We start from the raw sequence: 52,121 nt of genomic DNA, 5'->3' as shown, positions 1-52,121 counted from the left end.
AGAAGTGAAACGCCGTAGCGCCGATGGTAGTGTGGGGCCTCCCCATGCGAGAGTAGGGAACTGCCAGGCATCAAATAAGTGAAGAAGCCCCGGACGAAAGTCCGGGGCTTTTTTACGTCTGAGATCAGCTAAAATCGCATAGAATAGAGCGATTCAGTGTATGAAAATCACGCAAATCTCACCTCAAACTTTCATTTCAAGAAGCTGATCCAGCATAAATACGCCACGACTTATCCCAAATCCCATCTAAAGCTGAAACATTTTCATAAACCGCATGAAGACTCGACATTCTCGACATAACAAGCTAATGTCGGGCATCTGGATGTCTAAACGTTTATACGGTTATCAGTAAGAGGTGAGTAGGTTATGCCAATCAGGATTCCCGACGAATTACCGGCAGTGAATTTTTTGCGTGATGAAAACGTCTTTGTCATGACGTCGTCGCGCGCCAGTGTTCAGGAGATCCGTCCGCTAAAAGTGCTGATTCTTAACCTGATGCCAAAGAAGATTGAGACAGAAAATCAGTTCCTGCGTCTGCTCTCTAACTCACCGTTGCAGATTGATGTGCAGCTGCTGCGCATTGATAGCCGCGAGTCGCGCAACACGCCGACAGAGCATCTGAACAACTTCTACTGCAACTTCGAAGACATCCAAAACGATAACTTCGATGGACTGATTGTGACCGGCGCGCCGCTGGGATTGGTCGATTTCAATGATGTCGCTTACTGGCCGCAGATTCAGCGCGTACTGCATTGGGCGAATGAACACGTCACCTCCACGCTCTTTGTCTGTTGGGCGGTTCAGGCGGCACTCAACATTCTGTATGGCATTCCTAAGCAGACGCGGCAGAACAAATTGTCCGGTGTTTATGAGCACCAAATCCTGCATCCCCACGCCTTACTAACGCGCGGTTTTGACGACAATTTCCTGGCCCCGCATTCACGCTATGCTGATTTTCCGAGCCAGCTGATCCGCGATTACACCGATCTCGAGCTATTTGCCGAATCGGAATCCACCGGCGCATATCTGATGGCGAGCAAAGACAAGCGCCTGGCGTTTGTCACCGGCCACCCTGAGTACGATGCCCTGACGCTCTCGGGTGAGTATCATCGCGATTACGATGCTGGCCTGCAGCCGGACGTGCCGTTCAATTACTTCCCGCACGACAACCCAGAGCTGCCACCGCGCGCCACCTGGCGCAGCCACGGCAACCTGCTGTTCTCCAACTGGCTGAACTACTACGTTTACCAGATCACGCCGTTCGATCTGCGCCGGATGAATCCAACACTCGAATAGATCAAACACCTCGTTTGATCCTGCCGCGCTAGCCGAAAGCTATCGCGGCTTTTTTTTTGCCTTCAATTCACCAGTGGAAGTTATTGCCTTTAATTCGAGAGATTAAATTACATAAATATCAATCTGATAAATTAACATAAACATTAAAATGGAAATAGTTTTTGAAATTAAAATAAAAATCATTATGCTCTGATCTTGCAGGTTACAAAACACCCTACATCCGGATCCGATCGTTAAACGATGGATCACCTCAGGAGGCAGCCCGCATGACAGACTCGGTTATCAGCAATACGCTAACCTTCAGCCAGCCCTTTACCCACGAGGAAAAGCAGCTGCTTACCCCAGAAGCAATCGACTTTATACACGCATTAGTGGTGCGCTTTGCACCAGAGCGCGAACGCCTGCTGAAAGCACGCCAGCAACGACAGAAGCGTTACGATCAGGGTGAGTTACCCGGCTTTGATTCGGAAACCGCTTCCATTCGTGAAAATGCGTGGCAAGTTCGTCCTATTCCGCAGCTGCTTCAGGATCGTCGCGTAGAGATCACCGGGCCGCCGGATCGCAAAATGGTGATCAACGCGCTCAACGCGAACGTCAACGTCTTCATGGCCGATTTTGAAGATTCACTGGCGCCAACCTGGCAGAAGCTGATCGACGGACAATTAACACTGCGCGATGCCGTCAATGGCACGCTGAGCTTCACCAGTGAAACCGGCAAGATCTACCAGCTGCGCGCCAATCCGGCGCTGCTGATGTGTCGGGTGCGCGGTCTGCATCTGAATGAAAAGCATGTGGAGTGGCGCGATCGGGCCATTCCCGGCGGATTGTTCGACTTTGCGCTCTACTTTTTCCACAACGTTGAAGCGCTGCTGGAGAAGGGCCACGCGCCATGGTTCTATCTGCCGAAAACCGAGCATGCCGCTGAAGTGGCGTGGTGGCGTGAGATCTTCCGCTTCAGTGAAGATCGCTTCGATCTGCCGCGCGGCACCATCAAAGCCACGGTATTGATCGAAACGCTGCCGGCGGTATTCCAGATGGATGAGATCCTGTGGGAACTGCGCGATCACGTCGTTGGCCTGAACTGTGGCCGTTGGGATTACATCTTCAGCTACATCAAAACGCTGGGCCAGCATCCCGATCGTATCCTGCCGGATCGCCAGCAAATCAGCATGGATCAGCCATTCCTCGATGCCTATTCACGCCTGCTGATTCGAACCTGTCATCGTCGTGGTGCGCTGGCGATGGGCGGTATGTCGGCGCTGATTCCGAGCAAAGACGCGGAGCGCAATGTATGGGTGACGCAAAAGGTGCAGGAAGATAAAGCGCGAGAAGCGGGCAACGGTCACGACGGAACCTGGGTGGCGCATCCCGGCCTGGCTGATATCGCGATGGAGGAGTTTGACCGTCGGCTGGGCGATCAGCCCAACCAACTGCACATCACGCGTGAGCAGGATGCGCCAATCACCGCCGAACGTCTGCTGGCGCCCTGTCGCGGCAAGCGTACTGAAGCCGGCATGCGCGCCAATATCCGCGTGGCGCTGCAATATCTGGAAGCCTGGATCAGCGGCAACGGCTGCGTTCCGATTGATGGGTTGATGGAAGATGCCGCCACCGCTGAAATCGCCCGCACCTCCATCTGGCAATGGATTCATCACAAACAAATTCTCAGCGATGGCCAGCCGGTCACGGTGGCGCTGTTTGAACGGCTGCTGGAGGAAGAGCTGGCCACCTTGCAGCAAACCGTTGGCGCAGAACGTTTTCAAAATGGACGCTTCGACGATGCCGCCGCGCTGATGGCGCAAATTACCACCGATGACGAACTGGTTTCCTTCCTCACTCTGCCGGGCTACCGCCTGCTGCCTTGAACCTGGAGATATGACGATGAATCGTACGCAACAGATCAAACAACTGGAATCGAGCTGGAATGATGCGCGCTGGCAGGGAATTACTCGTCCGTACAGTGCGGAGGATGTGGTCAATCTGCGCGGTTCGGTCAATCCCGCCTGCACGCTGGCGGAGCGCGGTGCCACCAAACTCTGGTCGCTGCTGAATGGTGAATCGAGCAAAGGCTACATCAACAGCCTCGGCGCGTTGACCGGCGGACAAGCGGTGCAGCAGGCGAAAGCCGGCATAGAGGCGATTTACCTCTCCGGCTGGCAGGTGGCGGCAGATGCTAACCTGGCCGGGCAGATGTATCCCGACCAATCGCTGTATCCGGTGAATTCGGTGCCAAATGTGGTGGAGCGGATTAATCAGAGCTTCCAGCGAGCCGATCAAATTCAGTGGGCCAGCGGCGTATCGCCAGAAGACAGTGATTTTATTGATTACTTCCTGCCGATTGTCGCCGATGCGGAAGCGGGCTTTGGCGGCGTGCTCAATGCGTTCGAGCTGATGAAATCGATGATTCAGGCCGGTGCCGGCGCGGTGCATTTTGAAGACCAACTGGCGGCGGTGAAGAAGTGCGGCCACATGGGTGGCAAGGTATTAGTCCCAACGCAGGAAGCGATTCAGAAACTGGTGGCGGCGCGTCTGGCCGCGGACGTCATGAACGTACCGACGGTGTTGCTGGCGCGCACCGATGCGGATGCCGCCGATCTGATCACCTCAGATTGCGACCCGCGCGATGCGGCGTTTATCACCGGCGAGCGCACCTCGGAAGGCTTCTTCCGCACGCGTGCCGGGATTGAACAGGCGATCAGCCGCGGGCTAGCGTATGCGCCTTATGCCGATGTGCTGTGGTGCGAAACCTCAACGCCAGATCTGGAGATGGCGCAGCGCTTTGCCGACGCGATTCACGCGCAGTATCCCGGCAAGTTGCTGGCTTACAACTGCTCGCCTTCGTTCAACTGGAAGAAGAACCTTGACGATCGCACTATCGCCCGTTTCCAGCAGGCGCTGAGCGAAATGGGCTATCGCTTCCAGTTCATTACGCTCGCCGGAATTCACAGCATGTGGTTCAACATGTTTGACCTGGCGCACGCCTATGCACAGGGCGAAGGCATGCGCCATTACGTGGAGAAAGTGCAGCAGCCGGAGTTTGCGGCGCGCGATAAGGGTTACACCTTCTCATCGCATCAGCAGGAAGTGGGCACCGGCTATTTCGATCGCGTCACCAACGTCATCCAGGGCGGGCAATCCTCCGTGACCGCGCTGACCGGCTCCACCGAAGCCGCACAATTCTGAAGCCGTTGTAAGGTCGCCATTCAATGGCGACCACTTACCGCTAAAGGAGCGTTGCCGATGACGCCGAGAGAATCGCTGATTGCCCACACCATTCTGCAAGGTTTTGACGCGCAGTATGGCCGCTTTCTGGATATCACCGCCGGTGCGCAACAGCGCTTCGAGCAGGCCGACTGGCACGCGGTGCAGCAGGCAATGAAAGCGCGTATCCATCTTTACGATCACCATGTTGGCCTGGTCACCAACCAGCTGCGCATTCTCAATGACACTTCGGACTGGGATGACGCATTCTGGCTGCGGGTGAAAAGCCATTACGAAACCTTGCTGCCCGGCTACCCGCGCCATGAAATCGCCGAAAGCTTCTTCAATTCGGTCTATTGTCGCCTGCAGGGCCACAGCCATTTGTCGCCCGAGCGTCTGTTTATCTTGCCGTCGCAGCCCTATGCGCCCGCGCCGGTTGCGCCGCGCCCGCTGTCACGCCTCTATCGTCCGCAGCAGAATTTGGAGGAAACACTGCGTCAGGTGCTGAATGACATTCCGCTGCGTCTAACGTGGCAGGATCAAACGCGCGATATCGGCTGGATTGTGCGCCATCTGCACGAGCAGTTTGGTGCCACACAGCTGGCGACGGCGACGCTGGATGTCGCCAGCGAACTGTTTTACCGCAACAAAACCGCGTGGATAGTGGCGCGCCTGCAGCTGAGTGATGGCATGGTGCCCTGTTTGCTGCCGATTCAGCGCGATGATGCTGGCCGTTTATGGATCGATACCTGTCTCACCGACAGCGATGATGCCAGCATCGTGTTTGGTTTTGCCCGCGCCTATTTCATGGTGTACGCGCCGGTTCCGGCCGCGCTGGTGGCGTGGCTGCAACCGATTCTGCCGGGAAAAACCGTGGCAGAGCGCTACATGGCGATTGGCTGTCAGAAGCACGGTAAAACCGAATGCTACCGTGAATACCTGCACTATCTGGCGAACAGTCAGGAAGATTTCACCGTCGCACCCGGCATTCGCGGCATGGTAATGATGGTGTTCACGCTGCCGGGTTTTGATCGCGTATTTAAGGTGATCAAAGACCGCTTCGCACCGCAAAAAGAGGTCACCGATGCGCAGGTGCGCGACTGCTATCGCATGGTCAAAGAGCACGATCGCGTGGGCCGCATGGCGGATACGCAGGAGTTTGAGCACTTTGCGTTACCGCGCGCGCGTATTCCGGCCGAGCTGATGGCGGAGTTTGAGCGCGATATCCCGGAAAAGCTCGAGCTGCGCGACGATGTGGTGATCATCCGCCATTTGTGGCTGGAACGCCGCATGGAGCCGCTTAATCTGTGGCTGGCTCAGGCTTCGCCGGAACAGCGGCAGCATGCGATTGGCGAATACGGTGATGCGATTCGTCAGCTGGCGGCGGCAAATATTTTCCCCGGCGACATGCTGTACAAAAACTTTGGTATGACGCGTCATGGCCGCGTGGTGTTTTACGATTACGACGAAATCCGCCAGATGACCGAACTGGTGTTCCGCGATGTGCCGCAGGCGCGCTATGAGGAAGATGAGCTGCAGGCCGAGCCGTGGTACAGCGTCGGGCCGGATGATGTGTTCCCGGAAACCTTCCGCTATGCGCTGTGCAGCGAACCCTCGACCGGCAAACTGCTGCAGGCGCTGCATCCGCAGCTGTTTGATCCCAACTGGTGGCGCGCGCTGCAAACGCGCATCCGCGAAGGGCATATTGAAGAGGTAATTGCGTGGCGCGCCAGCCAGCGTTTCAGCGCGCGCTATGCGTCGGTGGCCGCTTAGCGGCCAGAATAGGTTTGGGTCACCTGCTTCGCGGCGCGGATCACCAGCGCTCCCAGCTCGGTGATGCGGTCGTCGGTCATGCGCGCAATCGGGCCGGAGATTGAGATGGCGGCGAAGGGTTCGCCATGTTCGTCATAAATCGGTGCCGCAACGCAGCGCAGACCCAGCGCGTGCTCTTCATCATCGTGCGAAAAGCCCATCTTACGAATCAGCGCCAGATTCTCCTTCAGGCTGTGCGGCGACATCAGCGTTTTCGGCGTGTAGTGATGCAGCCCTTTTTGATGCAGCAGCGCGGTAACTTGCTCATCGCTCAGATGCGCCAGAAACGCTTTGCCGGCGCCGGATGCATGCATCGGCAGCTTGCCGCCAATCGGCGCGGACATGCGCATCAGCTGCGTACACTGCACCTGGTCGATGATCACCGCCTGATAATCGCTGAGATCCAGCACCGCCAGATTCACCGTCTCGCCGGCATCTTCCATCAGCTTGCGCAGCAGCGGATGCACAATCGCCAGCAGATTGCGGCTCTGCAGGAAACTGCTGCCGACCACAAACGCGTGCGAACCAATGGTCCACAAACCTAAGTCGCCCACCTGATGCACAAAACCTTGCTGCTGCATGGTGGAGAGCAGGCGATGAGTGGTGGAGTTGGGTAAACCGGCCTGTTGTGCCAGTTCGGTCAGCGCCACGCTGCCGTGGGATTCGGCAATCAGCTCCAGCAGGCGCAGACCACGCGTCAAAGATTGTACTTGCCCGCCGACGGGCGCGCTGGTGGTAGCCGTTGTCGCACGCGGTTTTTTGCCGCGTTTCACGGGCGCAGGGGTTGCCATAACGTCTCCAATTCGCATCAATGCTGGAAACCATTTTCGTTTTTAACCGCATTAATGCAAACGCTGACTTTCTGGTCAGACCTGTCGTCGGCAATAGCTGAAAATGTCTCATCTGAGCTGACTTTTGATCACCTGCAAGTTGTGCCAGTATGACTGGCTGGCATATTAGCCAACGCAATGACGTGGATGGGGCGAGAGTGAGCAACAAAACAGAAATGCTGCAGCAGCAGCTGGCGCAACGCATTATGATTCTGGACGGTGGCATGGGCACCATGATCCAGAGTTATAAACTGAGTGAGCAGGATTTCCGTGGCAGCCGCTTTGCCGACTGGCCATCTGATTTGAAGGGCAACAACGATCTGTTGGTGCTAACCAAACCGGAGGTGATCCGCGAAATCCACGATGCCTATCTCGCTGCCGGCGCGGATATTCTCGAGACCAACACCTTCAACTCCACCACCATTGCGATGGCCGATTACGCGATGGAAGCGCTGTCGGCGGAGATCAACTTCGAAGCCGCCAAACTGGCGCGTGCCAGCGCCGACGCATGGACGGCGAAAACGCCGCATCGTCCGCGCTACGTGGCAGGCGTGTTGGGCCCGACCAACCGCACCTGTTCTATCTCGCCGGACGTCAACGATCCCGCCTATCGTAACGTCACCTTTAACCAGCTGGTGGAAGCTTACCGCGAATCGACGCATGCGCTGATCAAAGGCGGCTCCGACCTCATCATGATCGAAACGGTGTTCGATACCCTCAACGCCAAAGCGGCGATCTACGCGGTGCAGGCCGAGATGGAAGCGATGGGCGTGAAGCTGCCGCTGATGATCTCCGGCACCATCACCGATGCGTCCGGTCGTACGCTCTCCGGCCAAACCACCGAAGGTTTCTATAACTCGCTGCGCCACGCCGAACCGCTGTCGTTTGGCCTCAACTGTGCGCTTGGCCCGGATGAACTGCGTCAGTATGTGGCGGAGCTGTCGCGCATTGCTGAAGGCTACGTCACCGCGCACCCGAACGCCGGTTTGCCCAACGCCTTTGGTGAATACGATCTCGATGCGGCGATCATGGCTGAGCAAATTGGTGAGTGGGCGCGCGCCGGTTTCCTCAATATTATCGGCGGCTGCTGCGGCACCACGCCGGAACACATCGCGGCGATGGCGGCAGCGGTAGACGGCGTTGCGCCGCGCCAGCTGCCTGAGATTCCGGTTGCCTGTCGCTTAGCCGGGCTTGAACCGCTGAATATTCAGGCCGATTCGCTGTTCGTCAACGTCGGTGAACGCACCAACGTCACCGGCTCGGCCAAATTTAAGCGTCTGATCAAAGAAGAGAAATACAACGAAGCGCTGGATGTGGCACGCCAGCAGGTAGAGAACGGTGCGCAAATCATCGACATCAACATGGATGAAGGCATGCTGGATGCGGAAGCGGCGATGGTGCGCTTCCTCAATCTGATTGCTGGTGAGCCGGATATCGCCCGCGTGCCAATTATGATCGACTCCTCCAAATGGGAAGTGATCGAGAAAGGCCTGCAGTGCATTCAGGGCAAAGGCATTGTGAACTCTATTTCGATGAAAGAGGGCGTGGAACCGTTTATCGCGCACGCGCGCAAAGTGCGTCGCTACGGCGCAGCGATGGTGGTGATGGCGTTTGACGAAGCGGGTCAGGCGGATACGCGGGCGCGCAAAATTGAGATCTGTCGTCGCGCCTACAAGATTTTGACCGAAGAGGTCGGTTTCCCGCCAGAAGACATCATTTTCGACCCGAATATTTTTGCCGTAGCGACCGGCATTGAAGAACACAACAATTACGCGATGGACTTTATCGGTGCCTGCGAAGACATCAAGCGCGAACTGCCACACGCGATGATCTCCGGCGGCGTCTCCAACGTGTCGTTCTCGTTCCGTGGTAACGAACCGGTGCGCGAAGCGATTCACGCGGTTTTCCTCTATTACGCCATCCGCAACGGCATGGACATGGGCATCGTGAACGCCGGTCAGCTGGCGATTTACGACGATCTGCCTGCCGAACTGCGTGACGCGGTGGAAGATGTGGTGCTGAATCGTCGTGACGATGGCACCGAGCGCTTGCTGGAACTGGCGGAGAAATATCGCGGCAGCAAAAGCGACGGCGAGCAGGAGAAACAGCAGGCCGAATGGCGCAGCTGGGACGTGGTAAAACGTCTGGAATACTCGCTGGTGAAAGGCATCACCGAGTTTATTGAGCTGGATACCGAAGAGGCGCGCCAGGCAGCAGCGCGGCCGATTGAAGTGATTGAAGGGCCGCTGATGTCCGGCATGAACGTGGTTGGCGATCTGTTCGGCGAGGGCAAGATGTTCCTGCCGCAGGTGGTAAAATCAGCGCGCGTGATGAAGCAAGCGGTGGCCTATCTCGAACCTTATATTCAGGCCAGCAAAGAGGCCGGACGCAGCAACGGCAAGATTGTGCTGGCAACGGTAAAAGGCGATGTGCATGACATCGGCAAAAATATCGTCGGCGTAGTGCTGCAATGTAACAACTACGAAATCATTGACCTCGGCGTTATGGTGCCGAGTGACAAAATCCTCAAAACCGCGATTGCCGAGAACGCCGATATCATCGGGCTTTCCGGCCTGATCACGCCGTCGCTGGATGAGATGGTCAACGTCGCCAAAGAGATGGAGCGCCAGGGATTCACCATCCCGCTGCTGATTGGCGGCGCGACTACCTCGAAAGCGCATACCGCAGTGAAAATCGAGCAGAACTATAGCGGACCAACGGTCTACGTGCAGAACGCCTCGCGCACCGTGGGTGTGGTGTCATCGCTGCTGTCCGAAACGCTGAAAGAAGATTTCGTGGCGCGCACGCGCAAAGAGTACGACACGGTGCGTATTCAGCACGCGCGCAAAAAGCCGCGCACGCCGCCGGTGAGCCTGCAAACTGCGCGCGATAATGATTATGTCATCGATTGGGAAAGCTATACGCCGCCGGTGGCGCACCGCCTCGGTGTGAGCCCGGTTGAAGCCAGCATTGAAACGCTGCGTAATTACATCGACTGGACGCCGTTCTTTATGACCTGGTCGCTGGCCGGCAAATATCCGCGTATCCTGGAAGATGAAGTGGTGGGCGAAGAGGCCAAACGCCTGTTTGCCGATGCCAACGCCATGCTCGATATGCTGAGCAGCACCGGCACGCTCAATCCACGCGGCGTGGTGGGGATTTTCCCGGCCAACCGTGTCGGCGATGACATTGAAATCTACAGCAACGAGAACCGCAATCAGGTGCTGTGCGTCAGTCATCACTTGCGTCAGCAGACCGAGAAAACCGACTTCGCCAACTACTGTTTAGCCGACTTTGTGGCACCGAAATCCAGCGGTAAAGCCGATTATCTCGGCGCGTTTGCGGTTACCGCCGGAATTGAGGAAGATGCGCTGGCCGAGGCGTATGACAAGCAGCACGATGATTACAACAAAATCATGGTGAAAGCGGTGTCGGATCGCCTGGCAGAAGCCTTTGCTGAATATCTGCACGAGCGCGTGCGGAAGGTGATTTGGGGCTTTGCCGCCCATGAAAATCTCAGCAACGAAGAGCTGATTCGCGAGAACTATCAGGGCATTCGTCCCGCGCCAGGTTATCCGGCTTGTCCGGAACACACTGAGAAAGCACCGATCTGGCAGCTGCTGGAGGTGGAAAAACATACCGGCATGAAGCTCACCGAGTCTTTCGCCATGTGGCCAGGCGCAGCGGTTTCCGGCTGGTACTTCAGCCATCCCGATAGCAAGTACTTCGCCGTGGCGCAGATTCAGCGCGATCAGGTGGAAGATTACGCCGCGCGTAAAGGCATGAGCGTGAGCGAAGTTGAGCGCTGGCTAGCACCCAATTTGGGTTATGACGCAGATTAATAGTCGGTAACGCGCAATAAATGGCGCCGCTACGGTATGTGCACCTCTCCGTAGCGGCGCGATTTATCGCGCGGGTTTCACACCACCCGCGCTGATGTTAATTAAACCGCGCATCACGATCTGACGTCAGGTCATACAGCTGATATTTGCGACCCAGCATCTGCCCACCATCACGCGTCAACGGCACCCAGTTTACCTGTGCGCGGCCTCGCGTTGGCGTCACGGTAAACAGATCCATCGGCACCGAAATGTAGAAGCCTTTAGTGAAGTCGCCTTCGCCATAGGCTTCCGCCGACACATTGGTTTTGGTGGCGTAGAAGCCTACCATCACGCCGCTATCAAACCGCTTCGACACATCAACGGTAACGCCTTTATCCTTCGCCAGATATTCACCGACGCTGGCTTTCACCAATACGTCCTGCATAAACCACGGACGCCAGTACGCGGTGAAATGTCCGGTTGGCGCTTTGTAATCGGTGAACTGCATCATGTTGTCCCAATCACGCTGCTTCACGTAGTTGGCATCAACCCCGAATGCCCAGTTGCTATCAATTGGACGATACAGCACTTCGCCGCCGACGCCGCCGTACATGGTTTCCAGATAACCGCCGTAAACCTGGCCGTAGAAACCGTTGCCGAGCGCCTGCATGTAGTTGGCTTGCAGATCGTTAACGTAAACGTTGTTCTCAACGTAATCACGAATATGCGTTCGCACGCGCGGCAGCGTTGAATCCGCCGGTGCGCCGTTGTAGTTGAACTTATCGTAGTTATTGGCGAGGTTGCCAAACAGGCTGCCGCCGACCAACAGGTGATCGGTAAGCCAGTAATCGGCGTTGGCCATCACGCCAACCTGATACATGTAGAAGCTTTCCGGTCCGCCGACGGACTGATTCAGCACCGGCGACAGGCTGTAGTTCAGACGATCTTTGCGGATGAAGAAACCTTGCTCGGTGGCACCGGGATCGACCGGATTTTCACGCGTCTGCTGCAGCGGCTGTTCATGCCCCAGCGGATAACCCACGAGTTCGTTATGCAGGCTGGCAACGTTGGTGCGCGTGCTCACCTGCGGCATATTGAAGCGCGACTCGGTGACGTCGATGGTATCGATGCCGGCCGGCAGGTTGTTCATGATAATGCGATTGGCGCGATCGACCCCTTCGCGCGTATCGCGATATTTGGTCTGCTCGCCGGACACATACAACGTGCTGCCTTTGGTTTGAATATGCGGGCCATTCAGTCCTGCGTTGTACTTCAGATCGGTCAGCTGGTTTGCCACTACCGTTGGCTGCAACAGATCGCCCTGCGGCTGCGGGTTGTAGGCCGGCTTCTCGCTATCGATATGCGACTGATGCAGATCGTTGAAATTGGTGCGCAGGGTAAAGCCGAACATAAAGGTGTTGCCGCGCTCGTAGCTGGCGTTGATGTCCGCCCAGTCGGTGAGGCGATAAATCGCGCCGACGTTGACCTTACTGCGCTGATCCAAACGACCGGCGAAATCATCCTGATAATCGTTGCCTTCGTACTCCAGCTTGAGGCGCAGCGGCTGCCACGGTGTTTGATACTCTACGCCGCCAAACAGCGCCGCCGGACCGTGGAACATCTGCGAGCCATTAATTGAACCCGCTTCGCCACCGCCGGTGCGGCTACAGAAGCTGTCGCTGTAGGAGCAGAACGGGTTCTTGATGGTGCCGCTGTTGCCGAGATAGCCCCAGCCCAGACCCAAGGTGAAATCGAACGGGCCCCACGCTTTGCTCGCCACCAGATATTCGCTGTCGAACAGACCGGTACCGCCTAAATCGCGTGAGCCAACCGCCACTTCTGGCAGCCAATAGCTCTCTTGCCATAGGCGCAGCTTCACATCGAAGGCTTTATCTTTATAGCTTTGGTTGCCGCTGAAACCTTCTACTGCGCTGTAACGGCGGGTACGCACATCGGTATAGCGTACGGTGGTTTCCAGCCACGGGAACAGCTGCAGCGAAGCAGAATAGTAGCGATATTGATCGTTATCGCGGAAGTTGACGCTAAATTCGCCCTCTTTCGCCATACGCGCGGTGGGCGTCTGCATCAGGCCAACGCCACCAAAATCCGATTGAGAAGGACCGACCGGTTCAGGCCAGGTTTCCGCATGCACCTGGCAAGCGGCGGAAACAGAAGCAGCCAACAGGCTGAGAAGTAATTGTTTTTTCATCAGTCTGGTATCCGGTGAGTCAGAACGGAAAGCATGCGCTCATTCAAATCGCTTTGGCCCCATGGCAAGCTCCATGAGGTGAAACCGAGCCAGATAATGCTGCCAGGTTCCACTTCGATATGGCGATGATTCCAGTAGGCAACCGGAACTTGCTGGGTGCTGCCGGACGGCGCAATCACCGTGGCATAGCTGCGTTCCGCGCCGGACAGACGATCGTGGCCTTCGAGGTAATCACGCACTTCGCGGCCCGGCTGCCAGCGCGCTTTACCCGGATTGCTCAACGCCCCCAGCACCAGCACCTGCGTCGGCTGCGCCAGCATATAGAGGTCATAGCTGCCTTGCAGCGTGCGGTTATCCTGTGGACGCAGACGCACGTCATCGGGATCGAGCGAGGTGAACTGGCGGCCCGTTACCTGCAGCGCGCCAAGCTGGTGGATAACCGAGCCGATGGTTGCGGCCAACGACTCGCCGCTGTCGGCTTGCCAGGCGCGCAGATCGGCCAGCAACTGCTTCTGTTGCTGCTGTGCTATCGCCGTTGCGCCGCGTTCGGCAATCACCGTGCCCGGCCACCAACTGCGCAGTTCAGGATGGGTGAGCAACTGACTAAGATTCTGCGCATCGTTAATTTGCAGTGTGTTTTTTCCCGGCAGATCGTGCACGGTGACTTGCGCCGCCGCCAGTGCGTGACCAGCCGTGAGCAGCGTCAATGCTGCCAGCATTGGAGTTATTTTTTTCATGATTTCGCCGGCTTCAGAATGGTGGTTTCAACGGGGAAGGCATCGGCGACCAGCATCTGGTTGGCCTGCAATACCGTGCCATCGCGGTTATCGATCCAGAAGGTGTTCTGCCACTCCGCGCCTACGTTCTCCATGCGTACGGTTTCATGCCAGACGCGGCACGGTACGCGTTCACCGGCGATATCCAGCACCGTATCGTCACCGCGCTCGAAGCGGGAAACCGCTGTGGCGGCTCGCACTTTATCTTGCTCGCGCCACTGCACTACGCGCGTCCAGCTGGCACTGTTTTGCAGATGCAGCGCATCGGCGAGCGGATCCTGCACCAGGTTACTGACGTCAGCGAGGTTGCTCGGTAAACCCAGGGTTTTGATCAGACGGCCATGCTGCATCACCAGCATCGCTTTATCCTGGGTGATCCACTTCTGTTGGCCGTTTTCGTTGTAACCGAGCACCACGAAGATGCGCGGTCCTTCATTGATGCGGGCATAGAGGCTGGCGTAGGGCAGGTTAGCAACCTGCTCGTTGGTGACCGTGACATCATCCGGGCCATTCACGGCCAGCATCACGGTTTGTTCGAGGCCTTTTTGCGTTTGTGTGCAGGCCTGCAACAACAGGCAAAGAAGTAGCAAAGAGAGTCGGCGCACGGGGTATCCCTGTCTAAATAAGCCAAGCAAAAAATAACCACACGGGTGTGTGGTTATGCTTAAAGGTGCTACATCAACGAGTGGTGCTCGTTGTGGTGGTTGTTGTTGTACCGGTATTTGCACCGTCACCGCCGCCAGAAGCAGCAATGCCGAGACCCACTAACGCACCGAGCGCGCCGATACCCACAGCGGTAGACGCGCCGGAAGAGATTGCTCCCGCCTGCGCGCCTGCTGCAGCACCAGCTTCTTCCGGCGCGGCAATCGCAGCGGAAGAAACGGCAACGTAAAGTAAGGCTGCACCGGCAACCATCAGTTTTTTCATAACAACGTTTCCTGCATTTATATGAATCAATGAATGTAGGATTTACCCAGATTTCGGGCGCGTTCAGTATAGGGCAACAAATTACCAGAGTTCAGCATGAGTAAAAGAGGGCAGGAAGTCGGGGTTTTTCTGGTGATAAATACGGCGAATTGGCGTTAGCTGCTTTTTTTTAACGCCTTTTTTCAGGCTGATAGGATAAGTGAATGGCTGCGCATTTCACGGCAGAGTTTTTCACTTTTGCACTAATTATTGGTACGGAATGGGAATAATCGGAATTTACTTATAAGGCTTAAATTAAAATCATAGATCAATCAGTTAGATAAACTATTTATCGGGCTGAATTAGGTCCATTTTTAAGCCAGGTAAGGTGCGGTAAATTGAAATGAATTACGAATTTCCTTACGCCACTTTAAGAATTTTCTAACCCTGTTTAATGCAGTAATTAATAATATTGCGAGTGAGATGGCATGGTTGACAAAGAAAAGGCGGCAATTACGCCGCCTTGTGTAAATTAGCCGGAAAATTAACGCCAGGATTTGTAGCGATTAATTAAGCCATTAGTGGAGCTATCGTGGCTGCTAATTTCAGCGTCATTTTCCAGTTCTGGCAGAATACGGTTTGCCAGCTGTTTACCCAACTCAACACCCCATTGGTCAAAGGTGAAGATGTTGAGAATCGCGCCCTGAGTGAAGATCTTGTGCTCATACAGCGCAATCAGTGAACCCAGGCTGAACGGGGTAATTTCACGCAGCAGGATGGAGTTGGTTGGGCGGTTACCTTCGAACACTTTGAACGGCACGATGTGCGCGACAGATTCGGCAGATTTACCCGCATCGGTAAACTCTTTCTCCACCACATCGCGTGACTTACCAAACGCCAGCGCTTCGGTTTGTGCGAAGAAGTTCGACAGCAGCTTTGGATGGTGATCGGTCAGCACGTTGTGGCTCAGTGCTGGTGCGATAAAGTCGCACGGAATCAGTTTGGTGCCCTGATGAATCAGCTGATAGAACGCATGCTGGCCGTTGGTGCCAGGCTCGCCCCAGATGATTGGGCCGGTCTGGTAATCCACTGGATTGCCTTCACGGTCAACGTATTTACCGTTGGATTCCATGTTGCCCTGCTGGAAGTAAGCAGCAAAGCGATGCATGTACTGATCGTACGGCAGAATCGCTTCGGTTTCGGCACCAAAGAAGTTGTTGTACCAGATACCGATCAGCGCCAGCAGCACCGGCAGGTTCTGCTCGGCAGGCGTGTTGGCGAAGTGCTTATCCATGGCGTGCGCGCCGCTCAACAGCTGCTCAAAGTTCTCGAAGCCGATGGAGAGAATGATCGACAAGCCGATAGCTGACCACAGTGAATAGCGGCCGCCAACCCAATCCCAGAACTCAAACATGTTGTCGGTATCAATACCGAACTCACCCACCGCTTTACCGTTGGTCGACAGCGCAGCGAAGTGCTTCGCCACGTGCTGCTGATCGCCCGCAGTTTTCAGGAACCAGTCACGCGCGCTGTGGGCGTTGGTCATGGTTTCTTGCGTGGTGAAGGTTTTAGATGCCACGAGGAACAGCGTGGTTTCCGGGCTGAGATCTCTCAGCGTTTCGGCGATGTGGGTGCCATCGACGTTAGAAACAAAGTGCATGTTCAGGTGGTTTTTGTACGGACGCAGCGCTTCGGTCACCATGAACGGGCCGAGGTCTGAACCGCCAATCCCGATATTCACCACGTCGGTGATGGCTTTACCGGTATAGCCTTTCCAGTCGCCGCTGATGATGCGCTCGGAGAAGCCTTTCATCTTCGCCAGCACCGCGTTGACTTCCGGCATCACATCTTTGCCGTCCACCACAATGGGCGTGTTGCTGCGGTTACGCAGCGCAACGTGCAGAACTGCACGCTCTTCGGTGCGGTTGATCTTCTCGCCAGAGAACATCGATTTGATGGCGCCTGCCAGATCGGTCTCTTTAGCCAGCGCCTGTAATTTTTCGAGGGTTTCCTCGGTGATGCGGTTTTTTGAGAAATCCACCAGCATCTGGTCATCGAAAGTGGCAGAGAATTTCGCAAAACGATCGGCATCTTGCGCAAACAGGTCGGCGATTTGCACCGATTTCATCTGCTCAAAATGCTGCTGCAGCGCTTTCCAGGCAGCGGTTTGGGTCGGATTGATATTTTTCATGGCAACACTCTAGTTGATATAAGAACCGTCATTCCATCCGGGGCGTCCTGCTGGCCCGGCATCCATAGCATTCTTGCACGGGGATGAGTATGACCACAGTTACTGGCTAAGGGAAAAAATTTGTGACCGTGGCCGCACTGTTTCAGGTAAATCCGGCAGCGATTGTCGGTGCTGCGCCAGCAGAATTCCCTGTGCCGCATCAGAAAAAAGCCGCTTTTGTCTGATTCGGACACTACTTTAGGCCGCTGTTGGTGGGCGCGTTTGTTCAACGATGCGTTTACCGAAGTGTAAATGTGAGAAATCCTCAAAGTGCGGGGATGGACAGGGGGGAAAATAATCAGTAATTTATGCGCGCTACTTACACCTCCGGGTGTAAGCCAGAAGAGGCGCGTCGCCCAGGCAGTGTGTTTGAGGATCCGTATCCGCAGAGAACACATCAGGGGGTGTGACGCCGAGGTGGGGCAACACGCGGGGTGTTGCACTGTCGGCTGCAGGGGCTGAATCCTCTGGGTTGTCACCAGAATCGTCCACAGTCGGACGGTTCGCAAGGTGAAGCGCTTTTGGTGACTTGTCTACTACTGATCTTGTCTGCCCAATTCTGCTCTTCTCTTGTGCCTAGGCTGCTACTATGTCTTCCGCCCCAAAACGGAAGAAAGATAACCTGACACGGGGTTCGTAATATGTCCCAAAATCTTATCGTGGCTAAATTTGGCGGCACCAGCGTTGCCGATTTTGATGCTATGAACCGCAGCGCAGATGTTGTGCTGTCGGACGCCAATACCCGCTTAGTGGTGCTCTCTGCCTCCGCTGGCGTGACCAATCTGCTGGTTGCCCTTGCTGAAGGCCAGGAACAAGCGCAGCGCGCTTACCTGCTGGATGAAATCCGCCGTATTCAATATGCCATCATCGATCGTCTGCAATCGCCGGATGTGATCCGCGATGAGATTGATCGCGTGCTGGAAAACATCACCATGCTGTCTGAAGCCACCTCGCTGGCGACCTCACATGCGCTAACCGATGAGCTGGTGAGCCACGGTGAGCTGATGTCGACGCTGCTGTTCGTGGAGATTCTGCGCGAGCGTCAGGTCAACAGCGAATGGTTTGACGTGCGTAAAGTGATGCGCACCAGCGATCGTTTTGGTCGCGCAGAACCCGAAGTGGCGACGCTGAAAGAGCTGGCCGCAACGCAGCTGCAGCCGCGCATTGCGGAAGCGCTGGTGGTGACGCAGGGCTTTATCGGTAGCGAAATAAAAGGGCGCACCACCACGCTTGGTCGTGGCGGCAGCGACTATACCGCTGCGCTGCTGGGCGAAGCGCTGCAGGCCGCGCGCATTGATATCTGGACCGATGTGGCCGGTATCTACACCACCGATCCACGCGTGGTGTCCACCGCTAAACGCATCGAAGAGATTACCTTCGAAGAAGCAGCGGAGATGGCGATCTTTGGTGCCAAAGTGCTGCATCCGGCCACTTTGCTGCCGGCCGTGCGTAGCGATATTCCGGTGTTTGTCGGTTCGAGCAAAGATCCCGCTGCAGGCGGTACGCGCGTGTGCAACGAAACCAAGAATCCACCGCTGTTCCGTGCGCTGGCGCTGCGTCGTAAGCAGACGCTGGTAACGCTGCACAGCCTGAACATGCTGCATGCACATGGCTTCCTCGCCGAAGTGTTTAACATTCTGGCGCGCCACAGCATCTCCGTTGATCTGGTGACCACTTCCGAAGTGAGCGTGGCGCTGACGCTGGACAGCACCGGTTCAACCACCACCGGCGACAGCTTGCTGACCCAGGCGCTGTTGACCGAACTCTCTTCACTGTGCCGTGTGGAAGTGGAAGAGAATCTGGCGCTGGTGGCGATCATTGGCAACAACCTGTCAAAAGCGTGCGGCGTCGGCAAAGAAGTGTTTGGCGCACTCGAGCCGTTCAACCTGCGCATGATTTGTTACGGTGCCAGCAGTTATAACCTTTGCTTCCTGGTTCCCACCCCAGACGCGGAAGAAGTGGTACGTGCGCTGCACAAGAATCTTTTTGGTTCTTAAGGCCAGTTTTTAGCATGCGTAATCCAGCCGGACCGGGTCCGGCTTTTTTATTGGTGAAATTTTTTAAACAATAATTCAAGCCCAGCGGCATTCACTGCTTCGCTCCAGACATTTCTGATGAACCCCATTATGGCTCGCGAGAACCGTCTCAAATACGCTGCTATCGCCTAAAAATCACCCTAATCCCTTATTCTTCGGTTGCGCTTCAATCGCCAAAAACGATAATCCCGCCGCGAAAACATTAAATTATTTGAGGGAACAGAGATGAAAAGATTAGTGGCTGAAACGCTGGGCACTTTCGTGCTGGTGTTGGGCGGTTGTGGCAGTGCGGTTTTGGCCGCGGCGTTTCCAGAATTGGGTATTGGTTTTGCCGGTGTTGCGCTGGCGTTTGGTCTGACGGTGTTGGTGATGGCATGTGCCGTCGGCCATATTTCGGGCGGCCATTTTAACCCGGCGGTCACCATCGGTCTGACGGTTGGCGGACGTTTCCCGGCGGCGCAGGCTGTGCCTTATATTATCGCGCAGCTGGTAGGTGCGGTTGCGGCGGCTGGCGTGCTGTATTTGATCGCCAGCGGTAAAGCCGGTTTCGATGCCGTGGCCAGCGGCTTCGCGTCGAACGGTTACGGTGAACATTCGCCTGGGGGCTTTAGCCTGCAGGCGGGCATGATCGCCGAGCTGGTGCTGACCGCCGTATTCCTAATTGTGATCATGGGCGCGACCGATAAACGTGCTCCGGCTGGCTTCGCGCCCATTGCAATCGGCCTGGCGCTAACGCTGATTCACCTGGTGAGCATTCCCGTCACCAATACCTCAGTCAACCCGGCGCGCAGTAGCGGTGTGGCGATCTTCCAGGGCGGCTGGGCATTGGAACAGCTGTGGATGTTCTGGTTGTTACCGATTATCGGTGCCGCGATTGGTGGTGCAATCTACCGCTTTGCACTGGAAAAAGCAGAGTAACTTTGCCGTATTTCAGCGGATCGGCAGCAGCCGATCCGCATTTTGCCCCGCAAGCGACTTCCCGCCTTACGTCAAGATAATGAAATGTTATGATCCCGCGTCCGTCGCTGTGGTCGTTCCCTGCGCGACATTTCATCTGTGGCAATATAAAAAAATTCCTAAGGAAGTCTGGTTATGCTCGGCAAACTTACCCGCCTGTTCCCGCTCTGGGCCGTGCTGCTCTCGGTCGCTGCTTATTATTCTCCTGGCACCTTTCTCGGCATTGGGCCGTGGGTGACTTACCTGCTGATGCTGATTATGTTCGGCATGGGCGTGACGCTAAACATTGATGATTTCAAACGCGTGCTGGTGCGTCCTGCGCCGGTGATCGCCGGGACTTTCCTGCATTATCTGGTGATGCCGCTGGCCGCGTGGGGCCTGGCGAAGCTGTTCCAGATGCCACCGGATCTGGCGGCAGGCATGATTCTGGTCGGCAGCGTGGCCAGCGGCACCGCTTCTAACGTGATGATTTATCTGGCGAAGGGCGATGTGGCGCTGTCGGTGACCATCTCATCCGTGTCGGCGCTGGTAGGTGTATTCGCCACACCGCTGCTGACACGCTTCTACGTTGATACCCACATTCAGGTGGATGTGGTCGGCATGCTGCTCAGCATCGTGAAAATCGTGGTGATTCCGATTAGCCTGGGTCTGATTATCCATCACTCCATGAATAGCGTGGTGCGCCGCGTTGAGCCTTATCTGCCGGCGTTTTCGATGGTGTGCATTCTGCTGATCATTAGCGCGGTGGTGGCTGGCAGCCAGGGCTTTATCGGTTCTGTCGGCTTGATGGTGATTGTGGCGGTGATCCTGCACAACGCGATCGGTCTGTTGGGCGGTTATTGGGGCGGTAAGCTGTTTGGCTTCGATGAATCGACCTGCCGCACGCTGGCGCTGGAAGTGGGCATGCAGAACTCAGGTCTGGCGGCGACGCTGGGCAAACTTTACTTCTCGCCGTTAGCGGCCTTGCCGGGCGCGCTGTTCTCGGTGTGGCACAACCTGTCAGGTTCGCTGCTGGCCGGTTACTGGTCGGGTAAACCGATCGATAAGAAGCAGAAGTAATATTCAAAAAGCATCACATTCAATTCATGCACATAGCGTAGCGGCGCAATAAATTGCGCCGCTACGCTGCCTGCGCTCTGAATGTATTACAGCTTCAGATAGGTACGAATCCCATCCAGGAACATCTGCGTCGCCAGCATAATCAAAATCAATCCCATCAGGCGCTCCAGCGCGTTAACGCCTTTGTCGCCCAGCAGGCGTAAAAACAGACCCGACATCAGCAGAATCACCACCGTCAAACCCCACGCGATCAGCAGCGCGCCGACCAGATGCGTCATCTGGTTGGGATATTGATGCGACAACAGCATCAGCGTCGCCAGCAGGGACGGACCGGCCACCAGCGGAATTGCCAGCGGCACGAGGAACGGTTCTTCACCGGCCGGCAAGCCAGTCGAGCTGCTCTCCTCTGACGGGAAAATCATGCGGATGGCGATCAGAAAAAGAATGATGCCGCCGGAGATCGACACGGTTTCGGTGCGCAGATTGAGAAACGCCAGGATGCGTTCACCGGCGAATAAAAATAGCAGCATCAGAATCAGCGCAATCAGCATTTCGCGCATCAGTACCACGCGGCGGCGTTTGGGTTCCAGATGCTTCAATACCGACATAAAAATCGGCAGGTTGCCCAGCGGATCCATAATCAACAACAGCAATATGGTCGCGGATATCATTTCAGTCATGTGTGGTTAGCCATTATTAGTTGTACTGCTGAAAAAGTTGGCGCAATCGAATTAATTCACTTGCCAGAAGTGCTGCATTTTGTAGAGTTGACGGTCATAGGTAAACCTGATTATTACGCAGACCGGCACGATTATCCGGCCAGTCTTTTCCTCGCACCACACGGCCTCTTTCGAGAGCACCCGAGACGGACAGAAAATGAAGAATGTAGGTTTTATTGGTTGGCGTGGCATGGTCGGCTCAGTGCTGATGTCGCGCATGAGCGAAGAACGCGATTTTGATGTCATCAATCCGGTCTTCTTCTCCACGTCACAGCTTGGTCAGGCGGCGCCGACATTCGGCGGAAAGTCGACCGGTGCGCTGCAGGATGCTTTTGATATCGAGGCGCTGAAGGTGCTGGATATTATTATCACCTGCCAGGGCGGCGATTACACCAGTGAAGTCTATCCGAAGCTGCGCGAAAGCGGCTGGCAGGGTTACTGGATTGACGCGGCTTCCACGCTGCGCATGAAAGATGACGCCATCATCATTCTCGATCCGGTTAACCATAACGTGATTCGTCAGGGCCTCGATAACGGCATCAAAACCTTTGTCGGCGGTAACTGCACCGTCAGCCTGATGCTGATGTCGCTGGGCGGTCTGTTTGCTAACGATCTGGTTGAATGGGCCTCGGTGGCGACTTATCAGGCGGCATCAGGCGGCGGCGCGCGTCATATGCGTGAACTGCTGACGCAGATGGGCATGCTGCATGACCACGTGGCGAAATCGCTCCAGGATCCGGCTTCGGCAATTCTGGATATCGAACGCAGCGTGACCGATTTCACCCGTTCTGGCACGTTGCCAACCGACAATTTCGGCGTACCGCTGGCGGGCAGCCTGATTCCGTGGATTGACAAGCAGCTGGATAACGGCCAGAGCCGCGAAGAGTGGAAAGGCCAGGCGGAGACCAACAAAATCCTGCGTACCAGCAGTGTGATTCCGGTTGATGGCCTGTGCGTGCGCGTTGGTGCGCTGCGCTGCCACAGCCAGGCATTCACTCTGAAGCTGAAAAAAGACCTGCCGCTGAGCGAAATCGAACAGCTTCTGGCCTCGCATAACGAATGGGTGAAAGTGGTGCCAAACGACCGCGACATCACCATGCGCGAACTGACGCCAGCCGCCGTCACCGGCACCCTGACCACGCCAGTAGGCCGCCTGCGCAAACTGAACATGGGACCGGAATACCTTTCCGCCTTCACGGTGGGCGATCAGTTACTGTGGGGCGCGGCTGAACCGCTGCGCCGCATGCTGCGTCTGCTGATCGACTAAGCGCAGCGGCAAACCAGAAAGGCCGGGGTTTCCCGGCCTTTTTTTAATTATCCAGGCCGCAAAAATTCATGCAAATTGCGCCTGACAAGTGATCCGCTTCCCTTTTTTGCTTGCCCGATAAGTATTTTTCACGATCCTCCCTGGCTTCTGCTATCCCCAAGCTATGATTTAACAGAGATGTGCCGGTTGTTAACTGTTTTTGTTTTTTCGAACTGAATGGTTGTTGTACACGGTGAAGATCTTTCCCACGGACGGTTGTGTCCTCACGGTGTACCTATGGCTCAATGAAAAGCAGCGCACCCGAGGCGATAATCCTGCCGACTCTGGTCGCCTGCGCAAAATCATAGGAAGAAAGTCATGTCAGAGCTTCCCGATCGCCAGGCGATCAATGCCCTTTTTGCCGGGAATTATGCCGATCCCTTTTCACTACTGGGCATGCACCAAACGGCTGCAGGCCTTGAAGTGCGTGCGCTGCTGCCCGATGCCTCCGATGTTTGGGTCATTGAAACCAACACCGGACGCAAATGTGCTCAGCTTACCTGCCTCGACTCACGCGGTTTCTTCAGTGGCGTGATTCCGCGTCGTAAAAACCGCTTTGGTTATCAGCTGGCGGTGAACTGGCACGGCCAGCAAAACCTGATTGATGATGCCTATCGCTTCGGCCCGCTGCTGGAGGAGATGGATGCATGGTTATTGGGTGAAGGCACGCATCTGCGTCCCTACGAAACCCTCGGCGCGCACGGCACCACCATTGATGGCGTGCACGGCACGCGGTTCGCCGTTTGGGCACCTAACGCGCGTCGCGTATCGGTGGTAGGCGAGTTCAACTTCTGGGATGGCCGACGTCATCCCATGCGTTTTCGCCGTGAACTTGGCGTCTGGGAACTGTTTGTGCCGGGCGCGGTAAACGGTCAGCTGTATAAATTTGAAATCGTGGATAATTCCGGCCAGATGCGCATCAAAGCCGATCCCTTCGCCTTTGAAGCGCAGATGCGTCCGCAAACCGCCTCGATGATCTGCGGGCTGCCGCCGAAAACCGAGATGCAGCCGCAGCGTAAGGCCGCCAATGCTTTTGACCAGCCGATTTCGATTTATGAAGTGCACCTCGGTTCATGGCGACGTCACACCGATAACAACTTCTGGCTCAGCTATAAAGAGCTGGCGGAACAGCTGATTCCTTACGTTAAAGAGATGGGCTTCACGCACATCGAACTGATGCCGATTAACGAACACCCCTTCGACGGCAGCTGGGGCTATCAGCCGCTCGGCATGTATGCGCCGACGCGCCGTTTCGGTACGCGCGATGAGTTCCGCCACTTCGTGGCCGCCGCGCATGATGCTGGTATTAACGTGCTGCTCGATTGGGTGCCAGGCCACTTCCCAAGCGATGATTTCGGCCTGGCGAAGTTCGATGGCACCGAACTCTACGAACACAGCGATCCGCGCGAAGGTTTTCATCAGGACTGGAACACGCTGATCTACAACTTTGGTCGCCGTGAAGTGAGCAATTATCTCTCCGGCAACGCCTTGTACTGGATGGAGCGTTTCGGCATTGATGGGCTGCGCGTCGATGCGGTGGCATCAATGATCTACCGTGATTACAGCCGCGCCGAAGGCGAATGGGTGCCGAACCAGTTTGGTGGACGCGAGAACCTCGAAGCGATTTCGTTCCTGCGTCACACCAACCGCGTTTTGGGTCGCGCCGCACCGGGCAGCGTCACGGTGGCGGAAGAGTCCACCGATTATCCCGGCGTTACGCGCCCTTCAGAAGATGGCGGCCTCGGCTTCTGGTTCAAATGGAACCTTGGCTGGATGCACGACACACTGGACTATATGAAGCTCGACCCGGTGCATCGCCGTTATCATCATCAGCTGATGACCTTTGGCATGATTTACAACTACACCGAAAACTTCGTGCTGCCGCTGTCGCATGACGAAGTGGTGCACGGCAAACGTTCGATTCTCGATCGCATGCCGGGCGATGCCTGGCAAAAGTTCGCTAACCTGCGCGCCTATTACGGCTGGATGTGGGGTTTCCCCGGTAAGAAGCTGCAATTTATGGGCAATGAATTTGCGCAGGGTCGCGAATGGAACCACGACACCAGCCTCGACTGGCATCTGCTGGAAGGTGAGGATAACTGGCACAACGGCGTGCATCGTCTGGTGCGCGATCTCAATCACACCTATCGCCATTACGCGCCGCTGCATCAACTCGACTTTGATGGGCAAGGTTTTGAGTGGCTGGTGGTCGATGACTACGAAAACTCCGTGTTTGTATTTGTGCGCCGCGATCGCGACGGCAATGAAATCATCGTAGCCAGCAACTTTACGCCAGTGGCGCGTCACAACTATCGCTTTGGCGTCAACCAGCGTGGCGGCTGGCGCGAGATCATGAATACCGATCAGCACGATTATCACGGCAGCGACACGCGCAATCACGGCGTGGTACACACCGATGAGATGGAGAGTCACGGTCGGCCGCAGTCGCTGAGTTTGACCTTACCGCCGCTGGCAACGCTTTGGCTGGTGCGGGAGAGCGACTGATGCTGGAGCAGGGGCAGCCGGAACCGTTAGGTGCGCACTATGATGGGCACGGCGTTAATTTCACGCTGTTCTCCCAGCATGCCGAACGCGTTGAACTCTGCCTGTTCGACGCGCACGGTGCTGAGCGCCGTTTCGCGCTGCCCGCGCGCAGCGGTGATATCTGGCACGGCTATTTTCCCGCGCTGAAGCCCGGCCAGCGCTACGGCTATCGCGTTCACGGTCCGTGGGCGCCGCAGCAGGGACATCGCTTCAATCCGGCTAAGCTGTTGGTCGATCCCTGCGCCAAAGCGGTGGCGGGTGAAGTGGCGGACGACGCGCGTTTCAACGGCGGCGAACGCGAGCCGGATGGTTTGGATAACGCCGCCATCGCGCCGAAATCGTTGGTGACTGCCGAAGATTTTGACTGGGAGGACGATCACGCGCCGCGGACGCCGTGGGGCAACACGGTGATCTATGAAGCACACGTACGCGGCTTAACCCAGCAGCATCCGGAAATTCCGGAAAGGTTGCGTGGCACTTATGCGGCGCTGGGTCATCCTGCTATGGTGAAGTACCTGCGCCACCTCGGCATCACCGCGCTGGAACTGCTGCCGATTGCCCAATTCACCAGCGAGCCGCGCCTGCGCCGTTTGGGATTGAGTAATTACTGGGGCTACAACCCCTTTGCCTTGTGGGCGGTGGATGCGCGTTACGCCTCGGGCGAAAACGGTTTAACGCCGCTGCAGGAGTTTCAGCAGGCGGTTAAAGCACTGCATGCCGCGGGCATCGAAGTGATTCTGGATGTGGTGTTCAACCATACCGCCGAGCTGGAAGAGATCGGGCCAACGATTTCCCTGCGCGGCGTGGATAACGCCAGCTATTACTGGCTGGATGGCAACGGCGAATATCAAAACTGGACCGGCTGCGGCAACACGCTAAATCTTAGTCATCCGCAGGTGATGACGTGGGCGCTGGAAGCGCTGCGCTACTGGGTGCGTGTTTGCCATGTTGATGGGTTCCGTTTTGACCTCGCCAGCGTGCTGGGACGCACACCGGAGTTTCATCAGGATGCGCCGCTGTTTGCCGCCATCAAAGCCTGTCCGCTGCTGTCGCAGGTGAAGCTGATTGCCGAGCCGTGGGACATCGGCCCCGGCGGTTATCAGGTCGGCAACTTTCCGCCGGACTTCGCCGAGTGGAACGACCATTTTCGCGATGCGGCGCGCCGTTACTGGCTGCATGGTCAACTGAATAATGGCGATTTCGCCCGCCGTTTTGCCGCATCCAGCGACGTTTTCCAGCGTGAGGCGCGGCTGCCGCACGCCAGCATCAATCTCATTACCGCTCACGACGGCTTCACGCTGCGCGATGTGGTGAGTTTTAACAACAAACACAATCAGGCTAACGGCGAAGACAATCGCGACGGCAGCAGCAGTAACTTCAGCCATAACCACGGCAAAGAGGGACTGCAGGTCAATTTCGATATTGTCGAACGGCGGCGGCGCAGCGTGCATGGCTTACTGACCACGCTGCTGCTGGCGCAGGGCACGCCGATGCTGCTGGCGGGTGACGAACGCGGTCACAGCCAGCATGGCAACAACAACGCCTATTGTCAGGACAACCCGCTGACCTGGTTGAACTGGCAACAGGATGATTTTGGCCTGGTCGACTTCACTGCTGCGTTAATCCGTCTGCGCCAGCGCATTCCCGCGTTGACGCAGGATCGCTGGTGGCAGGAGGGCGATGGCAGCGTGCAGTGGTGCAATGCCAGCGGCACACCACTGGAAGCCGAGCAGTGGGAACAGGGGACGCACCGAATGCAGATCCTGCTCTCCGGCCGCTGGTTAATAACAATAAACGCCACGGAATCGGTGAGTGATATCGCCTTACCAGACGGAGAGTGGCGTGCCATTCCTCCTTTCGCCGGGGAAGATAACCCCATCCTGACAACTGTCTGGCACGGTCCCGCACACGGTGTGTGTGTGTTCCTAAAGCAATCATAAGGAGTCAGACATGGTGAAATTAGATAGAACAGATCATCTGATGCTGGCGCGCCAGCTCCCTACACAAACGGTCGCCCTGATCCTTGCTGGCGGGCGCGGTACGCGCCTGAAAGATCTCACCGCGAAACGCGCCAAACCTGCCGTGCACTTCGGTGGCAAGTTCCGCATCATCGACTTTGCGCTGTCCAACTGCATCAACTCGGGCATTCGGCGCATCGGCGTGATCACCCAATATCAGTCGCATACGCTGGTGCAGCACATCCAGCGTGGCTGGTCGCTGTTCAACGAAGAGATGAACGAGTTTGTCGATCTGCTGCCGGCGCAGCAGCGTGCCGCTACCGAACATTGGTATCGCGGGACTGCCGATGCGGTGACGCAAAACCTCGACATTATTCGCCGCTATAACGCGCAGTACATCGTGATCCTCGCCGGGGATCACATCTACAAAATGGATTACTCGCGCATGCTGCTCGACCACGTCGATCGCGGTGCCAAATGCACCATCGCCTGCTTGCCGGTGCCGTTAGCTGAAGCCACGGCGTTTGGGGTGATGGCGGTGGATGCCGAAAACAACGTGATCGATTTTGTCGAAAAACCGCCGAAGCCGCCGTCAATGCCGGGTGACGATACCCGCGCGCTGGCCAGCATGGGCATTTACGTGTTCAACGCCGATTACCTTTACCAGCTGCTGGAAGAGGATCTGCATGTAGCCGATTCCAGCCACGATTTCGGCAAAGATCTGCTGCCGAAAATTGTCGCCAGCGGCGAGGCGTATGCGCACTCCTTCACGCTCTCCTGCGTGCAGGTTGATGAAAACGCCGAGCCGTACTGGCGCGACGTTGGAACGCTGGAAGCTTACTGGCGCGCCAATCTCGATTTAGCGTCGGTCACGCCTGAGCTGGATATGTACGATCACAGCTGGCCGATTCGTACCCACATGGAGCCGCTGCCGCCGGCGAAATTTGTTCAGGATCGATCCGGCAGCCACGGCATGACAATGAATTCGCTGGTCTCGGGCGGCTGCATCATCTCCGGTTCGGTGGTGGTGAACTCGGTGCTGTTCCCGCGTATTCGCATCAACTCGTTTTGCAATATTGATTCCGCAGTGCTGCTGCCTGATGTGGTGGTTGGCCGATCGTGTCGTCTGCGTCGCTGCGTGATCGATCGCGCCTGCGAACTGCCAGAAGGTATGGTCATTGGCGAAAACCCCGACGAAGACAGCCGTCGTTTTTACCGTTCTGAAGAGGGCATCGTACTGGTGACGCGCGCCATGCTGGCCAAATTGGCCGGAGGCGGTCAGTAAGTGACGAAAGAATATAGAGAAAATTGCCGCGTGGAACGTGTGCGATAACAATAGGGGTTCAGGATGCAGGTTTTACATGTCTGTTCAGAGCTTTTCCCGCTGTTGAAAACCGGCGGACTGGCTGATGTCGTCGGTGCATTACCACAGGCGCAAATAGCCGATGGTACGGATGCGCGGGTGTTGATTCCCGCCTTTCCGGATCTGCGTAAAGGGATTCCTGATACAGAGGTCCTGGCGGAGTTGCAAACTTTTGCGGGACCGGTACGCTTACTTTTTGGACAATTTAACGGCGTTGGTATTTATTTAATCGATGCGCCGGGATTGTATGAACGTCCCGGCAGCCCGTATCACGATACGTCGCAGTTTGCTTACGTCGATAACTATCTGCGTTTTGCGCTGCTGGGCTGGATGGGCGCCGAGATTGCCAGCGGGCTGGATACCGACTGGCAGCCAGATATCGTGCATGCGCATGACTGGCATGCTGGCTTAACCTGCGCCTATATTGCGGCGCGCGGGCGTCCGGCGAAAACGGTGTTCACCGTGCATAATCTGGCGTATCAAGGGCTGTTTTCGGCGCGTCATCTGGATGAGATCCAGATCCCGCGCGCGTTCTTCGACATGCATGGACTGGAGTTCTTCGGGCAAATTTCCTACCTCAAGGCGGGGCTGTTCTTTGCCGATCACATTACGGCGGTCAGCCCGACTTACGCGCTGGAGATTACCCGACCGGAATTTGGTTACGGCATGGAATCACTGCTCGAACAGCGACTGCGTGAAGGGCGCCTGAGCGGGATTTTGAACGGCGTCGATCCCGGCATCTGGGACCCGGCGCACGACCTGCTGCTCACCGCGCGCTACGACAGCGAAACGCTGGAGAGCAAAGCGGAGAACAAGCGCCAGCTGCAAATTGCCATGGGCCTGAAGGTGGATGACAAAGCACCGGTGTTCTGCGTCATCAGCCGTCTGACCAAACAGAAAGGGCTGGATCTGGTGCTGGAAGCGCTACCGGGCTTACTGGCGCAGGGCGGACAGTTGGTGCTGCTCGGCCAGGGCGATGCGGAGCTGCAGCAAGGTTTCCTTGCGGCGGCGGCGGAGCATCCGGGCCGCGTTGGCGTGCAGATTGGTTATCACGAAGCCTTCTCGCACCGCATTGTTGGCGGCGCGGATGTGATTATGGTGCCGAGCCGTTTTGAGCCGTGCGGCTTAACCCAGCTGTATGGTTTGAAATACGGTACGCTGCCGCTGGTGCGTCGCACTGGCGGACTGGCGGATACGGTGCAAGACAGCTCGCTTGAGAATCTGGCGGATGGCGTCGCCAGCGGTTTCACCTTTGAAGACAGTAATGCCTGGTCGCTGCTGCGGGCGATTCGGCGCGCATTTGTTCTGTGGTCTCGTCCTGCACTCTGGCGTTACGTTCAGCGGCAGGCGATGGGGATGGATTTTAGTTGGCAGGTGGCAGCACAAGCCTACCGCGATCTTTATCAACGTTTGCTGTAATGAGAGATTGGGATACTTGATATGAATGCACCTTTCACCTATGCCTCACCCACGCTGACGGTTGATGCACTGAAGCACTCAATCGCCTATAAGCTGATGTTTACTATTGGTAAAGATCCATCGATCGCGAATAAGCATGAGTGGCTCAACGCCGCGCTGCTGGCGGTGCGTGATCGCATGGTGGAACGCTGGCTGCGCTCCAGCCGCGCGCAGCTCTCGCAGGATGTGCGGCAGGTTTATTACCTGTCGATGGAGTTCCTGATGGGGCGCACGCTCGGCAACGCGTTGCTGGCGATGGGCATTTATGAGGATCTCAATCAGGCGCTGGAAGAGATGGGCCTCGACCTCAGCGAACTGATGGAAGAGGAGAACGATCCCGGCCTCGGTAACGGCGGTTTGGGACGTTTGGCGGCCTGCTTCCTGGATTCGCTCGCCACGCTCGGTTTACCGGGGCGCGGCTACGGCATTCGTTATGACTACGGCATGTTTAAGCAGAATATCGTCGACGGGCAGCAGCGCGAATCGCCGGATTATTGGCTGGAGTACGGCAATCCGTGGGAATTTCAGCGCTTTAATACGCGCTACAAAGTGCGTTTCGGTGGCCGTCTGCAGCATGAAGGCGCGCGGGTGCGCTGGGTGGAAACCGAGGAGATCGTGGCGATGGCTTACGATCAAATCATTCCCGGTTTTGATACCGATGCCACCAACACGCTGCGCTTGTGGGGCGCGCAGGCCAGTAACGAAATCAACCTCGGTAAGTTCAACCAGGGTGATTACTTCGCCGCAGTAGAAGATAAAAACCACTCGGAAAACGTGTCGCGCGTGCTCTATCCCGATGACTCCACCTATTCGGGGCGCGAGCTGCGTCTGCGTCAGGAGTATTTCCTCGTCTCCTCGACGGTGCAGGATATTCTCAATCGTCACTGGCAGATGCATGAAACCTGGGACAATTTGCCGGACAAAATTGCCATCCACCTCAACGATACGCATCCGGTGCTGGCGATCCCGGAACTGATGCGCATACTGATCGACGAGCAGAAATTCAGCTGGGACGATGCCTTTGAAGTGACCTGTCAGGTGTTCTCCTACACCAACCACACGCTGATGACGGAAGCGCTGGAAACCTGGCCAGTGGATATGATTGGCAAGATCCTGCCGCGTCATCTCAGCATTATTTTTGAAATTAACGACTACTTCCTGAAAACCATTCAGGAATATTACCCGGATGATTGGGAGCTGTTAGCGCGCATCTCGATCATCGATGAGAACGACGGCCGCCGCATTCGCATGGCGTGGCTGGCGGTGGTGGTGAGCCACAAAGTTAACGGTGTGTCAGAGTTGCACTCCAACTTGATGGTGCAATCGCTGTTCGCTGACTTCGCGCGTCTGTTCCCGGGCCGTTTCTGCAATAAAACTAACGGCGTGACGCCACGTCGCTGGCTGGCGCTGGCGAATCCGGCGCTCTCCGAGGTGCTGGACGAGGCGATTGGCCGCAACTGGCGCACCGATCTTGGCCAGCTCAACGAATTGACCACGCAGATCGATTATCCGGCCTTTATCCAGCAGATCGCTGATGCCAAGTTTGCCAACAAAAAACGCCTGGCGGATTGGGTGGCGAAGAACATGGATATCGTGCTCGATCCGCATGCGCTGTTTGATGTGCAGATCAAGCGCATCCACGAATACAAACGTCAGCTGCTGAACGTGCTGCACGTGATTACGCGCTACAACCGCATCAAGGCCGATCCCAGCGCTGAATGGGTGCCGCGCGTTAATCTCTTCGCCGGCAAAGCGGCGTCGGCCTATTACGTGGCGAAACACATCATTCACTTGATCAACGATGTCGCCAATGTGATCAACAATGATCCGCAGGTGAAGAACAAGTTGAAGGTGGTGTTCATTCCAAACTATGGCGTGAGCCTGGCGCAGATCATCATTCCGGCGGCGGATCTCTCCGAGCAGATCTCCACTGCCGGTACCGAAGCCTCTGGCACTAGTAACATGAAGTTTGCGCTGAACGGCGCGTTAACCATCGGTACGCTGGATGGTGCCAACGTTGAGATGCTGGAGCATGTCGGCAAGGAGAATATCTTTATCTTCGGCAACACTACGCCGCAGGTCGAGAAGCTGCGCACCGACGGTTACAACCCGCGTAAGTATTATGAGGATGATCCTGAGCTGCATCAGGCGCTGACGCAAATCGCCAGCGGGGTGTTCAGCCCGCAGGAGCCAGGGCGCTACCGTAATCTGTTTGATGCGCTGGTGAACTTCGGCGATCACTATCAGCTGCTGGCGGATTACCGCAGCTATGTGGATACGCAGGACAAGGTGGACAAGCTGTATCGCCAGCCGGATAAGTGGCAACGCAGCGCGGCGCTGAATATCGCCAATATGGGTTATTTCTCGTCGGACCGCACCATTCAGGAATATGCGGATGAGATCTGGCACATTTCGCCAGTGAGATTGTAAGGCGAGGATTGCAGAACCAAGTCGCCATGAATGGCGACCCTACGTGAACCCCCAAATCGATACCCAAAATCATTTGGACGGCAGGAAGGCAGCAAATGAGCGAATCCCCGGGAGCTTACTTTAGTAAGTGACCGGGGTGAACGAATGCAGCCAACGCACCTGCCGTTCGAAGGATGAAGGGTATTATTTCAACGTGATGCTTTTGACGATCCCATCAGCATCGCTTTGCGCTTGCTGCTGGTTGTCGGCTGGCAAGGTAATTTGCAGCGTCAGCAGTTTGCCATCCACTTTCGCCAGAATCACCGAAGACCATGAGGTCTGATTGTTGGCAGAAATCACCGTATCCAGCTGCTGTGCCGGCTGGTCTTTCAGCGTCACCGCTTTATTAGACACCACCTGCAGCTGAGGATCGCGACCGCGCTGCTGCTGTTCCAGACGCTGTGCCAGCGCATCAAGCGCTTCGTTGGTTGGGTCGCCGGCAATCACGATAATCGCGCGCTGACCGGTTTCGTCGGCATAGACGTGCATGTTGGTGGATTCAGAGCCGAGCTTGCCGCTCTTGTCAGACATGCCCGCCGGCAAAGAGAAACTCAGTTTGCCGTCCATCAGGTTAACCGTCTGGGCCGACTGGCTGGCGCTCGCACCGTTGCTGTTCGCTGCCGCATCATCTTTCTTCTGGTCACATGCCGCCAGGCCGATAACCAACAGGCCAATACCCACATATTTCACTACGTTACGCATTCTTTTCCCTTTTACATGATTCCAGTCAGCCGTTATACAAGCGGATTTAGTTAGCAAAAGCAACCGCCGGAGTGTCAGGAAATCTTAGCGTAATGCGGCATTTAGTGTATGTGCAATCAGCCAAAATTGATCTGCTGCTGCGCGGAACGTTCGGCTAAGCGCTTCAGCATGGCATTCAGCAGCACGCCGTAAGCGGGCAGGAAGAAGATCATGCAGATCAGAACCTTGAAGCTGTAATCCACCAGCGCGATTTCGACCCAATGCGTGGCCATAAACGGATCTGGGCTCTTGTAGAAGGCGATGAAAAAGAAGGCCAGCGTATCGCTGATATTACCGAGGAACATCGCTGCCGCTGGCGCAATCCACCACTGCGATAAACGGCGCAAACGGTTAAAAACGTGCACATCGAGGATTTGTCCCAGCGCATAAGCCATAAAGCTGGCGCAGGCGATACGGGCAACAAACAGATTCATCTCTTCCAGTGACGCCCAACCTTGCCATTCGCCCTGATAGAACACGCAGGAAACAATGTAGGAGATCACTAGCGCGGGAATCATCACCGCCAGAATAATGCGACGTGCCAGCGGCGCGCCAAAGATGCGCACGGTCAGATCGGTGGCGAGGAAAATAAACGGAAAGCTAAACGCGCCCCATGTGGTGTGAAAACCGAAGATGGAAACCGGCAGCTGGACCAGATAGTTACTGGAGGTGATCACCAGCAGATGAAATAGCGATAGCCAAAACAGCGCATGCATGCGCTGACGTGCAGAGAAGTTAATCATTGTAAGCCTTTTTAGTGATGGGGTGAGGGAACCCAGGTTCGTGCATTGGCACGGTGGTAAATAAAAAATCGGCGGCATCTTAACGCGTTGCGCAATTTATGCAATGGTTAATTTTAACGCAATCGTTATCGCCTTGCGTTGGCTTATTCGCGCGCTAGAATGAGCGCCCATCCCTAACAACTGACAGAGAATCATGAGCGATCCCTTTTCTGCGCCAGACCATCAGCTTGATGCCCTTGGCCTGCGCTGCCCGGAGCCGGTAATGATGGTGCGTAAAACCGTGCGCAGCATGCAGGCCGGTGAAACCTTGCTGATCATTGCTGACGATCCCGCCACCACGCGCGATATCCCTGGTTTCTGCCGCTTTATGGAGCATGAGTTGCTGGCACAGCAGACCGAAAGCTTGCCGTACCAGTTTCTGATTAAAAAAGGCGCCTAACGCTGACGCAGCAAGCGCAGCGCGTTGGCTGTCACCAGTGCGGTGGCACCGGAATCCGCTAAGACCGCCAGCCACAAACCGGTGAAGCCGAGCAGCGTGGTGACCAGAAAAATCGCCTTTAATCCCAACGCCAGCGCCACGTTCTGACGAATGATGGCACGCGTGCGCCGTGCCAGCACAATGGTGCGCGGCAGAATCGCCAGCTGATTTTGCGTTAATGCCACATCTGCGGCTTCCAGCGCCACATCGGTGCCGCTGCCCATCGCAATGCCGATGGTGGCGGCTTTCATGGCGGGCGCATCGTTAATGCCATCGCCGACCATTGCCAATGCGTGCTGTGTGCCTAACGTCCTCACCGCCGCAACTTTATCGGCGGGCAGTAAACCTGCGCGATAATCGATGTTGAGCTTAGCGGCAATGACCGCAGCCGCGCGTGGATTGTCGCCGGTCAGCATCATGCTGTTAACACCAAGCTTCTTCAGTTCAGACAGCGCGCTGAGGGCTTCAGCGCGCAACTGATCCTGCAAGGCTAACGCGCCAAGAACCTGCTGCTCCTGCAACAGCAGCACCACGGTTTGGCCTTGCGCTTCCAGCTGAGCAATCTGCTGCTGTTGTGCATTATCAAGATGGCTGACTTCGCGCGGCGTCAGCAGTTGATAGGTCACGCCATCTATCGCAGCGCGAATACCACTGCCGGCCAGCGTTTGCTGCTGTGCAGCTTGCGGAAGCGTGAGCGCGCGCCGCTCGGCCTCGATAACAATCGCCCGCGCCAGCGGATGGGTGGAACCCTGTTCAACGGCGGCGGCGATGGTGAGCAAGTTGTTTTCCGCCATCACGCCAAATGGCTGGATGTGGCTGATCTGCGGTTTACCGGCGGTCAGCGTGCCGGTTTTGTCGAACGCCATCATATTTACGCGACTGAGGCGCTCCAGCGCCGCGCCGCCTTTGATCAGTGCGCCCTGACGCGCGGCAGCAGCCAGGCCGGAAGTGATGGCAGCGGGCGTGGAGATCACCAGCGCACAGGGGCAACCAATCAGCAACAGCGTCAGCCCTTTATAAATCCACGGCAACCACGCGCCAAAGCCCAGTAGCGGCGGCAGCACCATCACCAGCAGCGCCAGCAGCATAATGGCGGGCGTATAGATGCGGCTGAAGCGATCGATAAAGCGCTCAACCGGCGCACGATGGGTTTCGGCTTCCTCAATCAGTTGCAGGATGCGGTCAATAGCACTTTGGCCCGGCTGGGAAATGACTTTCAGCGTCACCAGACGATCAAGGCTGGTGGCACCGGCCATGATCTGCTCGCCTGGCTCACGCGCTACCGGCAGCGATTCGCCGGTCAACGCGCTTTCATCAAAGCTGGCGCTGGCGTGCAGCAGTTCGCCATCGGCCGGTAAACGTCCGCCGGCCGCCACTTCAATCACATCGCCGGGCTGCAGCGCTTCTAAGCGGACGTTTTCCCGCTGTGTGCCGTTGATGCGCGTGGCGGTAGCGGGACGCAGCGCCATCAGCGCGGTGACGCCACGGCGTGCGCGTGCGGCGGCGTACGCTTCGAGGCGTTCACCCAGTTGAAACAGCAGCAGCACCATCGCGGCTTCGGCGTGCGCGCCAATCACCAGCGCACCGGCGGCGGCAATGGTCATCAGCATCTCAATGCTGAACGGCGAACCACTGCGCAGGAGCTTCCAGGCGCTGCGCGCGATCGGCGCTAAACCTATCAACGTGGTGGCGATAAACAGGCGATCGCCCCAAACCGGCGAAAGCTGGCTCAGCAGCCAACTGGCGAGCATCATTCCGCCAAGCAGCAGCAAACCGGCGTTTTCCTGCCAGCGGCTTTCGGGTTGTGGAGGCGATGGGGAATCGCTGGCGCTCAGCGCGAAGCCGGCATTTTTCACCACCTGTTCAATGATGGCGCGGATATCCTGGTCGGCATCGACCACCAGTTTTTCACTGGCAAAAATCACGCGTGCTTGCTGAACCTGCGGTACACGTTGCACGGCGGTTTCGATTTTACGCGCGCAGCTGGGGCAATCCATGCCCGCAATCTGCCAGCGGAATTGATGTGAAGAGAGGGCGGGCCTGTCGCTTTCGGCGTCGCTTTCGCCGCCTGGCGAGCCGCTTTCGCTGTCACAGCAGCCGCAATCGCTGTCTGGCGTGATGGGCTGCGCCGCGGAGATGTTCAATGTTGCGGGTTTTACGCTGCGAATCGAGCACAGCGGCTGTGACTGACGGTGTGATTTGCCACAGCGGCAAGGGTGAGCATGTTGATGCATGTAACCTCCGGAATCAGGGGCGGGCTGATGCCCGCGCCCTAATGCTACACTCTGGAGTGGACTCCAGAGTCAAGCGGAAGGTAAGGTTATCTTCAGTAGAGCCACAGTGAACGCACAATCATGAAGTGACCGGCGAAGTAGCAGGCGGCGACAATCGCGCTATCGGCGCTGAAACGGCGGCGATAATGCGAGATAAACCAGACAATATTGGCTAACAGCAGCAACGCGGCACCCACCAGCAGCGAGAAACTGAAGTCAGTTGGACGGAAGAAGTAGTTCTCCGCCGCCATCCAGTTCATCACTAGCGTCATGCCGATCAAGGTGCAGATAGGCCAGCGCAGATCTTCCAGTTTGCTCCACAGAATCCCGATAACGATCACGCCAATGATCAGGAAGGTGAGGGGAATCGGCCAGAAGAAACTCATGGTCATGTGTGCGGCAAAACTGATGGTGTACAGCAGATGCGACAGGAAGAATGCGCCTAGCGCATAGAGCATTTGCTGACGCGGTAACAGCATTAACGCGTCACCCACCAGCGTGGCGACCAGCCCGGCCAGAATCAAATAATCGGTGGTGTTGAAGGTTGGCGCTTGCCACGCCCAGGCAACGAGTAACAGCAAGGTGACAGGTTTAAATAGCCAGCGTTGCCATTGCGGACCGCGATATGAAGCATCGACGTAAAGCCAGCCGGAAAAAAGTACGGCAAGGAAAGACCAAAGCATGTTTTCTCCCTTTTCTGGACGAAATGTCCGCCAGTTTGATGAATTTTCCCAAAATCACCCTCTCAGTGTAAGTTACCGGCGCCAAATGTGACAATCAGCCGACTCTGGTTGTATGCTTTGTCGTCTTTACCCGTTCCGAATTAACGCAAAGCACGAGATAAATCATGAGCAAACCACCGCTAATCTTTTTCATCGTACTGGCCATTATTGCCGTTTTGGCGACCCGTCAGTTTATTAAACAGCGCCGCGAAACGGCGGTGAACGATGCCTCGCCGGTGCGCTCGCTGAGCGTGGAAGTGAAAACCAAACGCGAATTTCCGTCGCCCAATCGCCGTTCACGTCAGCGTGAAGAGATTGTGGCGGAAGAGATGAAATATGAAGCCTGGTTCCATCCGCTGAACGGTGCCAGCGATATTAAAGTGACGGTGAATGCGAACCAGTATCACCAGATCGATAAGGGCGCGAAGGGCGAGTTGAAGATGAAAGGCACGCGTTTTGTGAGTTTTACTCCGGCCCAATAGGGCCGCCATTCATGGCGACCTGGCTATAAACCGCACGAAACTACATCTTCGGATAATGCTTTTTCTGCCACGCCAGCAGCTCAAACACGCCAAAAAAGAAGATCTTCGCCTGGGTTACGCCGCTCAGTTTTGGGGCGTCTTTTGGCTGGGTGGCGCGCAGCAACACTAGCTGCAGGCCGTGCATAATCACCATAAAGAACAGCGCCACGTGCACGAAATAGCGCAGCGGCGTTGGGAAAGGTTGCACCAGATTGAGCAATAAAAAGGCCCAGACGCAAATCATCAGCAAACGTCCCAAATTAAGCCACATCGTGCGTCTCCTGTTGGCGTTGATATAAGCGATAAGCCACCTGACCGGCAATCTTCTCGCGGTACAAATCCCAATTTGCGGGTGCGACAGGTGTGCCGTTTTCCACTTCGCTCTCGACATAAATCAGCGCTTCAGCCGCTAACCAGCCATTTTGCTCCAGCAGCGACAATGTTTCCTGTAACAGCCCTTTACGGAAAGGCGGGTCAACAAACACCACGTCAAACGGTTCGCCCGGCTGGCTTAACCACTGCAGCGTGTTGGTTTGCACCACTTTTGCCTGCGTAGCACGCAGCGTTTGCAGATTCTGTGACAGCTGTTGCGCCACCGAACGCTCCAGCTCCAGCAGCGTGGCCGACGCTGCATAGCGAGACAGCGCTTCCAGCCCTAACGCGCCGCTGCCGGCGAAGCAATCGAGGCAGCGCGCTTCCTGAATATCCGGCGCCAGCCAGTTAAACAGGGTTTCACGTACACGATCGGTGGTCGGGCGCAAACCTGCGCTATCCGGCACCGGTAATTTACGGCCGCGCCACTGACCGCCAATGATGCGGATCTGGCCAGCGCTGCTGCTGCGGGGGGATTTACTCATTTCGCTCACAACTCGTCATATTTTGTTGCGTAGTTTAACGGGCGTAGCGGGCAGAAGAAACGTTAAAAAAGGGTGCTGTGGTGCGCTGGCTGGAAAGTGTTAGACTACTGAGTTGGTATAGCGCGCGTAATTACCTGATTTTTACGCCGCTCACCCGCTTAAAATTGAATATTTTATCCCCTGGGAACAAGCGTGCTACCGGGAATAAGCCATCGAGGAGTAGGGTCACACAATGGCAAAAGAGAAAAAACGCGGCTTTTTTTCCTGGTTAGGCTTTGGCAAAGAAGAAGAGACGCAACAACCTGCTGAAGAGCAGCAGCAAACTGCCGAGGTGGTCGCTGAGCCTGCCGTTGAAGAGAGTGCGCTCGATCGCGCCGAAGCGCAGGCTGTTGAAACCGTCGCCGTCACCGAACAGGTGGCGGAACAGCAGCAGGTTGAACCGGAACTGATTGAAGAGCCGGTCATCGAGCCGCAGGAACCTGAGCCGGTTACCGCAATCGTTGAAGAGGTGCTGCCAGAAGAGATAGCAGCGCCGGATGTGGCACCTATCGAAGAAGAGCCGCAGCTGGAAGAGCTGGCAATTGATGAGCCTGAACTGCACGAAGAAGCGCCATTAACTGACGAAGAACTGGAAGCGCTGGCGTTAGCGGAAACCTATGCGGAAGATGCTGAGCTAGCCGAAGCCACGCAGGATACCGTGAGCGATCTGCCGCTGGCCGCTGCGCCAATCATCGCGCAGGAGCAGGAGCGTCCGACCAAAGAGGGCTTCTTCGCCCGACTGAAACGCAGCCTGGTAAAAACCCGCGAAAACCTCGGTTCGGGCTTTATCAGCCTGTTCCGCGGCAAGAAAATCGATGACGATCTGTTTGAAGAGCTGGAAGAGCAGCTGCTGATTGCCGACGTTGGCGTCGAAACCACCCGCCGCATCATCACCAATCTGACACAACAGGCCAACCGCAAGCAGCTACGCGATGCGGAAGCGCTGTATGGCCTGCTGAAAGCGGAAATGTCCGGTATTCTGGAAAAAGTGGATCAGCCGCTGGAAGTGGGTGGCAAAACGCCATTCGTCATCCTGATGGTGGGCGTCAACGGCGTGGGTAAAACCACCACCATCGGTAAGCTGGCGCGTCAGTATCAGGCGCAGGGCAAATCGGTGATGCTGGCAGCGGGCGATACCTTCCGTGCCGCCGCCGTTGAGCAGCTGCAGGTCTGGGGCCAGCGCAACAACATTCCTGTGGTGGCGCAGCATACCGGCGCAGATTCTGCCTCGGTGATTTTTGACGCCATCCAGGCGGCCAAGTCGCGCAATGTGGATGTACTGATCGCCGATACCGCGGGTCGTCTGCAGAACAAATCGCACCTGATGGAAGAGCTGAAGAAAATTACCCGCGTGATGAAGAAGCTGGACGAAGATGCGCCGCATGAAGTGATGCTGACGCTCGACGCCAGCACCGGGCAAAACGCTATCAGCCAGGCCAAACTGTTCCATGAAGCGGTGGGCCTGACCGGCATCACCCTGACGAAACTGGATGGAACCGCCAAAGGCGGCGTGATCTTCTCGGTTGCCGATCAGTTCGGCATTCCGATTCGTTATATCGGTGTTGGGGAAGGCATCGAGGATTTACGGCCGTTTAAGGCCGCAGACTTTATTGAGGCACTGTTTGCCCGAGAGGAATGATTGGGATGATTCGCTTTGAAGAGGTCAGTAAAGCTTACCTGGGAGGACGTCAGGCGCTGCAGGGAGTGGATTTTCATCTGCGTCCCGGCGAAATGGCGTTCCTGACCGGCCATTCCGGTGCGGGGAAAAGTACCTTACTAAAGCTGATTTGTGGCATTGAGCGCCCGAGCGCCGGGCAGATCTGGTTTAGCGGCCACGATATTTCGCGTCTGCGTCACAGCGAAGTGCCTTTCCTGCGACGTCAAATCGGCATGATTTTCCAGGATCACCATTTGTTGATGGATCGTTCGGTCTACGACAACGTGGCGATCCCGCTGATTATTTCCGGTGCCAGCGGCGAAGATATTCGTCGGCGCGTGTCGGCCGCGCTGGATAAAGTCGGCCTGCTCGACAAAGCGAAAAGCTATCCGATTCAGCTCTCTGGCGGTGAACAGCAGCGCGTCGGCATTGCCCGCGCGGTGGTGAACAAGCCTGCGGTGCTGCTGGCGGATGAACCCACCGGTAACCTCGACAATGCGCTGTCGGAAGATATCTTGCGCCTGTTCGAAGAGTTCAACCGCGTTGGTGTCACGGTGTTGATGGCAACGCACGATGTCGGGCTGATTGCACGCCGGAATTACCGCGTGATGACGCTTAATCAGGGACGTCTGCACGGAGGCCACGATGGTCAATAAACGCAACAAGCGCGCACCAGCGCCGAAAGCGAAGCAGCCCTCTAAAAGCAAGGCGCTGAAAGGCGGCTGGCAGGAACAGTGGCGCTATGCGCTGCGCGGCACGCTGTCGGATATGTGGCGTCAGCCGCTGGCGACGCTGCTGACGGTGATGGTGATCGCCATTTCCCTGACGCTGCCGAGCGTGTGCTACATGGTGTGGAAGAACGTCAGCCAGGCGGCGACGCAGTGGTATCCCGCGCCGCAGCTAACGGTTTATCTGGATAAAGCGCTGGATGACACTGCAGCGGAGAATGTCACCGCGCAGCTCAAGCAGCTCGATGGCGTGGACAACGTCAACTATCTGACGCGTGAAGAAGCGTTGAATGAGTTCCGCAACTGGTCTGGTTTTGGTGGTTCGATGGACATGCTGGAGCAGAATCCGCTGCCGGCGGTAGCCATCATCACGCCTAAACTTAATTTCCAGAATTCGGACACCATGGCGAATCTGCGCGATCGCGTATCTAAAGTGCAGGGCGTTGATGAAGTGCGTATGGATGACAGCTGGTTCGCGCGTTTAGCGGCGCTAACCGGGCTGGTAGGACAGATTGCCTCAATGATTGGCCTGCTGATGGTGGTTGCGGTGTTCCTGGTGATCGGCAACAGCGTGCGGCTCAGCATCTTTGCGCGGCGCGATACAATTAACGTGCAGAAGCTGATTGGTGCCACCGACGGCTTTATCCTGCGTCCATTCCTGTACGGCGGTGCGCTGCTAGGTTTGGGCGGCGCGGTGCTGTCGCTGCTGCTCTCCGAAGTGCTGGTGTTGCGCCTGCAATCGGTGGTGGCGCAAGTAGCAACCGTATTCGGTACCACCTTTGTGCTGGAAGGTTTTTCCTGGGATGAAGGGCTGCTGTTACTGCTGATCGCCGCCATCATCGGCTGGATTGCCGCATGGCTGGCAACAGTGCAACATTTACGCCGTTTTACGCCGCAGTAACCAAAAGCAACGTTTTTTGCTATACTCTTCCTCTGCTGCCGACGACCTGGGAGCAGAGGAATTCTCCTATATCCCCCGCCGTCATCTGTGTGTAAAATATTCACTGCTATAATTGAACTTGTGGATAACTTTGTCGTCCAAGTAGCACAGATTGCTTCTGGTTTTTTCGCGACGTTGACATAATGTAGCGTCTGCGCAAGGAACTGTGCAGCAAGTCCATTGAATTTGTGAGGGTTTGAATGACCAAAGAAATGCAAACTTTAGCGATTGCTCCTCTGGGTAACCTGGAATCTTACGTTCGGGCTGCCAACAACTGGCCGGTGCTGACGGCAGAAGAGGAAAAAGCATTGGCTGAGCGGCTGCATTACCAGGGCGATCTGGATGCAGCAAAGACGCTGATCCTGTCTCACCTGCGCTTTGTTGTTCATATTGCTCGTAACTACTCCGGTTACGGCTTGCCGCAGGCGGACCTGATTCAGGAAGGCAACATCGGCCTGATGAAGGCGGTGCGTCGCTTCAACCCTGAAGTCGGCGTGCGCCTGGTGTCGTTTGCCGTGCACTGGATTAAAGCAGAGATTCACGAATACGTGCTGCGTAACTGGCGTATCGTGAAAGTCGCGACCACCAAAGCGCAGCGCAAGCTGTTCTTTAACCTGCGTAAAAGCAAACAGCGTCTCGGTTGGTTTAACCAGGACGAAGTAGAAATGGTCGCACGCGAGCTGGGCGTGAGCAGTAAAGACGTGCTGGAAATGGAATCGCGCATGGCTGCGCAGGATATGACTTTCGACATGTCATCTGATGACGAAGCAGGCGAAGGTAAAGCGATGGCGCCGGTGCTGTATCTGCAGGATAAAACCTCTGACTTTGCCGATGGCATCGAAGAGGACAACTGGGATGCACATGCGGCTGATAAGCTGAGCGATGCGATGCTGAGCCTCGACGAGCGTAGTCAGGACATTATCCGTGCCCGCTGGCTGGACGATGACAACAAAACCACGCTGCAGGAGTTGGCCGACAAATACGGCGTCTCTGCGGAGCGCGTGCGTCAGCTGGAAAAGAACGCCATGAAGAAACTGCGTGTGGCGATTGAAGCCTGATAGTGATCGGGTGGAAAAACGGGGCGACTTTTAAGTCGCCCTTTTTATTACCTGGTCGCTACGCATCACGTTCAGGCATTCCGCGCGACATCCTTTCAACGTACCCAACCATCAGCCTGCGCACGAAAACCACAAGCCTGCATAAACGCCGCACGCACCCCCTGTTCGGCGTCGCCGTCATCGGCAATCCACCAATCTGCTAACGCGCTATTCTGCGCGATCGTCTCTTCCAGCAAGTATTGCCCCACGCCACGTCGACGCGTGACTTCGCGAACGTTGAGGTGGGTAATTTTCCCCTGCGTGCCGCTGAGGGTCAGCTGCAGCGCCGCCAGTAATCGGTCGTTAAAACGCGCCGCATACAAACGCTGCGTGTCGCTGAGTTGTGCTTCCAGTTGCACAATATCGATTTCCGGCCAGACTTTAGCTAAATCGATACGATCCTGAGCGGTTAACGATGCTAAGCGCTGGATTGTCAGCTTCATACCTAATACCTGTACTAGTGCAAAGGCGATAGTGTAGCGAATTTAGACAGTCAGAGCGCTGTCACTTTTTTCTGATGAAAATAGGTCAAATGCCGGTCAGTTTGCCAGGATTGTGGAGTAAGCCATCAACGATAGTTGAAAAAGCCAGCATAACGCGCTGGTATCCTGTTGAAAAATCGGCCATAACAACCAGACGATTCTGCTGATCCACTCAGTCAATTCTGAATATGTCAGTTGATTTACAGAAGAAAGTTCCTGTTTAATAACCTGAAAAATAAAGCCTTATTACCTATAAATGCCAGAAAAGCGCGCTAACCCATTATTGCAGAATGAGTTTTCCTCTTTGACTGGCAGAAAATAAACAATCACAACATACACGACACAACAGATGGGGAAGTTCGCATGAAAATGAGTAAAGGACGCGCATTACTGGCGGGCTGCGTTGCCCTGGCGATGAGCCATGCGGCGCTGGCTAAAGACATCAAAATTGCCATCGTAGGCGCATCAACCGGTCCGGTCGCGCAGTACGGTGACATGCAGTTTACCGGTGCCGCGCAGGCGATTAAGGACATCAACGCCAAAGGCGGCGTTAACGGTGACAAACTGGTTGGCGTGGAATATGACGATGCCTGTGACCCGAAACAAGCGGTTGCGGTTGCCAACAAAGTGGTTAACGACGGCATCAAATACGTTATCGGCCATCTGTGCTCCTCCTCTACTCAGCCAGCTTCAGACATCTATAACGATGAAGGCGTGCTGATGATCACCCCAGCCGCTACCGCGCCTGAACTGACTGCACGTGGCTATGCTGACGTGCTGCGTACTACCGGTCTGGATTCCGATCAGGGCCCAACGGCGGCGACCTACATCCTCGACCACATCAAGCCAAAACGTATCGCTGTGGTGCATGACAAACAGCAATATGGTCAGGGCCTGGCGGAATCGGTGCAGAAAACCCTGAAAGCCAAAGGCGGCAACGTGGTGCTGTTTGAAGGTATCACCGCCGGTGATAAAGACTTCTCCACGCTGATTGCGCGTCTGAAGAAAGAAAACGTCGATTTCGTTTACTACGGTGGCTATTACCCGGAGCTGGGCCAGATTCTGCGTCAGGCAAAATCCGCTGGCCTGAATGCCGGTTTCATGGGTCCGGAAGGCGTGGGCAACGCTTCTCTGTCTAACATCGCTGGCGATGCGTCTGAAGGCCTGTTCGTGACCCTGCCGAAACGTTATGACCAGCTGCCAGAGAACAAGGCGATTGTTGATGCGATTAAAGCCAACACCGCGTCTAACCGCAAAGATCCAACCGGTCCGTTCGTCTGGACCACCTACGCGGCGATTCAGTCGCTGGTGGCCGGAATCGAACGCAGCAAGAGCGATGAGCCCGATGCGATTGCGAAGAACCTGAAAGAGGGCGCTGCCGTTCCAACCGTGATGGGCAACCTGAACTGGGATGAGAAAGGTGACCTGAAGGGCTTCGAATTTGGTGTCTTCAAATGGCACAAAGACGGCTCTTCTACCGCAGTTAAGTAATCCCCCAAAATTCCCTTTCCCGCACGCGGGAGAGGGAATTATTCAGCTCCAGAGCAGGTCCTCACTATGTCCGAGCAGTTTCTCTATTTTATTCAGCAGATGTTCAACGGGGTGACCCTCGGGAGCACCTACGCGCTGATCGCCATCGGTTACACCATGGTTTACGGCATTATCGGCATGATCAACTTCGCCCACGGCGAGGTGTACATGATCGGTAGCTATGTCTCCTTTATCGTGATTGCCGCCCTGATGATGATGGGCATCGATACCTCGTGGCTGATGATCGCCGCCGGTTTCGTGATGGCGGTGATCATCTCCAGCGCCTATGGCTGGAGCATCGAGCGCGTGGCGTACCGGCCGGTGCGATCGTCCAAGCGCCTGATCGCGCTGATCTCCGCGATCGGGATGTCGATCTTCCTGCAAAACTACGTCAGCCTGACGCAAGGCTCGCGCGATCTTGCGCTGCCAAGCCTGATCACCGGCCAGTGGACGCTGGGCGAGAGCAACGGCTTTGCGGCCACGCTCTCCACCATGCAACTGGTGATTTGGGTGGTGACCTTCCTGTCGATGCTGGCGCTGACGCTGTTCATCCGTTATTCACGCATGGGCCGCGCCTGCCGCGCCTGTGCAGAAGACCTGAAAATGGCCAGCCTGCTGGGTATCAACACCGACCGTGTTATCTCTCTCACCTTTATCATTGGTGCCGCGATGGCCGCGGTGGCGGGCGTATTGCTCGGTCAATTCTACGGCTCCATTAACCCATTCATCGGCTTTATGGCCGGGATGAAAGCCTTCACCGCCGCGGTATTAGGCGGTATCGGCAGTATTCCAGGCGCAATGATTGGCGGCCTGGTGCTGGGCATTGCAGAAGCGCTGACCTCGGCGTATCTGTCGACCGAGTATAAAGATGTGGTCTCCTTCGCGCTGCTGATTGTGGTGCTGCTGGTAATGCCAACCGGGATTCTTGGCCGTCCGGAGGTGGAGAAAGTATGAAACGCCTCGGTTTGGTCAACGCCGTGATCTCCACGGTGATGTTGCTGATTCTCGCTACTTTCTTTATGGGCGTGCGCCTCGATCTGGACGGCACCAAACTGGTGGTCGCCAATGCGGGCGCGGTGCGCTGGAACTGGATCTTCGTGGGTTGTGCGGTGGTGTTTGTCTTCCAGCTGCTGCGTCCGCTGGTGCAGGGTAAATTCAAACGCAGCGGCAAAGGTTTTGTTCTGCCGGGTTTTGATGGATCAACGCCAAAGCAGAAGCTGTTGATGGCGCTGGTGATTGCCGCCGCCGTTATCTGGCCGTTTCTGGTCTCGCGCGGCAGCGTCGATATCGCCACGCTGACACTGATCTACGTAATGCTCGGGCTCGGATTGAACGTGGTGGTGGGTTTGTCTGGTTTGCTGGTGCTGGGCTACGGCGGTTTCTACGCCATCGGCGCTTACACCTTCGCGTTGCTTAATCACTATTACGGTTTTGGTTTCTGGGAAAGTCTGCCGCTGGCCGGTTTAGTCGCCGGTGCGTTTGGCCTGATGCTCGGCTTCCCGGTGCTGCGCCTGCGCGGTGACTATCTGGCGATCGTCACGCTCGGCTTCGGTGAAATCGTGCGTATTCTGCTGCTGAATAATACCGCGATCACCGGCGGCCCGAACGGCATCGCGCAGATTCCCAAGCCAAGTCTGTTTGGTCTGGAGTTTGGCCGCCGCGTCAGTGAAGGCGGCTGGAGCACTTTCCACGATTTCTTCGGCCTGAAATACGATCCCAGCGACCGCGTGATTTTCCTCTATCTGGTGGCGCTGCTGCTGGTGGTGCTGACGCTGTTTGTGATCAACCGTTTGCTGCGTATGCCGCTGGGCCGCGCGTGGGAAGCGCTGCGTGAAGATGAGATCGCCTGCCGTTCGCTCGGCCTGAGCCCAACGCGCATCAAGCTGACCGCTTTCACCATCAGCGCCGTGTTCGCCGGCTTCGCGGGGACGCTGTTCGCCGCTCGTCAGGGCTTCGTCAGCCCGGAATCCTTCACCTTCGTCGAATCTGCCTTTGTGCTGGCGATTGTGGTGTTGGGCGGCATGGGTTCGCAGCTGGCAGTGATCCTTGCAGCGATTCTGCTGGTGGTATCACGCGAGCTGATGCGTGATTTGAACGAGTACAGCATGCTGGTGCTCGGCGGTTTGATGGTGCTGATGATGATCTGGCGTCCGCAAGGTCTGCTGCCGATGAAACGTCCGCATCTGAAGATGAAAAGCAGTAAACAAGGAGAGCAGGCATGAGTCAGCCTTTATTAGCCGTTGAAGGCCTGATGATGCGCTTCGGCGGCCTGTTAGCCGTCAACAACGTGGCGCTTGAGCTGCATCCACAGGAAATTGTTTCGCTGATTGGCCCGAACGGTGCCGGTAAAACCACGGTGTTCAACTGCCTGACCGGTTTCTACAAACCGACCGGCGGCACCATCAAACTGCGCGATCAACAACTGCAAGGTTTGCCAGGCCAGAAGATTGCGCGCATGGGCATTGTGCGTACCTTCCAGCATGTGCGTTTGTTCCGTGAAATGACGGTGATTGAGAACCTGCTGGTGGCACAACATCAGCACCTGAAAAGCGGCGTGTTCTCCGGCTTGTTCAAAACCCCGGCTTTCCGTCGCGGTGAGAGCGAAGCGCTGGATCGCGCGGCAACCTGGCTTGAACGCATCGGTTTGCTGGATCTGGCTAACCGTCAGGCGGGTAACCTTGCTTACGGTCAGCAGCGTCGTCTGGAGATTGCGCGCTGCATGGTGACGCGTCCGGAAATCCTGATGCTGGATGAACCGGCGGCGGGTCTTAACCCGCGTGAAACGCACGAACTTGATGAGCTGATCGCCGAACTGCGCGGTGAGCACAAGGTTGCCGTGCTGCTGATTGAACACGATATGAAGCTGGTGATGGGCATTTCTGACCGCATTTACGTGGTGAATCAGGGAACGCCGCTGGCTAACGGCACGCCGGAACAGGTGCGTAACAATCCGGATGTGATCCGTGCTTATTTAGGTGAGGCGTAACATGGCAAACCCGATTTTAACTTTGCAGAATGTCAGCGCCCATTACGGTCCGATTCAGGCGCTGCACAACATTAATCTGCACATCAATCAGGGTGAAATCGTCACGCTGATCGGTGCCAACGGCGCGGGTAAAACCACGTTGCTCGGCACTTTGTGTGGCGAACCACGCGCCACCAGCGGCACCATCACCTTTGATGGTAAAACAATCACCGACTGGCAAACCGCGAAAATCATGCGTGAAGCGATTGCCATCGTGCCGGAAGGCCGTCGGGTGTTTTCGCGCATGACGGTGGAAGAGAACCTGGCGATGGGCGGTTTTTTCGCCACGCGTCAGCAGTATCTGGAGCGTATCGATCGCGTTTATCAGCTGTTTTCACGGCTGGCAGAACGTAAAGCACAGCGCGCGGGCACCATGTCTGGCGGTGAGCAGCAGATGCTGGCGATTGGTCGCGCGTTGATGAGCCAGCCGCGTTTGCTGCTGCTGGATGAGCCGTCGTTGGGTTTGGCGCCGATTATCATTCAGCAGATCTTCGACACCATTGAGCAGCTGCGTAAAGAGGGCATGACCATCTTCCTCGTCGAGCAGAACGCCAACCAGGCGCTGAAGCTGGCAGATCGCGGCTATGTGCTAGAGAACGGCCACGTGGTGCTGGAGGACAGCGGCGAAGCGTTGCTGTCCAACGAAGCAGTGCGGAGTGCGTATTTAGGCGCGTAAGTTGGTGCTCGCTGTCCCCCATCCCGGCCTTCCCCCGCTAGCGGGGGAAGGAGATGCTGCCACATGCAGCTTCAGAACGAACATATGGCAGCATCTTCCTCCCCCATTAATGGGGGAGGACCGAGGAGGGGGACAGCGAGCACGCACGAATTAGCTCAGTTTTCATTACCAACCCACCTGTCACATCCCCGTCATAAACCTGTTATTAATCCGTCATTTCCCCGTGTCATGTTACGTCGCGAACTAAAAAATGCGCGCATTCGCGCGTACTTAACAGCACAGGAAAAACCTTATGTCCGCTTTTACGCTTCGTCCCCGCCTGTTGAGTGTCGTGCTCGGCCTGGCGCTCAGCGGTAATGCGCTGGCTGCAACTGAGATCCCTTTCTGGCACTCAATGGAAGGCGAGTTAGGCAAAGAAGTTGATTCTCTGGCACAACGTTTTAACCAGGCTCATCCCGATTACAAAATCGTTCCGACTTACAAAGGCAACTACGAGCAGAGCTTAGCGGCGGGTATCGCGGCAGTGCGCGCCGGTAAAGCACCTGCGCTGCTGCAGGTGTATGAAGTCGGTACGGCGACCATGATGGCGTCAAAAGCTATCGTGCCGGTCAACCAGGTGTTTAAAGACGCCGGCGTGCAAATGGATCCCAGGCAGTTCGTGCCAGCCGTTGCCGGTTACTACAGCGACAGCAAAGGCCAGCTGATCTCGCAGCCGTTCAACAGCTCCACGCCGGTGCTGTACTACAACAAAGATGCGTTCAAAAAAGCCGGTCTGAACCCGGATCAGCCACCAAAAACCTGGCAGGAGCTGGCGAAAGACGCCGAAGCGCTGCGCAAAGCGGGCCTGACCTGCGGTTACGCCAGCGGCTGGCAGGGCTGGATTCAGATTGAAAACTTCAACGCCTGGCATGCGCTGCCGGTCGCCACCAAAAATAACGGCTTTGACGGTACCGATGCTGTACTTGAATTCAACAAGCCGGTGCAGGTGCGCCACATCGAAATGCTGGAAGCGATGAACAAGAAGGGGGATTTCACCTACTTCGGTCGCAAAGATGAATCCACCGCCAAGTTCTACAACGGCGATTGCGGCATCACCACCGCGTCTTCCGGTTCGCTGGCCGACATCAAACACTACGCCAAATTTAACTTCGGCGTAGGCATGATGCCGTACGATGAAACCGTTCCGAACGCACCGCAAAACGCCATCATTGGCGGCGCGAGCCTGTGGGTGATGAAAGGCAAAGATGCCAACACCTACAAAGGCGCGGCGGAGTTCATGAAGTTCCTCGCACAGCCGGAAATCGCTGCCGAATGGCACCAGAAAACCGGTTATCTGCCTATCACCACCGCCGCATACGAACTGACTAAGCAACAGGGCTTCTATGACAAGAACCCCGGCGCAGACATCGCTACGCGTCAGATGCTGAACAAAGATCCGCTGCCGTTCACCAAAGGCATGCGTCTGGGCAACATGCCACAGATTCGTACCATCGTGGACGAAGAGCTAGAAAGCGTGTGGACCGGCAAACAGGCGCCGCAAGCCGCGCTGGATAACGCTGTGAAACGCGGTAACGAACTGCTGCGCCGTTTTGAGCAGCAAGTGAAGTAACGCTGTTATCTCGGGGCCGACGCCTGGCGTTCGCCCCGATTTTTCTCCTGGATTGAGCCTGCTATGTCCTCATCGCGCCCGGTATTTCGCTCCCGTTTTCTGCCCTATTTGCTGCTGCTGCCGCAACTGGTGATCACGGCCATCTTCTTTCTGTGGCCAGCCGGTGAAGCCTTGTGGTATTCGCTGCAAAGCATTGATCCTTTTGGCATCTCCAGCACATTCGTCGGAATGGCGAACTTTAAACGCCTGTTCAGCGACGAGTACTATCTGGCGTCCTTTTGGACCACCATTGAATTCAGTGCGCTGGTCACGATTTGCGGCATGACCTTTTCCCTGCTGCTGGCGGCGCTGGTGGATTACGTGATTCGCCTGCGCAAGCTTTACCAAACCTTGCTGCTGCTGCCGTACGCGGTGGCGCCGGTAGTAGCGGCGGTGCTGTGGATGTTCCTGTTTAATCCGGGCCTCGGTTTGTTCAGCCATCTGCTGAACCAAATGGGCTACAACTGGAACTACGCGCAAAACAGCGGTCAGGCGATGTTCCTGATTGTGCTGGCGTCGATCTGGCAGCAAATGAGCTACAACTTCCTGTTTTTCTTTGCCGCGCTGCAGTCGATTCCCAAATCGCTGGTGGAAGCGGCGGCGATCGATGGCGCCGGTCCGGTGCGTCGCTTCTTCAATTTATCCCTGCCGCTGATTACGCCGGTGAGCTTTTTCCTGCTGGTGGTCAATCTGGTGTATGCCTTCTTCGATACCTTCCCGGTGATCGATGCCGCCACTGGCGGCGGGCCAGTACAGGCCACCACCACGCTGATCTACAAAATCTATCGCGAAGGCTTCACCGGGCTGGATCTCTCTTCCTCCGCCGCGCAATCGGTGGTGTTGATGCTGCTGGTGATTGGCCTGACTATCCTGCAATTCCGCTTTGTCGAGCGTAAGGTGCAATACCAATGATTGAGAATCGACGCGGGCTGGACATCTTCAGCCATACCTTGCTGGTGCTGGGCGTGCTGACCATTCTGTTCCCGCTCTACATCGCTTTTGTCGCAGCGACGC

The 52,121-nt window shown here is 56.2% G+C and carries 43 protein-coding genes and 1 riboswitch (1 of these 44 only partly in view); of the genes, 28 read left to right on the top strand and 15 right to left on the bottom strand.

The window, feature by feature from the left end:
• Nucleotides 1-366: 366 nt before the first annotated feature.
• From metA to aceK, 4 genes are all read left to right on the top strand, one after another.
• Nucleotides 367-1,296, top strand: coding sequence for a homoserine O-succinyltransferase (metA, locus tag KVT28_RS22275; protein WP_101763126.1), 930 nt, complete (start codon nucleotides 367-369; stop codon nucleotides 1,294-1,296).
• A gap of 266 nt (nucleotides 1,297-1,562) precedes the next feature.
• Complete coding sequence (gene aceB / locus KVT28_RS22270) at nucleotides 1,563-3,161, top strand: malate synthase A (RefSeq protein WP_101763125.1); 1,599 nt, start codon at nucleotides 1,563-1,565, stop codon at nucleotides 3,159-3,161.
• Between the two features lie 16 nt (nucleotides 3,162-3,177).
• A complete protein-coding gene (aceA, locus tag KVT28_RS22265; protein WP_101763124.1) occupies nucleotides 3,178-4,479 on the top strand; it encodes an isocitrate lyase in 1,302 nt (433 codons plus the stop codon).
• A 57-nt stretch (nucleotides 4,480-4,536) separates the two neighbouring features.
• Nucleotides 4,537-6,270 (top strand): bifunctional isocitrate dehydrogenase kinase/phosphatase, encoded by a 1,734-nt coding sequence (gene aceK, locus KVT28_RS22260; protein ID WP_217550107.1) that lies wholly within the window; start codon nucleotides 4,537-4,539, stop codon nucleotides 6,268-6,270.
• On the opposite strand, the gene iclR is transcribed toward aceK, so the two are convergent.
• The gene (iclR, locus tag KVT28_RS22255) at nucleotides 6,267-7,100 is read right to left on the bottom strand and encodes a glyoxylate bypass operon transcriptional repressor IclR (protein WP_101763122.1); all 834 of its coding nucleotides are present in this window, start codon (nucleotides 7,098-7,100) and stop codon (nucleotides 6,267-6,269) included. The two genes, aceK and iclR, sit on opposite strands and share 4 nt — an antisense overlap.
• Before the next feature lie 197 nt (nucleotides 7,101-7,297).
• Between iclR and metH the strand changes: the two genes are divergently transcribed.
• A complete protein-coding gene (gene metH, locus KVT28_RS22250) occupies nucleotides 7,298-10,981 on the top strand; it encodes a methionine synthase (RefSeq protein WP_217550105.1) in 3,684 nt (1,227 codons plus the stop codon).
• A 97-nt stretch (nucleotides 10,982-11,078) separates the two neighbouring features.
• On the opposite strand, the gene KVT28_RS22245 is transcribed toward metH, so the two are convergent.
• From KVT28_RS22245 to pgi, 5 genes are all read right to left on the bottom strand, one after another.
• Entirely contained in the window at nucleotides 11,079-13,169 is a 2,091-nt protein-coding gene (locus KVT28_RS22245) for a YjbH domain-containing protein (protein WP_110868117.1), read from the bottom strand.
• Entirely contained in the window at nucleotides 13,169-13,906 is a 738-nt protein-coding gene (locus KVT28_RS22240; protein WP_217550103.1) for a capsule biosynthesis GfcC family protein, read from the bottom strand. Before KVT28_RS22240 ends, KVT28_RS22245 begins: the two co-directional genes overlap by 1 nt.
• Complete coding sequence (locus KVT28_RS22235; protein ID WP_217550101.1) at nucleotides 13,903-14,550, bottom strand: YjbF family lipoprotein; 648 nt, start codon at nucleotides 14,548-14,550, stop codon at nucleotides 13,903-13,905. The genes KVT28_RS22240 and KVT28_RS22235 overlap by 4 nt, the downstream gene beginning before the upstream one ends.
• Before the next feature lie 73 nt (nucleotides 14,551-14,623).
• On the bottom strand, nucleotides 14,624-14,872 hold the full coding sequence (gene yjbE / locus KVT28_RS22230; protein ID WP_101763117.1) for an exopolysaccharide production protein YjbE: 249 nt from the start codon (nucleotides 14,870-14,872) through the stop codon (nucleotides 14,624-14,626).
• A 523-nt stretch (nucleotides 14,873-15,395) separates the two neighbouring features.
• Nucleotides 15,396-17,042: a glucose-6-phosphate isomerase gene (pgi, locus tag KVT28_RS22225; RefSeq protein WP_217550099.1), complete on the bottom strand. Its 1,647-nt coding sequence runs from the start codon at nucleotides 17,040-17,042 to the stop codon at nucleotides 15,396-15,398.
• Nucleotides 17,043-17,415: 373 nt separating this feature from the next.
• Nucleotides 17,416-17,610: riboswitch (Lysine riboswitch) on the top strand.
• A 112-nt stretch (nucleotides 17,611-17,722) separates the two neighbouring features.
• Between pgi and lysC the strand changes: the two genes are divergently transcribed.
• From lysC to panS, 3 genes are all read left to right on the top strand, one after another.
• A complete protein-coding gene (gene lysC / locus KVT28_RS22220; protein WP_217550097.1) occupies nucleotides 17,723-19,078 on the top strand; it encodes a lysine-sensitive aspartokinase 3 in 1,356 nt (451 codons plus the stop codon).
• Nucleotides 19,079-19,342: 264 nt separating this feature from the next.
• The gene (aqpZ, locus tag KVT28_RS22215) at nucleotides 19,343-20,035 is read left to right on the top strand and encodes an aquaporin Z (protein ID WP_217550095.1); all 693 of its coding nucleotides are present in this window, start codon (nucleotides 19,343-19,345) and stop codon (nucleotides 20,033-20,035) included.
• Nucleotides 20,036-20,209: 174 nt separating this feature from the next.
• Complete coding sequence (gene panS, locus KVT28_RS22210; protein WP_101763113.1) at nucleotides 20,210-21,133, top strand: ketopantoate/pantoate/pantothenate transporter PanS; 924 nt, start codon at nucleotides 20,210-20,212, stop codon at nucleotides 21,131-21,133.
• A gap of 86 nt (nucleotides 21,134-21,219) precedes the next feature.
• On the opposite strand, the gene KVT28_RS22205 is transcribed toward panS, so the two are convergent.
• Nucleotides 21,220-21,813 (bottom strand): YhgN family NAAT transporter, encoded by a 594-nt coding sequence (locus KVT28_RS22205; protein WP_217550093.1) that lies wholly within the window; start codon nucleotides 21,811-21,813, stop codon nucleotides 21,220-21,222.
• A gap of 196 nt (nucleotides 21,814-22,009) precedes the next feature.
• Here KVT28_RS22205 and asd point away from each other — a divergent pair, with 196 nt between their 5' ends.
• The 6 genes from asd to glgP all read left to right on the top strand — a co-directional run bounded on the left by asd (nucleotide 22,010) and on the right by glgP (nucleotide 32,911).
• On the top strand, nucleotides 22,010-23,119 hold the full coding sequence (asd, locus tag KVT28_RS22200; RefSeq protein WP_217550091.1) for an aspartate-semialdehyde dehydrogenase: 1,110 nt from the start codon (nucleotides 22,010-22,012) through the stop codon (nucleotides 23,117-23,119).
• A gap of 357 nt (nucleotides 23,120-23,476) precedes the next feature.
• Complete coding sequence (gene glgB, locus KVT28_RS22195; protein ID WP_101763111.1) at nucleotides 23,477-25,663, top strand: 1,4-alpha-glucan branching enzyme; 2,187 nt, start codon at nucleotides 23,477-23,479, stop codon at nucleotides 25,661-25,663.
• Nucleotides 25,663-27,642, top strand: a complete 1,980-nt coding sequence (glgX, locus tag KVT28_RS22190; protein ID WP_101763110.1) for a glycogen debranching protein GlgX — start codon at nucleotides 25,663-25,665, stop codon at nucleotides 27,640-27,642. The genes glgB and glgX overlap by 1 nt, the downstream gene beginning before the upstream one ends.
• 10 nt (nucleotides 27,643-27,652) lie before the next feature.
• Nucleotides 27,653-28,945 carry a glucose-1-phosphate adenylyltransferase gene (gene glgC, locus KVT28_RS22185; protein ID WP_101763109.1) on the top strand — a complete coding sequence of 431 codons (1,293 nt, stop codon included), beginning with the start codon at nucleotides 27,653-27,655 and terminating at the stop codon, nucleotides 28,943-28,945.
• 63 nt (nucleotides 28,946-29,008) lie between these two features.
• The gene (gene glgA, locus KVT28_RS22180; protein WP_101763108.1) at nucleotides 29,009-30,442 is read left to right on the top strand and encodes a glycogen synthase GlgA; all 1,434 of its coding nucleotides are present in this window, start codon (nucleotides 29,009-29,011) and stop codon (nucleotides 30,440-30,442) included.
• A gap of 21 nt (nucleotides 30,443-30,463) precedes the next feature.
• Complete coding sequence (gene glgP, locus KVT28_RS22175) at nucleotides 30,464-32,911, top strand: glycogen phosphorylase (protein ID WP_101763107.1); 2,448 nt, start codon at nucleotides 30,464-30,466, stop codon at nucleotides 32,909-32,911.
• A gap of 183 nt (nucleotides 32,912-33,094) precedes the next feature.
• Here the strand turns inward: glgP and KVT28_RS22170 are convergent, their stop codons facing one another.
• Both KVT28_RS22170 and KVT28_RS22165 read right to left on the bottom strand, forming a co-directional pair.
• Nucleotides 33,095-33,652: a DcrB family lipoprotein gene (locus KVT28_RS22170; RefSeq protein ID WP_061718408.1), complete on the bottom strand. Its 558-nt coding sequence runs from the start codon at nucleotides 33,650-33,652 to the stop codon at nucleotides 33,095-33,097.
• Between the two features lie 116 nt (nucleotides 33,653-33,768).
• The gene (locus KVT28_RS22165) at nucleotides 33,769-34,434 is read right to left on the bottom strand and encodes a 7-cyano-7-deazaguanine/7-aminomethyl-7-deazaguanine transporter (RefSeq protein ID WP_101763106.1); all 666 of its coding nucleotides are present in this window, start codon (nucleotides 34,432-34,434) and stop codon (nucleotides 33,769-33,771) included.
• Nucleotides 34,435-34,627: 193 nt separating this feature from the next.
• Here KVT28_RS22165 and tusA point away from each other — a divergent pair, with 193 nt between their 5' ends.
• The gene (gene tusA / locus KVT28_RS22160) at nucleotides 34,628-34,873 is read left to right on the top strand and encodes a sulfurtransferase TusA (RefSeq protein WP_036649974.1); all 246 of its coding nucleotides are present in this window, start codon (nucleotides 34,628-34,630) and stop codon (nucleotides 34,871-34,873) included.
• On the opposite strand, the gene KVT28_RS22155 is transcribed toward tusA, so the two are convergent.
• Both KVT28_RS22155 and KVT28_RS22150 read right to left on the bottom strand, forming a co-directional pair.
• The gene (locus KVT28_RS22155; RefSeq protein WP_101763105.1) at nucleotides 34,870-37,146 is read right to left on the bottom strand and encodes a zinc/cadmium/mercury/lead-transporting ATPase; all 2,277 of its coding nucleotides are present in this window, start codon (nucleotides 37,144-37,146) and stop codon (nucleotides 34,870-34,872) included. The two genes, tusA and KVT28_RS22155, sit on opposite strands and share 4 nt — an antisense overlap.
• 92 nt (nucleotides 37,147-37,238) lie before the next feature.
• Nucleotides 37,239-37,868: a lysoplasmalogenase gene (locus KVT28_RS22150; RefSeq protein WP_101763104.1), complete on the bottom strand. Its 630-nt coding sequence runs from the start codon at nucleotides 37,866-37,868 to the stop codon at nucleotides 37,239-37,241.
• A gap of 164 nt (nucleotides 37,869-38,032) precedes the next feature.
• On the opposite strand from KVT28_RS22150, the gene KVT28_RS22145 reads away from it, so the two are divergent.
• The gene (locus tag KVT28_RS22145; protein ID WP_101763103.1) at nucleotides 38,033-38,389 is read left to right on the top strand and encodes a DUF2500 domain-containing protein; all 357 of its coding nucleotides are present in this window, start codon (nucleotides 38,033-38,035) and stop codon (nucleotides 38,387-38,389) included.
• Between the two features lie 40 nt (nucleotides 38,390-38,429).
• On the opposite strand, the gene KVT28_RS22140 is transcribed toward KVT28_RS22145, so the two are convergent.
• Entirely contained in the window at nucleotides 38,430-38,699 is a 270-nt protein-coding gene (locus tag KVT28_RS22140) for a DUF1145 family protein (protein ID WP_008109883.1), read from the bottom strand.
• A complete protein-coding gene (gene rsmD / locus KVT28_RS22135; RefSeq protein ID WP_101763102.1) occupies nucleotides 38,689-39,285 on the bottom strand; it encodes a 16S rRNA (guanine(966)-N(2))-methyltransferase in 597 nt (198 codons plus the stop codon). The genes KVT28_RS22140 and rsmD overlap by 11 nt, the downstream gene beginning before the upstream one ends.
• A 232-nt stretch (nucleotides 39,286-39,517) precedes the next feature.
• Between rsmD and ftsY the strand changes: the two genes are divergently transcribed.
• The 4 genes from ftsY (at nucleotide 39,518) to rpoH (ending at nucleotide 43,707) form a co-directional block, all read left to right on the top strand.
• On the top strand, nucleotides 39,518-40,963 hold the full coding sequence (gene ftsY, locus KVT28_RS22130; protein WP_101763101.1) for a signal recognition particle-docking protein FtsY: 1,446 nt from the start codon (nucleotides 39,518-39,520) through the stop codon (nucleotides 40,961-40,963).
• A 5-nt stretch (nucleotides 40,964-40,968) separates the two neighbouring features.
• The gene (ftsE, locus tag KVT28_RS22125) at nucleotides 40,969-41,637 is read left to right on the top strand and encodes a cell division ATP-binding protein FtsE (protein WP_008109888.1); all 669 of its coding nucleotides are present in this window, start codon (nucleotides 40,969-40,971) and stop codon (nucleotides 41,635-41,637) included.
• A complete protein-coding gene (gene ftsX, locus KVT28_RS22120) occupies nucleotides 41,627-42,610 on the top strand; it encodes a permease-like cell division protein FtsX (protein ID WP_101763100.1) in 984 nt (327 codons plus the stop codon). Before ftsE ends, ftsX begins: the two co-directional genes overlap by 11 nt.
• Before the next feature lie 239 nt (nucleotides 42,611-42,849).
• Nucleotides 42,850-43,707, top strand: a complete 858-nt coding sequence (gene rpoH, locus KVT28_RS22115; RefSeq protein ID WP_064737937.1) for an RNA polymerase sigma factor RpoH — start codon at nucleotides 42,850-42,852, stop codon at nucleotides 43,705-43,707.
• Between the two features lie 95 nt (nucleotides 43,708-43,802).
• Here the strand turns inward: rpoH and panM are convergent, their stop codons facing one another.
• Nucleotides 43,803-44,189: an aspartate 1-decarboxylase autocleavage activator PanM gene (panM, locus tag KVT28_RS22110; RefSeq protein ID WP_217550088.1), complete on the bottom strand. Its 387-nt coding sequence runs from the start codon at nucleotides 44,187-44,189 to the stop codon at nucleotides 43,803-43,805.
• A gap of 85 nt (nucleotides 44,190-44,274) precedes the next feature.
• Nucleotides 44,275-44,400: a hypothetical protein gene (locus KVT28_RS28145; RefSeq protein ID WP_255526491.1), complete on the bottom strand. Its 126-nt coding sequence runs from the start codon at nucleotides 44,398-44,400 to the stop codon at nucleotides 44,275-44,277.
• A 191-nt stretch (nucleotides 44,401-44,591) separates the two neighbouring features.
• On the opposite strand from KVT28_RS28145, the gene KVT28_RS22105 reads away from it, so the two are divergent.
• The 8 genes from KVT28_RS22105 to ugpE all read left to right on the top strand — a co-directional run.
• Nucleotides 44,592-45,719 (top strand): branched-chain amino acid ABC transporter substrate-binding protein, encoded by a 1,128-nt coding sequence (locus KVT28_RS22105; protein WP_061718403.1) that lies wholly within the window; start codon nucleotides 44,592-44,594, stop codon nucleotides 45,717-45,719.
• Nucleotides 45,720-45,785: 66 nt separating this feature from the next.
• Nucleotides 45,786-46,712, top strand: coding sequence for a high-affinity branched-chain amino acid ABC transporter permease LivH (livH, locus tag KVT28_RS22100; protein WP_101763097.1), 927 nt, complete (start codon nucleotides 45,786-45,788; stop codon nucleotides 46,710-46,712).
• Nucleotides 46,709-47,980: a high-affinity branched-chain amino acid ABC transporter permease LivM gene (locus tag KVT28_RS22095; RefSeq protein ID WP_101763096.1), complete on the top strand. Its 1,272-nt coding sequence runs from the start codon at nucleotides 46,709-46,711 to the stop codon at nucleotides 47,978-47,980. Before livH ends, KVT28_RS22095 begins: the two co-directional genes overlap by 4 nt.
• Complete coding sequence (gene livG / locus KVT28_RS22090) at nucleotides 47,977-48,744, top strand: high-affinity branched-chain amino acid ABC transporter ATP-binding protein LivG (RefSeq protein WP_101763095.1); 768 nt, start codon at nucleotides 47,977-47,979, stop codon at nucleotides 48,742-48,744. Before KVT28_RS22095 ends, livG begins: the two co-directional genes overlap by 4 nt.
• 1 nt (nucleotide 48,745) lies before the next feature.
• Nucleotides 48,746-49,459, top strand: coding sequence for a high-affinity branched-chain amino acid ABC transporter ATP-binding protein LivF (livF, locus tag KVT28_RS22085; protein WP_101763094.1), 714 nt, complete (start codon nucleotides 48,746-48,748; stop codon nucleotides 49,457-49,459).
• Nucleotides 49,460-49,751: 292 nt separating this feature from the next.
• Nucleotides 49,752-51,068, top strand: coding sequence for a sn-glycerol-3-phosphate ABC transporter substrate-binding protein UgpB (ugpB, locus tag KVT28_RS22080; RefSeq protein WP_217550086.1), 1,317 nt, complete (start codon nucleotides 49,752-49,754; stop codon nucleotides 51,066-51,068).
• A gap of 63 nt (nucleotides 51,069-51,131) precedes the next feature.
• Nucleotides 51,132-52,019 carry a sn-glycerol-3-phosphate ABC transporter permease UgpA gene (ugpA, locus tag KVT28_RS22075; protein WP_101763092.1) on the top strand — a complete coding sequence of 296 codons (888 nt, stop codon included), beginning with the start codon at nucleotides 51,132-51,134 and terminating at the stop codon, nucleotides 52,017-52,019.
• Nucleotides 52,016-52,121: the 5' end (the start) of a sn-glycerol-3-phosphate ABC transporter permease UgpE gene (gene ugpE, locus KVT28_RS22070; RefSeq protein ID WP_101763091.1), read on the top strand. Its footprint extends 740 nt past the window's final position; the window shows 106 of its 846 coding nt (coding positions 1-106); the start codon lies at nucleotides 52,016-52,018; its stop codon lies beyond the right edge, outside the window. The genes ugpA and ugpE overlap by 4 nt, the downstream gene beginning before the upstream one ends.

This window comes from Pantoea sp. GbtcB22 (assembly GCF_019091025.1).
GTDB lineage: Bacteria > Pseudomonadota > Gammaproteobacteria > Enterobacterales > Enterobacteriaceae > Pantoea > Pantoea leporis.
This window is presented reverse-complemented; position numbering and strand designations above follow the sequence as displayed.

Coding starts and splice junctions, on each gene's coding strand:
- aceK (WP_217550107.1), top strand. CDS start 4,537: ATGACGCCGAGAGAATCGCTGATTGCCCACACCATTCTGCAAGGTTTT.
- livH (WP_101763097.1), top strand. CDS start 45,786: ATGTCCGAGCAGTTTCTCTATTTTATTCAGCAGATGTTCAACGGGGTG.
- livF (WP_101763094.1), top strand. CDS start 48,746: ATGGCAAACCCGATTTTAACTTTGCAGAATGTCAGCGCCCATTACGGT.
- lysC (WP_217550097.1), top strand. CDS start 17,723: ATGTCCCAAAATCTTATCGTGGCTAAATTTGGCGGCACCAGCGTTGCC.
- glgC (WP_101763109.1), top strand. CDS start 27,653: ATGGTGAAATTAGATAGAACAGATCATCTGATGCTGGCGCGCCAGCTC.
- yjbE (WP_101763117.1), bottom strand. CDS start 14,872: ATGAAAAAACTGATGGTTGCCGGTGCAGCCTTACTTTACGTTGCCGTT.
- livG (WP_101763095.1), top strand. CDS start 47,977: ATGAGTCAGCCTTTATTAGCCGTTGAAGGCCTGATGATGCGCTTCGGC.
- glgP (WP_101763107.1), top strand. CDS start 30,464: ATGAATGCACCTTTCACCTATGCCTCACCCACGCTGACGGTTGATGCA.
- ugpB (WP_217550086.1), top strand. CDS start 49,752: ATGTCCGCTTTTACGCTTCGTCCCCGCCTGTTGAGTGTCGTGCTCGGC.
- KVT28_RS22150 (WP_101763104.1), bottom strand. CDS start 37,868: ATGCTTTGGTCTTTCCTTGCCGTACTTTTTTCCGGCTGGCTTTACGTC.
- ftsE (WP_008109888.1), top strand. CDS start 40,969: ATGATTCGCTTTGAAGAGGTCAGTAAAGCTTACCTGGGAGGACGTCAG.
- KVT28_RS22140 (WP_008109883.1), bottom strand. CDS start 38,699: ATGTGGCTTAATTTGGGACGTTTGCTGATGATTTGCGTCTGGGCCTTT.
- panS (WP_101763113.1), top strand. CDS start 20,210: ATGCTCGGCAAACTTACCCGCCTGTTCCCGCTCTGGGCCGTGCTGCTC.
- glgB (WP_101763111.1), top strand. CDS start 23,477: ATGTCAGAGCTTCCCGATCGCCAGGCGATCAATGCCCTTTTTGCCGGG.
- KVT28_RS22205 (WP_217550093.1), bottom strand. CDS start 21,813: ATGACTGAAATGATATCCGCGACCATATTGCTGTTGTTGATTATGGAT.
- rpoH (WP_064737937.1), top strand. CDS start 42,850: ATGACCAAAGAAATGCAAACTTTAGCGATTGCTCCTCTGGGTAACCTG.
- aceA (WP_101763124.1), top strand. CDS start 3,178: ATGAATCGTACGCAACAGATCAAACAACTGGAATCGAGCTGGAATGAT.
- rsmD (WP_101763102.1), bottom strand. CDS start 39,285: ATGAGTAAATCCCCCCGCAGCAGCAGCGCTGGCCAGATCCGCATCATT.
- aceB (WP_101763125.1), top strand. CDS start 1,563: ATGACAGACTCGGTTATCAGCAATACGCTAACCTTCAGCCAGCCCTTT.
- ftsY (WP_101763101.1), top strand. CDS start 39,518: ATGGCAAAAGAGAAAAAACGCGGCTTTTTTTCCTGGTTAGGCTTTGGC.
- KVT28_RS22155 (WP_101763105.1), bottom strand. CDS start 37,146: ATGCATCAACATGCTCACCCTTGCCGCTGTGGCAAATCACACCGTCAG.
- metA (WP_101763126.1), top strand. CDS start 367: ATGCCAATCAGGATTCCCGACGAATTACCGGCAGTGAATTTTTTGCGT.
- KVT28_RS22240 (WP_217550103.1), bottom strand. CDS start 13,906: ATGAAAAAAATAACTCCAATGCTGGCAGCATTGACGCTGCTCACGGCT.
- iclR (WP_101763122.1), bottom strand. CDS start 7,100: ATGGCAACCCCTGCGCCCGTGAAACGCGGCAAAAAACCGCGTGCGACA.
- KVT28_RS22165 (WP_101763106.1), bottom strand. CDS start 34,434: ATGATTAACTTCTCTGCACGTCAGCGCATGCATGCGCTGTTTTGGCTA.
- asd (WP_217550091.1), top strand. CDS start 22,010: ATGAAGAATGTAGGTTTTATTGGTTGGCGTGGCATGGTCGGCTCAGTG.
- glgX (WP_101763110.1), top strand. CDS start 25,663: ATGCTGGAGCAGGGGCAGCCGGAACCGTTAGGTGCGCACTATGATGGG.
- glgA (WP_101763108.1), top strand. CDS start 29,009: ATGCAGGTTTTACATGTCTGTTCAGAGCTTTTCCCGCTGTTGAAAACC.
- panM (WP_217550088.1), bottom strand. CDS start 44,189: ATGAAGCTGACAATCCAGCGCTTAGCATCGTTAACCGCTCAGGATCGT.
- KVT28_RS22145 (WP_101763103.1), top strand. CDS start 38,033: ATGAGCAAACCACCGCTAATCTTTTTCATCGTACTGGCCATTATTGCC.
- KVT28_RS22095 (WP_101763096.1), top strand. CDS start 46,709: ATGAAACGCCTCGGTTTGGTCAACGCCGTGATCTCCACGGTGATGTTG.
- tusA (WP_036649974.1), top strand. CDS start 34,628: ATGAGCGATCCCTTTTCTGCGCCAGACCATCAGCTTGATGCCCTTGGC.
- KVT28_RS22170 (WP_061718408.1), bottom strand. CDS start 33,652: ATGCGTAACGTAGTGAAATATGTGGGTATTGGCCTGTTGGTTATCGGC.
- pgi (WP_217550099.1), bottom strand. CDS start 17,042: ATGAAAAATATCAATCCGACCCAAACCGCTGCCTGGAAAGCGCTGCAG.
- aqpZ (WP_217550095.1), top strand. CDS start 19,343: ATGAAAAGATTAGTGGCTGAAACGCTGGGCACTTTCGTGCTGGTGTTG.
- ftsX (WP_101763100.1), top strand. CDS start 41,627: ATGGTCAATAAACGCAACAAGCGCGCACCAGCGCCGAAAGCGAAGCAG.
- KVT28_RS22245 (WP_110868117.1), bottom strand. CDS start 13,169: ATGAAAAAACAATTACTTCTCAGCCTGTTGGCTGCTTCTGTTTCCGCC.
- KVT28_RS22105 (WP_061718403.1), top strand. CDS start 44,592: ATGAAAATGAGTAAAGGACGCGCATTACTGGCGGGCTGCGTTGCCCTG.
- ugpA (WP_101763092.1), top strand. CDS start 51,132: ATGTCCTCATCGCGCCCGGTATTTCGCTCCCGTTTTCTGCCCTATTTG.